Raw genomic sequence first — 56,077 nt, forward strand, 5'->3', positions numbered from 1 at the left:
CGACCCAGCGCAGCGCGATCGCGTAGGCGCTGGGTCCCTCCCCGGAGCCGAGCACCGAGAAGAAGACGGAGCCGAGCAGGGCCACTCCGGCCGCGCTGGCGAACTGCTGGGCCGTGGTGAGCACTCCGGCGGCGGAACCGGCCTGGCCGGGCCCGACTCCGGTGAGCACCGCGCCGGTCAGGGCGGGCACGGCGAGGCCGTTGCCGAGGCCGATGAGGACCATCGGCAGCAGCAGCCGCAGGGCGCTGATCCGGTCGGCGGCCCAGGTGAGTTCGCCCAGCAGCACGACCAGTCCGGCGGCGGCGACCAGCGTGCCGCCCAGGACCGTACGGGCGGCCCGCGCGGGCGGGATCCGGCGCGCGGCCATGGAGGCCCCGGCGAAGGCGAGGCCGAGCGGGGCGAAGGAGAAGCCGGCGGCCAGCGGGCTCAGCCCGAGGCCGGACTGGAGCACCAGCGTCAGCGCGAACATGAAGCTGAAGAACGCTCCGAAGACCGCCCCGCTGACCACCAGGCCGCGGTGGAAGGAGCGGATCCTGAAGAGCGAGAGGTCGAGCAGCGGCCGCCCGCCCCGGCGGGCCAGGGCCCGCTCCCACCCGAAGGTCCCCAGGAGCACGGGCACGGCGGCGGCCAGGCACAGCCAGGTCCACAGCGGCCAGCCCTCGGCCCCGCCGAGCATCATCGGTACGAGCGCCAGCGCGAGCCCGGCCGGGATCCCGATCGCCCCGACGGGGTCGAGCCCGCCGCGCGGACCGGCCCCGGCGGCCCGCTTCGGCACCAGCCGGCGGGCGAGCAGGAAGGTCAGCAGCCCGGCGGGCACGTTGACCAGGAAGATCGCGCGCCAGCCGAGCCCGTCGGAACCCGCCTGGAGCAGCATCCCGCCGAGCACCTGACCGGCGACCGCGCCGACGCCGACGGTGAAGCCGAACCAGGCCAGCGCGCGCGGTCGTTCGGCCGGGCTGAACACCCCGGTGATCAGCGCGAGCACCTGCGGCACCATGGCCGCACCGGTCACGCCCTGGAGCAGGCGGGCCGTGACGAGCTGGCCGGGGCTCTGGGCGATCCCGCAGAGCAGCGAGGCGAGGGTGAAGGCGAGGGCCCCGCCGAGGAACATCACGCGGGAGCCGAAGAGGTCGCCGAGCCGGCCGCCGGTGATCAGACCGCTGGCGTAGGTGAAGGCGTAGCCGGCGACGATGAGTTCGAGGGCGACCGGTCCGGCGCCCAGCTCCCGCTGGAGGGTGGGGGCGGCGACGTTGACGACGTAGAGGTCGAACTGGGCCATGAAGAGCGCGGCCAGCACGACGGGCAGCATCAGCCAGCGGCGCGCGTAGGGGACGGCCTCGGTGGGCGGGGCGGGCTGGGTGGGCCCGGTGGTCGAGGCGCTCACTTGGCACCTCCCGCGGCCGCGGCGACCAGGGAGGCGGCGCTCTGCGCGCGCTCGCCCTCCAGCCGCCAGTCGATGGCCTCGTAGGCGCGGGCCGCCAGCTCGATCGCCTCGTCGGCGGAGCGCACGACGGGCAGCCCGAACAGCTCGACGATCTTCTCCAGCCGCTCCGGGCGGGTGCCCTCGACCACGTGGTAGTCGACGTCGAGGTCCTCCAGCGCCCGCAGCAGCATGTCGTCGCAGAACGCGCGGAAGTCGGGGTGCATCCGGCGGTGCCCGCCGGGCTTGACCGCCGCGGCGGTGGCCCGCAGGTGCACGAAGCCGTCGTAGGTCTCCTTCACGTGCTGGCGCATCGCGTGGCCGAGCTGGTCGACGGCCTCGGCGAAGAAGCCCATGGCCGCGGTGGCCGGCGCGGTGGCGGCGGGGGCGGCGGGGTCCATCCCGAAGCGGACCCGGGCGGCCGCGTAGATCCATTCCTGGAGCGAGGAGCCGTCGGACACGAATCCGGCGCCCCGCGCCCCGAGCCGCGCCTCGTTCTGCACCCGGCCGACGTGCCGGCGCACGGCGAGCTGGATGTACTCGGCGGGCGTCACCTCGGCGAGCGCCTTGCCGGGCACGGCGTCGGGCAGTATCTCCCGGATGGGTCGGGCGGGGGCGAAGGCGAGACCGGTGTAGGAGGCGAGGGCGGTGGCCGTGGAGGTCTTCCCCGCGGAATAGGTACCGGACACGGACAGCCGCATCGGTGTCTCCTTTGGTGGTGTTCGGTTCGGTGGCCGGGGTGGGGCGCGGGGGTCCGGGTCGGCGGCGCCCCCGCGCCCGGGGGCCGGGGCGGCCGACCGGCCGAGGGGACCGGTCAGCCGCCCGCGGGGCCGCTCAGCTGGCCGAGGCGGCGGCCTCGGCCGGGAGTTCGTGCGCGAACGAGGCGCGCACGCCGACTCCGCCGAGACCCGCCTCGATGTCCACGCTGCGCCACACCCCGCCGCGCAGCGGCAGCAACCGCTTCGCCGTCAGCCGTGCCGAGGCGGTCTGCGCCTCGTCGCCGCGGGTCGGCAACGGCAGGGCCGTGTCCGCCGCGGTGAGCACGGTCTGCATCATCCACAGGGTGTTGCTCGCGGCCCGGTTCACCTGGTCCAGCTCGTACATGAGCACCTGGACCAGCTGGAGGTTGACCACGAAGGCGTCCACGAGCGAGACCGAGGGTTCGGTGGCCGCGTCGACGCCCAGCGCTCCGGGCCCGCCCGGGCCCTCGTTGGCACCGGGGACGAAGTGCACCCCGGCGGTGGCGCCCAGCTCCTCCATGTCGACCACCACGTCACGGATGACGTGGCGCCGGCGCTTGAAGCCGTCGCCGTAGAAGCGCCGCGCGCCCTCGCCGAGGCCCTCGTCCAGGCTGTGGAAGGCGGCCTCGGTCTCGGCCCGTACGCCCTCGTCGTGCTCGATCTCGCAGCGCACCCGCAGCTCGCCGACCGCGCCGTCGTGGACGGACAGCCGCCGCCCCGGGACCCCGGGGACGTCGTCGGTGCGCACCAGGCGCGAGGAGGCGGGGATCCGCAGCAGGTCCTCCTGCGGCGCTCCGCCGGCCCGCAGGACCACCTTGCGCAGCCGCATGGTGCCGCGGGCGTCGCCGGTCAGTCCGTAGGCGTGGACCAGGTGCAGCTCGGCGAGCTGCACGCCCAGGACCAGTGCGTCCACCGTGCTGAGGTGGGGGCGCAGGTCCGTGCCGTTCTTCTTGCGGGACCAGTCGGCCGGGTAACTGACGTCCACGGTGGCCCGGATGCCCGGCCGTTCGACGGTGACCGGGGTGGAGACGAGGTCGCGGACGAGGTACTCGGCCCGCTGGTAGCCGCGGGAGAAGAAGCGGCCCTCGGCAGGACCAAGGTAGTCGTCGACCGCTTTCAGGAACAGCTTCCGAGGGGTTTGTGTTTCGGTCACGGCGGACACGTCACGCACCCGCCGTCGCACCGGCCGAGGCCGCACGCTCGAGGGCCGCCTCGTACGCGCCGACCAGCTCGCGCAGCGTCCGTATCTCCGTGATGGACAGGTCCGCGGCGAACGGGTCGACGCCCAGCTCGGTCTCCAGCTGGATCAGCAGCTGGGCGAGCATCAGCGAGTTCACCCCGGACTTGAGCAGCTCGTCGTCCAGCGATACCTCTTCCTCCTCCGAGCTGAGGACCACGGACTGGATCTCGCGCTCGATGATCTGCTGGATGTTCTGCTCGTTCAGCATGTGATTCCTCCGTCGATGACCAATGACTGACCGGTGATGAAACGTGCTTGTGAAGAGGCGAGGTAGAGGACCGCGTCGGCGATCTCCTCCGCGCTGCCGAGCCGGCCCAGCGGAGTCCGGTGCTGGATCTTTTCCCGGTTCCGCTCGGTGACGTCCGAGGTCAGCTCGCTGTCGAAGAACCCGGGGGTCACGGTGTTGACCCTGATGCCCACGGGCCCGAGCTCCCGGGCGAGTGCCCGGCCGAACCCCTCCAGGCCCGCCTTGGCCGCCGCGTAGACGGCGACCCCGCGGTAGCCGCGGATGGCGTTGATGGACGAGATGTTCACGATGGATCCGCCGCCGCGCATCATCAGCCGGGCGCACGCCTGGGTGAGGTGCACGGGGGCGGTCAGGTTCGCCGCCAGCAGGTCGTCGACCCGCTGGGGGGCGAGGGTGAGGAAGAGCTCCTGGTGGAGCACTCCCGCGTTGTTCACGAGGAGGTCGACCCGGCCGAAGCGGCCCTGGACCGCCTTGGTGAACTGCCGGATCTGCGCGGTCTCGTGGAGGTCCACCGACTGCCACAGGAAGGTCTCGGGCAGGGCCGCGGCCTTCTCCTCGGTGAACTCGTTGGGCTTGCGGCTGAAGGTGGCGACCCGCCAGCCCGCGGCGAGCAGCCGCTCCGTCAGCGCCCGGCCCAGGCCCCGGCTGCCGCCGCTGACGACGGCGACCCGCCCGTCCCCGGGCTCGTCGGCGGGCGGTGTGGGCTGCGTGCTCACACGGCGCTCCGGATCTTCTTGAACCGGTCGGAGTGCGTGTCCGCCGTGGTCACCTCGACCACCACCGGGACCTTGAAGGCCTCCAGGCGCTGGGCGCAGTACTCGCGGATGCGCCGGGCGGTCGCCCGCTCGTCCTCGACCGGTGCGATGAGGCGGACGATGGCCTTGACGACCTGTCCGGTGACGTGGCTCGGGCGGCCCGAGACGACGGCGTCGGCGACGTAGTCCAGCTCCAGCAGGACGTTCTCGACCTCGCTGGGGTAGACCTTCTCCCCCGCGACGTTGATGAGCTCGGACTTGCGGCCCAGGATCCGGACGTAGTCCCCGTCCGTCTCCACGGCGTCCTGGGTGTTGAAGAACCCGTCGTCGTCGAAGGGCGCCGGCGCGTTGAGGTAGCCGAGCATCGCCATGTCGGAGCGGATCCACAGGATCCCGTCCTCGATGCGGTACGAGAACCCCTCGCCGCCCAGCTTGACCCACAGGCTGCCGTCGTCACGGGACTTGGTGGGCATGATGCCCAGCTCGGACAGGCCGTAGGTCTGCTTGAGCCGGATCTGCGGCAGGGCCTGGCCCAGTCGGGTCAGGGTGCCTTCCGGCATGGGCTCGGTGCCGTAGCTGACCAGTTGGAGCGAGGACAGGTCGTGCCGCTCGTAGGCCCGGGAGATCAGCAACATGTTGAGGAAGGTGGGGGTGGTGGGCAGGATCTGGATGGCATTGGCCTCGATGGCCGCGCAGACCTTGTCCGGGGTCCGCTCGTCGATCGTGACGAGGGCGCCGCCCTGGCTGAGGGTGTGCAGCAGGGTGTTGATGCCGCCGATGTGGTCCAGGTTGAGGAACCCGAGGGTGCGCCGGGGGCGGGTCGGGGGGCCGTACTTGGACAGGACCTTGGAGAAGTCGAGGACGCTGGCCTTGCTGCGGCCGGTGGTGCCGGAGCTGAAGAGGACCAGTCCGGGGACCCCGTCCGTGCGGAGCTGGTCGTACAGCTCGTGCTCGGAGGAGCGGCCGGTGATCTCGATGCTGCGGCGCCACTGCTGGGAGTCGATCGTGATGACCGTCTCCACCTCGGCGACCTCGTGGAACTCGGCCCGCTTGGCGGGCGGCAGCGGGGTCATCGGGACGATGATCGCGCCGCGCTCGATCAGGGCGAGCAGACCCGCACAGGCCTCGACGCTGCTGACGCCCTCCAGGGCCACGACCTGGCCGGCGTGGACGCCGCCCCGGTCGAGGAATCTCTCCCACTCGCCGGTCAGCCTGGCCAGCTGGGCGTAGCTGTAACTCACACCGTTGAAGACGATGGCATCGGCCTCACCGAAGCTCCGCATCCGGTCGAAGAACCATGACGTCATACGCTTTCCACCTCTTTCACCTCGTCGTGAGCGGCCGTGTGCCGGTCGCTGTGCCACTGCGGCAGGTCGAGCGCCGGGGGGACCGGCGCGGCGGGCAGCAGGGACCACCCGTGGATACGTGCGTGGGTGCGCAGCACCTTGTCGCCGCCGACGACCACCGCGGACCCGACGGCCCTGAGCATCGGCAGGTCGGACATGTGGTCCCCGTACGCGATGCACTCGGCCGGCGTGGTGCGGTGGCGGGCGGCGACGGCCCGGACCACCTCGGCCTTGGCCTCGGCGAGCATCGGGGGCCGGGTGAGCCGGCCCGTGTACCGGCCCCAGGCGATGTCGGGTTCGGTGCACCAGACCTCGTCGGCGCCGAGGTGCTCGGCGATCGGGTCGAGGACGGCGGGGAAGGAGCCGGAGACCAGGACGATCCGGGCGCCGTCGTCCTGGTGGCGCCGCAGGGCGGCGACGCCGTGTTCGTGGAAGAAGGTGCCGGAGCGCAGTTCGTCGCGGAACCAGTCCTCGGCGCGGAAGGAGACCTCGGCGGCGAAGGCGCCTTCGAGGTGGGCGAAGTAGGCGCGGTTGGTGACCGTACGGGGGCAGCCGACCTGGTTCATCGCCTTCAGTTCGCGGCGGCGGCTGGTGTACTCGTGCGGCGGGTTGCCCAGCGCGGCGAGGTAGTGGCGCAGGAAGCGGAACATGCTCGGGGCGGTCGTGAGAGTGCCGTCCACGTCGAAGAATGCGGTGCGGTAGCCGTTCACTGCGTCTCTCCACTTCCGGCCGGGATGGTGCGGTGCGTGGGTCTCGGTGAGCGATCTCTCCGTGCGGTGGTGCGGGTGCGGGTGCGGGTGCGGTGGTGCGGTGGTGCGGTGGTGCGGTCCGTGCGGGCGGCCCCCTCCCCCACGGGGGAAGTTGGGAGGAGGGAGCCGCGCGCGGGGCGTCGGACGCAGCGGGGGTGGATGCGTCAGACGCGCTCGGTGACGGGTGCCGTCACCGTGATCGGGTCGGCCGCGGCGGCCGGTTCGGCCGGTGCGGCGCTCGCCTCCACCACCTGGGTGGCGGAGGGCTTCTTAAGGGCGAGCGTGGCCAGGAAGGTCAGCGCGATGCCTGCGGCGGTGGCCCAGGTCGCGGCGAGGATCCCGTCGGTGAGCAGCGCCGGGTCGGTGGCCCCGTCGCCGCCCGCGGCGGAGGCCGCGATGGCGATGAGGACCGCGAGGCCGACGGCGCCGCCGATCTGCTGGCCGGTCTGGGCGACGCCCGAGCCGATGCCCTGGTCCTCGTCCGCGACGCCGGTGGTGGAGGCGGCGAACATGGCGGTGAAGATGACGCCCTGGCCGAGGGAGAGGACGACCAGCGGTGCGGCGATGACCGCGTACGAGCTGTCCTGGGTCAGCGTCAGGGCGAGGGCGACGGTACCCACCAGGCCGACCGTGAGGGCGATCAGCAGGGTCTTGCGGGCGCCGTAGGAGTTCATCAGCTTCCCGGCGGCCACGGTTCCGATCAGGACGCAGCCGGAGGGGAGCAGGAAGGCGAAGCCGGTGGCCCAGGCGCTGTAGCCCTGGACGACCTGCCAGTACTGGGTGAGGAAGTAGGCGTAGGCACCGAAGGTCGCCATGAAGAGGAAGGTGATCGTGGTGCCGACGGAGACGTTGCGGTTGGTGAAGAGCCGCAGCGGCATCATCGGGGCGCGGGTCTTCGACTCGATGGTGAGGAAGATGGCGAACATGACCACCGTGGCGATCAGGCTGCCGATGGTGGTGGCCGAACCCCAGCCCACCTCGGGGCCGTTGACCAGGGTGAAGACGAGCAGCGTGGAGGCCACGGTGCCGGTGACGGCGCCGGGGAGGTCGAAGCCGCTGGCGGTGGTCTTCGCCGTGGTGGGCAGGGCGCTGATGCCGTAGGCCATGGCCGCACCGGCGCACAGGACGTTGACCCACATGACGGCCTGCCAGCCGAAGGCGTCGGTCAGGATGCCGCCGAGGATGGCGCCGAGCACCATGCCGAAGCCGCCGGCGCCGCCCCAGACCGCGAGGGCCCGGTTGCGCTCGGTGCCCTCGGCGAAGAGCGTCGTGACCAGGGAGAGGGTGGCGGGTGCGAGGAACGCGCCGCCGAGGCCCTGGACCACGCGGGCCGCGACCAGCAGCCACGAGTCGGTGGCCAGGCCACCGGCGATCGAGGAGGCCGCGTAGAGGAAGAGGCCGAAGAGGAACATGTTCTTTCGACCGAAGAGGTCGGTGGCGCGTCCGCCGAGCAGCAGGAAGCCGCCGAAGGCGACCGAGTAGGCCGAGATCACCCACTGCAGGTTCTGGGCGGAGAATCCGAGGTCGCTGCCGATGTCGGGCAGGGCCACGAACATGATGTTGTAGTCGATCGCGATGATCATCTGGGCGAAGGCCAGCAGGCCGAGAATCGCTCCGAGACGACGCGGCTTGGCCTGCACGCTGGTGGGCACGCCATTTCCTTCCGGTCGGACGGTCAAGGACGGGTGGATCAGTAACGGAAGGCGTACGCGAGCCGCTTGCCGAAGGACTTCTTCCGCATGGCTTCCATGTACGCGAGGTTGCTCTGGAGGTCCGAGATGTCGGCGGCCACGCGGCGCTCCGCCTCCTCGATGGCCTCCTTGATCGGGACGACGATCGGCAGCTCGAAGATCTCGACGATCTTCTCGATGCGCTGCGGGATCGGGCCGCCCACGACGCGGTACGGGATCTTGATCTCGTCCAGCGCGCCGATGAGCAGGTCGTCGGAGAGCCGACGGAACTCCTCGGAGACCGGGCGGTGGCCGTCGCGGTCCATGTCGAACTCGACGGGCAGGTGGACGTAGGCGTCGTAGGACCGCTTGGCGCGGTCCTTCTGTATGTCGCCGAGGGTGTCCGTGTACTTCTGGTAGAAGCCCTTCGAGACCACGCCCAGGGACTTCTTGATCGTCTGGAACCACCACGGCATGCCGGGGTTGATGCCGACCCGCATGCGGGCCTCGAAGTACACCCACTCGTGGAAGACGCCACCGTCGGAGATGAACGCGCCGGTGCCGGCCTCGTTGACGAGGCGCTCCTCGTAGCGGCGCAGGCCCAGCTTGACCAGCTCCATGGCGTTGAGCTCCATCACCGTCTTGCCGGGGACGAGGTCGACCAGCAGCTCACGGGAGGTCTTGGCGTGCGTCCGGGGGATGCCGGTCGCGATGGAGAGGGCTTCCGTGGTGGTCGACTTGCCGGACGAGTAGGTGCCGGATATCGCCAGTTTGAGATCGGGCTTGTCGCCCCACTTGGGAACCTCGAGCTGCATTTTCGGTGACCTTTCTCTGGTGGCGCCTGGGGTGAGTGGAGCTGAGTGGAGCCGAGTGGAGCTACTTTCCGAGGGAGCGTGTCCGCTTTCGCGCGTGGGTGCGCATTTCGAGCGGTATTACTTCTGGACGGACGCGAGCGCCTTGTCGATGTCCACGACGGTCGGCAGGCCGCTGATCTCGATGATCTGCTGGAGCCGCTCGGCGGGAGTTCCGGTGATCGTGTGGATCGGAATTCCGGTGTCCGCGAGGGCGGGCAGCAGGACCTCGTCCGACAGCTTGCGGAAGATGTCGTTGATGGGACGGTTGTCCTCGTCCAGCGGGAATTCGATCGGCAGGTGGTAGAAAGCGTCGTACGCGGTCTTCGCGTGCCGCACCGCGAGCCTGCCGATGTGGTCCGCGACGTCCTCGTAGGCCGCGGTGACCTCGCCGCGGAAGCGGCTGTCGACCGACTGCTCGGTGCCCGGATTCGGGCCCAGGACCAGGCGGAGCTTGGCGAACACCCACTCGTGGATGATCGATCCGTCACTGATGAAGCCGGCCGGGTGGGCCGCTTCGTTGAGGGTGCGCTCGGCGTAGCGCTTCACGGTCAGCTGGAGCAGCTCACCCTCGGTCCAGTTCCAGATGTGCTTTCCCTCCCCACCGATGGGCTCCCGCATGGCGGTGCCCTGGGTGTAGGGAAGTCCGGTCACTTCGGAGAGGGCCTCGGAGAGGAGGGTCTTTCCAGATCCGTAGGCGCCGACAATGGCGATTCTCTGGCTCATGCAGAAATCATTTCAGCAGCCCGGGCTATTTCCCAGCCTCTCTTGCTGCTATGAGCACGACACCTGTTGCCAACACCAATAGGCGGGGCAGGGCGAAGAGCCGGCTGGCACACACAGAAAGCCCCGGCTCCATGAATTCTGAAGCCGGGACGGAAGATCTGCAAGTGCCACGCCGTTTTTCAGGAAAATTCTGCCAAAGGTTCCCAGCAAGGGGTACCGGAATTGTCGCCGAGTCGCCCGAAGACCACATCGGAGAAGTGGTTGGCGAAGGCGATGGTGCCGGGGCGGGCCAGCTCGGCGAGCAGCGCGCGCCGGGAGTCGACCCCGCGCTCGGGCAGCGAGTCCATCGCCACCCGCCAGTCGGGGCGGGGGAACTGGGCGGGGGTGTGGAAGACGTCGCCGAAGGCGATCAGTCGGCGCTCGCCGGAGGCGAGGACGTAGGAGGTGTGTCCGCCGGTGTGTCCGGGGGTCAGCCGGGCGGTGACCCCGGGGAAGATCTCCTCGCCGTCCTCGACGGTCCGCACCCGGGGCGAACCGGCGGTGGGCTGGGCCCAGTTGGCCCATTCGGCGGCCGAGGCCGCGAAGGACGCGTTCACGAAGGGGGAGGCGAGGCCCTGGCCGGGGCGGAAGGCCCAGCCGAAGTGGTCGTCGTGGAGGTGGCTGAAGGCGATCAGTTCGACGGCGGCGGGGTCCACGCCGACGGCTTCGAGGGCCGCGGGGAGTTGCCCGCCGACGAGGGCGCCGAGCGCGGGGTGGGTGTGCGCGGCGGGGATGTCGTGGGGGCCGAAGCCCGCGTCCACGAGCATCGCGCGGTCGCCGTGCTGGATCAGGAGGGCGCCGATGGAGGCCGCCAAGAAGCCTTCGGGGTCCAGGAGTTCGGCGTTCTCGCCGGCCCAGTCCGCGTCCGTGGTGTCGGGGAGCCAGCGGCGGGGGTCGAGCTGTACGTACCCGTCGGGCAGCCAGGTGACGGTGTGCTCACCGAAGCGCAGGGTGCGCGGCGCGGTGGCCGGGGTGTTCCACCGGGTGGCGGTCGTCATGGCGGATCGGTCCTCTTCTCAGACGGTGGCGCCGCGCCCGCCCAGGGGGCGGGTCAGCGCGTCGGACCGCCCGGAGGCGGCCCATTGCTCGGTTAACTCGGCGGTTCCGTACTGCGGGCTGAGCAGGACCAGTTGGAGTCCGGCCCGGCCGTTGACGCACAGCGAGACCTTGGTGAACTCCAGCTCGCCCAGGTCGGGGTGGCGCAGTCGCTGGGCCCCGTCGGCCCGGTCGGCGACCCGGTGGCGGGCCCAGAGGGCGGCGAACACCGGGCTGTGTTCGGTGAGTTCGCGCACCAGCGCGCCGAGTCGGGCATCGGCGAGCAGCTCGCCGCCCTGGGCGCGGAAGGCGGCGACGGCCGCGGCGGCCTCCTGGTCCCACTGGGGGAAGCGGTCGCGGGCGGCGGGGTCGAGGAAGAGCGTGCGCAGGTAGTTGGAGCGGTCGCCGCCGAGGCCGAGCAGTCGGGTCGCGGTGGCGTTGGCGGCGGTGACGTCCCAGCAGTGGTCCAGCACGTAGGCGGGGCTGGGGAGGAAACCGTCGACGACCTGGAGCAGCAGCGGCAGGTCGTCGTCGGCGCAGCGTCGGGGGCGACCGACGGCCGCGTAGCCGGCCAGCCGCATGGCGTAGAGGCGCTGGGCCTCATCGAGCCGGAGCACCCGGGCGATGGCGCCGAGGATCTCCGGGGAGACGTTCTTGGCGCGGCCCTGTTCGATCCAGGCGTACCAGGAGGCCCCGATGCCGGCGAGCATCGCGACCTCCTCGCGACGCAGTCCTGGCACCCGGCGGGCCGCTCCGCCGGGGAGTCCGACCTGCTGGGGGGTGACCTCGGCCCGGCGCTCGGCGAGGAAGTGTCCTAGTTCGGCGAGTTTCGGGTCCACGAGCCGCGGTGCGTTACGAGTCATCGTGCATCTCCTCCTCACTCCCCGGTAAGCGTAGAGAACGCTCGCTCTTTTTTCTACACCATAGAGAGTACTCGCTTTGTTTTTCTGGGATGCTACGTAGGCAGGGCACGGCCGGGGGGCCGGAACGACGCCGGACACCGTCCACCAAGGGACCAGCCATGACGACACACCACGTACGTGCGGGTACGAAGCAGGAGAGGGCGGGCCGGACCCGCAACCTCCTCATCGAGGCGGCGGGGGACGAGTTCGCCCGAAGGGGTTACTCGGGCACCTCGCTCACCCGGATCAGCAGGTCGGCGATGGCCACCATCGGCGCCCTGACCTTCCACTTCCCGGCGAAGAACGACCTGGCGGAGGCGGTGTGCGAGCGGGGTCACGACCTGACCGCCGACGCCGTCGAGGAGGCCGCCGGGTCCACCGGTCCGGGCGGTTCGGCGCTGGAGGCGCTCACCGAGGTGACACAGACGCTCGCGCGTCTGCTGGAAAAACAACCCGTCGTCCGGGCCGCCGCGCGGCTCTCGCGCGAGCTGCCGGTGACGGCCGACTGGTACGACTCCTGGACCCCGGCCGTGCGCTCACTGCTGGACCGGGCCCACCGCGGCGGCGAGTTGGAGCGCGGTCCGGGCACCGACCCCGAAATCGTCGGGGTGCTCGTCGCCTGCCTCGTCTCCAGCCTGGAGGTGTCCGCGCAGCGGCAGTACGAGTCGCCCGCGGGAAACGCGTGGAGCGTGCGGGGCCGGCTGGCCGAAGTGTGGGAGGTTCTGTGGTCCGGAATCTCCCGTACTTCCGTTTCCTCCGGGTCTGACAGCGGGGCCCCGGGGCCCTCGTCACCCGGCAAGGATCCCTCGGTGGCCTGAAAACACCCCTGGATGGACGGGTCCGGCACCGGCTCCGGCCGCTCGGGGCGGCCGGCTCCCGGGGATCGCGGGCCCGCTCAGACCTTGGCCGCGTCCTGCCCCTCGACGCGCGCGGCGCCCGTCAGGTCCAGACCGGAGATCACCGCGGGAGCCGCGATGGAGGGCAGCAGGTATCCCCACAGGGCGCTGATCCGCCCTATGAGGTTCTCCCGGCCGGTGGTGATGTTCGACATCAACTGGGTTCCCGTGTAGGCCCCGACGAGCACCTCGGCGAAGTCGTCGACGTCCACGCCGGGCAGCAACTCCCCCCGCTGCCGGGCCGCTTCGAGCTGCCCGCGGAAGAGGTCGATCCACAGCCGGTACGGGGCCGCGTCCCGCATGCCGAACTCGCCCTGCTCCACCGCGAGCCGCACACCGGCCCGGAACAGCACATTGGTGCGCATCTGGTGGGCCACTTCGAGGTTGATGTAGATCAGCCGCTGCAGGCCGTCCTCACCCTCGGTGAAGGACAGGTCGGTGGCCTGCTCGGCCATCACCGCCTTCGCGATCTCCTCCTTGGAGGCGAAGTGGAAGTACATCGCGCCCATGGTGGTGTCCGCCGTGCGCACGATCTTGTTCATGCTGGCGCCGGAGAAACCGTGTTCGTCGAACACTTCGGCGGCAGCCCGGAGGATCTTCTCTCGGGTCCGGATGGCTCGGGCTTGCCTGGCCTGCGACACGATCACTCCACTTGCGCCTGGGTCGGATGGTGCGAGCACCCCTCGCAAAAAAACGAACGCCCTCTATGTTATGCCAGCGGGCCGGAGGGCTGGGGTGGGACCTCCCTCCGATGAACGCATCCTCCGGCAGCCAGTTCAAGCCACTCTCGACTTTCCACCCGTTCCCGCTCGACAAACAAAACGAGCACTCTCTAGTTTAATTCGTGCCGGCCACCCCGGACCTCGTCCGAAGGGCTCTCGGCCGGCCTGCTCCGGTACAGCCACGCACCTGCCCCGCTTCCGCGACGCATCTGCACCACGTCTGCTCCACACCGGTTCGCGCACGGCCATCTCTGGGGGATTCACATGGAGTTCGAGTACGCCCGCTACCAGTCCGGCGCCATCACGCAGCTCCCCTTCGGCGGACCGGCCGAACCGCCGGCCACCGTCACCACCACGGTCCCCCGCGAGTACGTCCACAAGGCCGCCCTGGCGGAGGTCCTGCTGACCGGCTGGCACCGGGACGCCCAGGACTCCTTCACCATCACCGCCCAATGGCCGCGCGCCCACAGTTTCTACCGTTCCCAGAACGGCCTGCACGACCCGCTCCTCTTCGCCGAGACCGTGCGGCAGATCTTCCCGCTGCTCTCGCACGCCGCGTACACCGTCCCCTTCGGCCACCACCTGATCTGGGAGTACTTCCGCTACGCGATAGCCCCCGGCGCGGACGCCCTGCAGGCCCGGCTGCGGCCCGCCGAGGTCACCCTCTACGTCAACTGCCACGACGTGGTCCAGCGCCGCGGCAAGCTCGGCGCCCTCTCCCTGCACGTGGAGGCCCGGCGCGACGGCGTCTGGCTCGGCAGCGCCCAGACCCGCTTCAGCAGCCACGCGCCCGCCATCTACCGCCGGCTGCGGGCCGAGTACGCCGACGTGGACACCGCCCTCGCCGCCGCTGTGCCGGTGCCGCTGCCCGTCTCGCCGAAGCTGGTGGGCCACGAGCTGCGGGAGAACGTCGTCCTGGCCGCCACCACCTCCCCGCACCGCTGGCAGCTGCGCGTGGACACCGACCACCCCGTGCTCTTCGACCACCCCGTCGACCACGTCCCCGGCGCGCTCATGCTGGAGGCCGCCCGCCAGGCCGCCCACGTCGTCGCCGGGCCCGCGCGGGCCATGGCCGCGGCGATGGACACCAAGTTCACCCGCTTCGCCGAGCTCGACGCCCCGTGCTGGGTCGAAGCGGAACCGGAACAGGGCACCGGCCGGGTCCGGGTGGCCATCCACCAGGAGGGCCAGGAGCTGTTCACGGCTCGTGTCAGCACCACCCCGCTGCCCGCCCGGCGCCCCCTGCCGGGCCCCGCGGTGACCCACTCCCCGGTCCACCCCGGCCTCCAGCCGACCATCCAGCCGGCGGTCTCGGCGTAGACGCCGGGGAGCGCGCCGGGGCCTTGCGGTGCCGTTGTCGGACCCCTCGGGTAGCGTCCCAAGTATCGGGATCTACTTGGGGGTTCGACGATCATGAGTGACCTCGCCACGCGGTCGGAGCTGGACTCGGCGATGGACCGCCACCGGACCGAGCTGACCGGGTACTGCTACCGGATGCTCGGCTCGGCCTTCGACGCCGAGGACGCGGTGCAGGACACCTACATCCGTGCGTGGCGCAGCTACGAGAAGTTCGAGGGCCGCTCCTCGCTGCGGTCCTGGCTCTACCGCATCGCCACCAACGTCTGCCTGGACCTGTTGGCCGCGGGGAAGAAGCGGGCCCGCCCGATGGACCTCACGGCCCCGCAGCACCAGGCCTCCGCCGTCCTGAGCGAGCGCCCCGAGGTGACCTGGTTGGAGCCGGTGCCGGACGGGCGGGTGATCCCCCAGACCGCCGACCCGGCCGAGCTGGCCCTGGCCAAGGAGTCCGTCCGGCTCGCCTTCGTCGCGGCCCTGCAGCACCTGCCGGCCAAGCAGCGGGCGGTGCTGATCCTGCGCGAGGTGCTGGCCTGGAAGGCGGACGAGGTCGCCACCCTGCTGGAGACCAGCGTGGCCTCGGTCAACAGCGCCCTCCAGCGCGCGCGGGCCACCCTGGCCGCCGGTCGGATCCGCCCGAGCGAAGCGGCGGACCCGCTCGACGCCGACCAGGCGAAGCTGCTGGAGCAGTACCTCGCCGCCTTCGAGGCCTACGACATCTCGCGGCTGACCACCCTGCTGCACGAGGACGCCGTCCTGTCGATGCCGCCGTTCGACCTGTGGCTCCAGGGTCCCGAGGACATCGCCGCCTGGCACCTGAACCAGGGCATCGGCTGCCGCGGCTCGCGCCTGCTCCCCACCACGGCCAACGGCATGCCCGCCTTCGGCCAGTACCGGCCGGCGGCGGACGGCCGGGGACACGCTCCCTGGGCCCTACAGGTCCTGGAGGTCTCCGAGGGCCGGATCGTCGGCCTCAACGCCTTCTTGGACACCGCCCGCTGGTTCCCCCTCTTCGGGCTCCCCGAGCACCTCGACTGACCCCGCCAGCCCGGTCAGCCGGAGCAGGGCCAGGAGCCCCGCTCCGGCTCCCGTGACGGTCAGCGCGGCCCCGCCCCGGCGCGCGGCCAGCGCGAGCCGTGCGAGGGCCTCCACGGCCGCCAGGCCGGGCTCGGTGACGGCGCCGACGTCCCACACCACCCCCGCCCCGCCGGCGAGCCGCGCGAGGGCCTCCTCGGCCTCCGCCACCGTCATCCCGGGCCCGGGCACCACGAACCGTTTCGTCTCCACGCCTCAATGACCCCCGCCCCCGCCGGAACTCATCGGCGGGGGCGGGGATCGGGGTCGCTCAGGGGCGCGGGGGCGCCAGGTCGTCTCTTTCGGATCTTGTCGGTCGAGCCCGCGGCGTCCGGTGCCGTGCATGGCCGCGCTGCCGGGGCGTCCGTGTACTGGACGTACTCGGTTGCCCCGGCAGTGCGGCCAGGTGCGGTGCCGGACGCCGCGGGCCCGGCACGATCCGAAAGAGACGGCCTACGCGATGCGGTCCAGCACGATCGGGGTCGCCGTGAAGGAGGTGCCCGCCGGGGCGATGTCGAAGGAGCCGTCGAGGGCCGCCAGCGCGTACTCGAACTTCTCCGGGGTGTCCGTGTGCAGCGTCATCAGGGGCTGGCCCGCCACGACGGCGTCGCCCGGCTTCGCGTGCAGCTCGATGCCCGCGCCCGCCTGCACCGGGTCCTCCTTGCGGGCGCGGCCCGCGCCCAGGCGCCAGGCGCCCACGCCGACCGCGTACGCGTCCGTGCGGGTCAGCACGCCCGAGGCCGGGGCGGTGATGACGTGCTGCTCGCGGGCCACCGGCAGGGCCGCGTCCGGGTCGCCGCCCTGGGCCGCGATCATCCGGCGCCACACGTCCATGGCCGACCCGTCGGCCAGCGCCTTCGCCGGGTCCGCGTCGCGGATGCCGGCGGCCGCCAGCATCTCGCGGGCGAGCGCCAGGGTCAGCTCGACCACGTCGGAGGGGCCGCCGCCGGCGAGCACCTCCACCGACTCGCGGATCTCCAGCGCGTTGCCCGCGGTCAGGCCGAGCGGGGTGGACATGTCGGTCAGCAGCGCGACGGTCTTGACCCCGTGGTCGGTGCCGAGGCCGACCATCGTCGAGGCCAGCTCGCGCGCGTCCTCGATGTTCTTCATGAAGGCGCCGGAGCCGACCTTCACGTCGAGCACCAGCGAGCCCGTGCCCTCGGCGATCTTCTTGGACATGATCGAGGACGCGATCAGCGGGATCGCCTCGACGGTGCCGGTGACGTCGCGCAGCGCGTACAGCTTCTTGTCGGCCGGGGCCAGCCCGTCGCCCGCCGCGCAGATGACCGCGCCGGTGGTGTCCAGGACGTGCAGCATCTCCTCGTTGGAGAGCAGCGCGCGCCAGCCGGGGATGGACTCCAGCTTGTCCAGGGTGCCGCCGGTGTGGCCGAGGCCCCGCCCGGAGAGCTGCGGTACGGCCGCGCCGCAGGCGGCGACGAGCGGAGCCAGCGGCAGGGTGATCTTGTCACCGACGCCGCCGGTGGAGTGCTTGTCGGCGGTCGGGCGGGAGAGCGAGTCGAAGTTCATGCGCTCGCCGCTCGCGATCATCGCGGCGGTCCAGCGGGCGATCTCGGTCCGGTTCATGCCGTTGAGCAGGATGGCCATCGCCAGGGCCGACATCTGCTCGTCGGCGACGACACCGCGCGTGTACGCGTCGATGACCCAGTCGATCTGCTCGGGGCTCAGCTCGCCGCGGTCACGCTTGGTCCTGATGACGGAGATGACGTCCATGGGATGACTTCCTTCTACGCGCATAGAGAGATGAGGGGTGAGGGAGGTGCGGGGAAGCAGGACGGCCCTCCGCCCCGAAGGGCGAAGGGCCGTCCGCACGGCTATCTCAGGTGGTCGGGCCCGAAGGCCTGCGGCAGCATGGCCGCCAGCGGCAGGACGCCCTCGGGCGTCTCCACCTGGAGCTCGGGCCCGCCGAACTCGTACAGGAGCTGGCGACAGCGCCCGCAGGGCACCAGGACCTCGCCCTTGCCGTCGACGCAGGTGAAGTGCGTCAGGCGGCCGCCACCGGTGGCCTGCAGGGCGGAGACCAGCCCGCACTCGGCGCACAGGCCGAGGCCGTAGCTGGCGTTCTCGACGTTGCAGCCGGTGATGGTGCGGCCGTCGTCGACGAGGGCCGCGACGCCGACCGGGAAGCCCGAGTAGGGGGCGTACGCCCGGGACATGGCGTCCCGGGCGGCCTCCCGCAGGGCGTCCCAGTCGGGCTCGGTCGCGGTCGTCACTTGCCCTGGCCCTTGCGGTAGGGCATGCCGTCCGCCTTGGGCATCCGCAGGCGCTGCGCGGAGAGCGCGAGCACGAGCAGGGTGGTCAGGTACGGGGCCGCGTCCACGAACTGGCTCGGCACCGCGTCGGTGGTCGCGTACCAGAGGAAGAGGCCGGCGGAGATGACCGCGGAGACGATCGCCGAGACGTACTTCTTCTTGTACAGCTGCCAGGCGACGGCCAGGACGAGCAGGATCGCGATCAGCAGCAGCATCGCGTGCACGTTCTCGGCGCCGCCGCGCAGCTTGAGGCTGTCGGTGAAGCCGAAGAGGCCCGCACCGAGCGCCATGCCGCCGGGCATCCAGTTACCGAAGATCATCGCGGCGAGACCGATGTAACCGCGGCCGCCGGTCTGGCCCTCCTGGTAGATCGGGCTGGCGACCTCGGAGAGGAACACGCCGCCGAGGCCCGCGAGGGCGCCCGAGACGATCACGGCGATGTACTTGTACTTGTAGACGTTGACGCCGAGGGACTCGGCGGCGACGGGGTTCTCGCCGCAGGAGCGCAGCCGCAGGCCGAAGCTGGTGCGCCACAGCACCCACCAGGTGCCCGGGATCAGCAGCAGGGCCACGACGGTCAGCAGCGACAGGTTGGTGACCAGACCGCCCAGGACGCCGGCGAGGTCCGAGAGGAAGAACCAGTGCTTGCCCTGGAGGGTGGTCAGCCAGTCGGACAGCCCCGGCACGGTGATCTGGTAGATCTCCTCGACGCGCGGCGACTGCTTGGAGGAGCCGCCGGGCGCCTCGTTGAACGTGAAGTTCGACAGGTACTGGGTGAAGCCGAGGGCCAGGATGTTGATGGCCACACCGGAGACGATGTGGTTCACGTTGAAGGTGACCGTGATGATCGCGTGCAGCAGGCCGCCGACGGCGCCGCCCGCGATGCCGACGACCACGCCGGTCCACGGGCCCCACTGGTAGCCCGCCCAGGCGCCGAACCAGGTGCCGAGGATCATCATGCCTTCGAGGCCGATGTTGACGACGCCCGCGCGCTCGGCCCACAGGCCGCCGAGACCGGCGAGGCCGATGGGCACGGCGAGGGAGAGCGCGCCGGAGACCTGGCCGACGGAGGTCAGGTCCTGGGCCCCGCTGATCACGCGGACCAGCGAGATCAGCGCGAGGCCGCCCGCGATGATCAGCATGATCCAGGGCAGGGTGAGCTTCTTGCGGCCGGTCTGCTTCTTGGGGGCCGCTTTCGTCGCGGAAACGGTGCTGGCGCTCACGCCGCGACCTCCTTCTCGGTCTTGATGGCGTGGCCCGCGGCCAGCTCCTCGCCGACCTTCTGCTGCTGGCGGCGGATGCCCCAGCGGCGGACGAGCTCGTAGGAGACGACGACGGCGATCACGATCAGGCCCTTCATGATCGTGCCGATCTCCTTCGCGTACCCGGCCGTGTCGAGACCGGCCGAGGCCTTGTCGATGAAGGACATCAGGAAGGCGGCGAAGAGGATGCCGACCGGGCTGTTGCGGCCCAGCAGCGCGATGGTGATGCCGGTGAAGCCGACGCCCACGGGGAAGGACAGGTTGTACGTGTGGGTCTCGCCCAGCAGCTGCGGCATGCCGGACAGGCCCGCGACCGCGCCCGAGATCACCATCGAGGTGATGATCATCTTCTTGGCGTCCACGCCGGACGCCTGGGCGGCGGACTCGCTGGCGCCGGTGGCGCGCAGGTCGAAGCCGAAGCGGGTGCGGTTGAGCACGAACCAGTAGACGATGCCGAGGGCGAAGGCCACGAAGGTGAAGCCGTAGATCTCCAGGCCGTCGCCGACGGTCACCGCCGGGAACCAACCGGACTCGGCGATGTCACCGGTCGTCAGGTCGTTGGAGCCCGCGGGCTGGACGCCGAAGTTCTTCGGCAGGATCAGCCAGGCGATGAGGCTGGTCGCGATGGCGTTCAGCATGATCGTGGAGACGACCTCGCTGACCCCCCGCTTGGCCTTCAGCACGCCCGCGATGCCGGACCAGAAGGCACCGGTCAGCATGGCGACGACCACGATGAGCAGGATGTGCAGCGGCCCGGGCAGGCTCACCGCGGTGCCCACGACGGCGGAGACCATCGCGGCGAGGCGGTACTGGCCGTCGACGCCGATGTTGAAGAGGTTCATCCGGAAGCCGATGGCCACCGCCAGCGCCGCCAGGTAGTAGGTGCCGGCCTGGTTCAGGATGAGGATCTGGACGTCCTCGTAGCCGGCGTTCTCCACCATGATGCGCAGCGGGTCGATCGGGTCCACGCCCGTCGCCGCGAGCACGATCACGGTCAGCACGAAAGCGGCGACCAGTGCGAGCGCGGGCCCGGCGAAGGCGAGGAGCAGCCGGTCCTTGTCGAATTTCTTCATCGGGCCTCGTCCTCCGGGGAAGCGGTACCAGCGTCGGCACCGGCGTCGGAGTGGTTGTCGGGTGCTTCCAGGTGCCCGGTCGCGGCGCCCGTCATGGCGGTGCCGAGTTCTTCCGGGGTGACGGTCGCCGGGTCGGCGTCCGCGACCAGGCGGCCGCGGTAGATCACACGCAGGGTGTCGGACAGGCCGATCAGCTCGTCCAGGTCGGCCGAGATCAGCAGCACGGCCAGGCCCTCGCGGCGGGCCTCGCGGATCGCGTCCCAGATCTGGGCCTGCGCGCCGACGTCCACACCACGGGTGGGGTGGGCGGCGATCAGGAACTTGGGGTTGTGACTCATCTCGCGGCCGACGATCAGCTTCTGCTGGTTGCCGCCGGAGAGCGAGGCCGCCGTGACGTCGATGCCGGGCGTGCGGACGTCGTACTCGCGCACGATCCGCTCGGTGTCCTTGCGGACGGCCTTCGGGTCGAGGATGCCGCGCTTGGAGTTGGGCGCCTCGGTGACGTGGCCCAGGATGCGGTTCTCCCAGAGGGAGGACTCCAGCAGCAGGCCGTGCCGGTGGCGGTCCTCGGGGATGTAACCGATGCCGCCTTCGCGGCGCTTGCGGACCGAGGTCCTGGTGATGTCGACGCCGTCCAGGGTGACCACGCCCGCGTCGGGGACGGTCATGCCCATGAGGGCCTCGATCAGCTCGGTCTGGCCGTTGCCCTCGACGCCCGCGATCCCAAGGATCTCGCCCTTGTGGATCGTGAGGCTGACCCCGTCGAGCAACAGCCTGCCGACCTCGGCGCTCTCGTCCACGTAGTGGTCGAGCGGCGAGATCATGCGGGCCGAACTCGTGTGGGAGACGGCGACGATGCCGGTCTCGGCGACGGTCAGACCCTCGACCCGGAGCATCGGGGTCGTCGTCACCGTGGACTCGCGCGTCTCGGGCGAGGGGAGTTCGGAGCCGACCATCAGCTCGGCGAGCAGCTTGGTCGTGGTCTTGGGGTCGCGCGGGTCGGCGGTGCCGACCGTCGTGCCGCGCCGGATGACGGTGATGTCGTCGGCGACCTTCAGCACCTCGCCCAGCTTGTGCGAGATGAAGATGACGGTCAGGCCCTCGGCCTTGAGCTCGCGCAGGTTGTCGAAGAGCGCGTCCACTTCCTGCGGGACGAGCACCGCGGTCGGCTCGTCGAGGATGAGGATCTTCGCGCCGCGGTAGAGGACCTTGAGGATCTCCACGCGCTGCCGGTCGGCGACGCCGAGGTCCTCGACGAGGGCGTCCGGGCGCACGCCCAGGCCGTACGCGTCGGAGATCTCCATGATCTTCTTGCGCGCCTTCGCGCCGATGCCGTAGAGCTTCTCGCCGCCGAGGACGACGTTCTCCAGGACGGTGAGGTTGTCGGCGAGCATGAAGTGCTGGTGCACCATGCCGATGCCGCGGGCGATGGCGTCGCCGGGGCTGGAGAAGGTGACCTGCTCCCCGTCGATCGCGATGGTGCCCTCGTCCGGCTTCTGCATGCCGTAGAGGATCTTCATCAGGGTCGACTTGCCGGCGCCGTTCTCACCGATCAAGGCGTGGACCGTGCCCTTGCGGACGCTGATCGCGATGTCCTTGTTGGCGACGACGCCGGGGAAGCGCTTGGTAATGCCGTTCAGTTCTACGGCGAGAGGGGGGCTGGACGCGTTGATGACGCACTCTCCTTGGCGCGGAAGGAGCTGGAAATGCCGTGGCGGCAGGGGGGACAGAGCGGAGGAGAGAAGGTATCGCGTCCACGATGCCTCTACGCGCGTAGCACTGTCGGAAGTGAAAACTTGCGGCCAAGTGGCCAGAAAAAGCGATCAAGAACCGAGGAAGACGGCTCGGGGCCCGGGAGCGGTAGAGACCGCTGCCCGGACCCCGGAAACCATGTCGACCCGTCAGTCAAGACGTTACGGAGTGGTCTTGACCGTGATCTTCTTCGCGATGATGTCGGCCTTCGCCTGGTTCACCGCGGCGATGACGTCGGTCATCTTCTTGTACTCGGGGTTGGAGTCGGCCAGGCCGACGCCGTCCTTGTCCAGGCCGTAGCGGATCTCGCCCGTCTGCGGCTTGCCGTCCTCGACCGACTTGATGAGGTTGAAGACGGACTGCTGGACCTGCTTGGTGACCGAGGTCAGGATGCGGTCCTTGTACTTGACCAGACCCGCCTGGTTGTACTGGTCCGAGTCGACGCCGATGGCCCACTTGCCCTTGGCGGCGGTGGCCTCGATGGCACCCGAGCCGGCCAGACCGGCGGCGGCGTAGATCACGTCGGCGCCGGCGTCGAGCTGACCCTGCGCCGTGGCCTTGCCGAGGTCGGGCTTGGAGAAGCCGTCGAAGTTCGGCGGCTGGGTCAGGTAGTGCGAGAGCACCTTGGCGTTCGGGTTGGTGTCCTTGACGCCCTGCGTGAAGCCCGCCTCGAACTTCTTGATCAGCGGGACCTCGACACCACCGATGAAGCCGACCGTGCCGGTCTTGGAGACCTTGGCGGCGGCGACGCCGGCCAGGTAGGAGCCCTGCTCCTCGTTGAACACCAGGTTGGCGATGTTCGGGCCGGTCACCGAGGTGTCGTCGATGATGCCGAAGGTGGTCTTCGGGAACTTCGGCGCGACCTTCTTGATGGCCGGGGCGTAGGAGAAGCCGACGCCGATGACCGGGTTGTTGCCCTTGCGGGCCAGCTCGGTGAGGCGCTGGACCTTGTCCGCCTCGCCCTCGCCGTCGGTGGGCTCCGCCTCGGCGCCCTTGACCTTCAAGTCCTTCTCGGCCTGCTGGAGGCCCGCGTAGGCGGCGTCGTTGAACGACTGGTCGCCACGGCCACCGATGTCGTACGCGATGGCGACGGAAGCTTCCTTCTTGTCGGAGGAAGATCCGGTGTCCGAGGACTTCTTACCGCCACAGGCGGTGGCCGAGAGGGCGAGCGCCGCGGAGGCGATGCCCACGGTGGCGATCCTGGTGATCCGGCGCAAGGGGAGGCTCCTTCAAAACCTGACCGAAGCGCCGGGACCGGCGCTGGTTTCGCCGCGATCGTAACGCGCGTAGATGTCAGTTAAAGACCCGTACATGAGTCGTTATCGGATCGTCGCGAACCGGACAGTGACCGATTGGTAACCGGACAGGCGTCCAGCCCTTGTGTATCAAGGGCCGGACGCGGCCACCCCCCGCTTCTCGGTTGTTGTACGGAGCTTTACCTGATCGGCCTTGCGCGGCGCCCGTCGAGGAGCGCGGCGGCGGTGAAGAACTCCACCCCGACGGCGATCGCGGACTCGTCCACGTCGAAGTCGCCGCGGTGCAGGTCGCGCTTGGCGGTGTCCCCCGGCGCGCGCACCCCGAGCCGGGCCATCGCGCCCGGCACGTGCTCCAGGTACCAGGAGAAGTCCTCGCCGCCCAGGCTCTGCTCGGTGTCCTCGATCGAGTCCGCACCGCGCCGCGCCGCCATCGACTCGCGCAGCAGCTCGACGACGGCCGGATCGTTGACGACCGGCGGCACCCCGCGGACGTAGTTGATCGTCGACTTGGCCCGGTGCATCGTCGCGATCTCGTCGATCGCCGCGTGCACCTGCTCCGGCGCCTCGTGCCAGGCGGCCAGGTCCAGGCAGCGCACGGTCCCGGACAGCTCGGCGTGCATCGGGATGACGTTGCAGGCGTGCCCGGCCTCGATCCGGCCCCAGGTGACGGCCATGCCGCTACGGGCGTCCATCCGGCGGGACAGCAGCGCGGGCACGTCGAGCGCGATCCGGGCCGCCGCCGTCACCAGGTCGGTGGTCAGGTGCGGCCGGGCGGTGTGCCCGCCGGCCCCGTCAAGGGTGACCTCCAGCCGGTCGCAGGCCGAGGTGATCGGGCCGGCCCGCAGGCCGATCCGGCCGGCGTCCACGCGCGGGTCGCAGTGCACCGCGATCATCTTGCCCACGCCGTCCAGCGCGCCGGAGTCGATGGCCTCGGTGGCACCGCCCGGCAGCACCTCCTCGGCGGGCTGGAAGAGCAGCCGCACGGGCCGGGGCAGCAGCCCCTGGCGGTCCAGCTCGGCCAGGACCAGGCCGGTGCCGAGCACCACGGCGGTGTGCACGTCGTGACCGCAGGCGTGGGCGCGGTCCGGGACGGTGGAGCGGTAGGACACGTGGGTCTTGGCGTCCGGAATGGGCAGGGCGTCGATGTCCGCGCGGATGGCGAGCATCGGCACCACTCCGTCCCAGCTGCCGACGTCACAGATGAGCCCGGTACCGGAGTCCAGTACCCGTGGTCGCAGGCCCGCTTTCTCCAACCTCGCCTTGAGCGCGGCGGTGGTGCGGAACTCCTGGTGCCCGAGTTCGGGATGCATGTGCAAGTCCCGGCGGAACGCGATCAGTTCGGCACGCAGGTGGTCCGGCAGCGTACCGGGCAGCTCGGGCTGGGCGGGCTCGCCGGGCAGGGCGGTCAGTGACTCGCGGGACATCAACTGGTTCACCCGTTGAAGGGTAGGCGCACGGACGGGTCAACTGGCCGTAGATCAGGAAAAGTTCAACCCGTTAGGCGAAGAAAACCCGACCTCTGGGCGCATGAGCGCATACCCCCGGGGGTAAACTCCGCCGCTCATCGAGCCGTCTGGGCGGTGTGGGCGGGGAGTCTGCGCACATCACGGGCGGTCTCGGTGACCCCGGCGAGGAAGCCGCGGGCCCGCGGGGACGCGTTCCGGGTGAGCCAGGCCGGATCGATCTCCCGGACCGCGACGGTGACCCCGGTGCCCGCGAGCGCGTACGGCAGGGTGTGCACGACCGTCGAGGGGAAGCTGACGACGGTCCGGCCGACCGGCCCCCGGCGGGCGATCAGCTCCAGCGGCAGGTCCGGCCGGACGATCTCCAGTCCGGTCGCCTCGCTCAGCGCCCGCAGCTTGTCCGGGGACTCCCTGCGGTGCGCGAAGTAGCGGGTGGCGCCGTGCTCGCGGGCCAGCGCCCGTACGGCCGCCAGATAGCGGTCCGGGTCCACCACGCCCGTCTCGACCAGCGAGGTGCCCACCAGGTCGGTGCCCTTGGTCAGCCGCGGCGGGCCGAAGCGCGAGCGGGCCCAGCCGAAGTCGTTGAGCCGCAGCCCCATGCCCGGCGGCGCGGTGACGGGCATCGAGGTGAACACCTCGACCCGGCGCCCCTCGCGCACCGCGGTGAACCGGCGGCGCGCGGTCCCGGAGACCGGCGCGTACGCCAGCTCGCGGATCCGGCCCGGCAGGCCGCCGCCGCCCGCCCGGTGCCAGCGCACCAGCCGTTCGCCGCGCGCGGTCCGGTCGATGAACTCCATGGTGGCGGTGCCGTCGTCGACGACGACCAGCTCGTCGGCGCGGACCAGGGTGAGCAGCAGCTGGACGTAGCGGGAGAAGGGGTCGCCGATGACGACGCGGCGGGCGGCCCGCACCTCGCGCACCAGCGCGACGAGCGCCTTGAAGGGGGCCAGCTTGCCGCCCCGGGCCTCCTGCCAGCGCACCTCGTGGCCCTCGTCGCGGGCCAGCCCGGCCATCCGGCGCAGCTGCCCGCGGGACATGGGGTCGGTGGGCGGCAGCACGACGATCCGCAGCGGCGCCGCGCCGCCCGCGCCGCCGCCCGGCTCCCGGTGGGCCTCGCGGTAGGCCGGCTGGCGCGGGACGGAGCCGAGCAGCGGGCCGCGGGCCGCGTCGTCGGCGCCTCTCGCGTGGGCCCACTCCAGCGCGTTCAGGAGCTGGACCGGACTCTCGACGAGGGCGAGGGTGGCGGCGGTGGGGGTCATCGGGTGCTCCTTCGTCGGAGGCGCCGGGGAGGGGAGGGGGCGCCGGGGAGGCTGGGGGCGGGGGGTCAGACCCCGGCCAGGGCGCCCTGGACCCGGCGGAGCTTCTTCATCGGGGCGAGCTCGGAGGGGTAGACCCGCTTGATCCCGTCACCGAGCGCGGCCTCGATGGTGCGGATGTCGCGGACCAGCCGGTGCAGGCCGCCGGGCTCGACGGAGGCCGCCTGGTCCGAGCCCCACATCGCCCGGTCGAGGGTGATGTGCCGCTCGACGAAGGAGGCGCCCAGCGCGACGGCGGCCAGCGTGGTCTGGAGGCCCGTCTCGTGGCCGGAGTAGCCGATCGGGACGTTCGGGTACTCCTCCTGCAAGGTGTTGATCACCCGCAGGTTCAACTCCTCGGCCTTGGCCGGGTAGGTCGAAGTGGCGTGGCACAGAAGGATGTTGTCGCTGCCGAGCACCTCCACCGCGTGCCGTATCTGGCGCGGCGTGGACATGCCCGTGGAGAGCACGACCGTCTTGCCGGTGGCGCGTACGGCCCGCAGCAGCTCGTCGTCGGTGAGGGAGGCCGAGGCCACCTTGTGGGCGGGCACGCCGAACCCCTCCAGGAAGGCGACGGCCTCCGTGTCCCACGGGGAGGCGAACCAGTCGATGCCGCGCTCGGCGCAGTGGGCGTCGACGGCGCGGTACTCGGCCTCGCCGAACTCCACCCGGTGGCGGTAGTCGATGTACCTCATCCGACCCCAGGGGGTGTCGCGTTCGACGTCCCACTGCTCGCGCGGGGTGCAGATCTCGGGGGTCCGCTTCTGGAACTTGACGGCGTCGCACCCGGCGTCCGCGGCCGCGTCAACGAGCGCGAGGGCCGTGTCCAGGTCGCCGTTGTGGTTGATGCCGATCTCACCGACGACGTAGACGGGCCGACCGGGACCGGCGGTGCGCGATCCGATCCGGCGCAGGCGGGGGTTGGAGGTGACGCTCATGTCAGGTGACGCCCTTCGGTGCGGGTGCGCGTACGGGTGCGCTTGCGGGTGCGGGGTGGTGGCGGGTCGTCCAGCAGGGGGGCCAGGGCGCGGGCGCGGGCCAGGTCGTGGGGGTCGTCGACCTCCAGGACCCGGGACGGGTCGGTGGGCACCGGGAGGACCCGGCCGAAGAAGCGGTGCCGGGCGGCCCGGAAGCCGGCCGCGTCCATGGCGTACGCCGCGCCGGTCTCCAACAGGTCCCGGGGCCGGTCCTGGCGGCGCGGCCGGACGGCGGGATCGTGGTTGACGCCCGTGACCCCGCCCCCCGTGACGGCGCCCGCGGCGGCCTCTGCGGCGCCTTGGTCCGGGGCGCGCTGGTCCGGGGCGCGCCAGAGGAAGCCGTGGAAGGGCGCCACCGTCAGCGCCGAGTCCGCGGCCCCGCCCGCCACCGCCGCGGCGACGCCCTCCACGTCGGAGGCCGTGAGGAAGGGGCTCGTGCACTGGACCAGGAGGACCACGTCCACGGTGACCGAGTGCAGTTCTTCGAAGGACTCCAGGGCGTGCAGCACGGCGCTCTCGCTGCTCGCGGCGTCCCCGGCGAGCGCCGCCGGGCGGCGCAGGGCGTCGGCCCCCGCCGCCCGCGCCGCGTCGGCGACCGCGTCGGAGTCGGTGGAGACCACCACGTCGGTGACGGTGGGCGCGGCCAGCGCGGCGCGCACCGCCCGGCCGACCAGGGGCACGCCGGCCACCTCCGCGAGGTTCTTGCCGGGCACCCCCTTGGAGCCTCCCCGGGCCGGGATCACGGCCAGCACCCTCACAGCTCCCCCATCCTGCGGATCGTCGGGGCCACCCGCTGGACCCCGTGCCGGTACGCGCCCCGCGCCGCCTCCCGCAGCCGCCCGCGCAGCCAGCCGCGCAGCCGGGACTCCCCCGCGGCGGGCCGCGTCGAGCCGGGCAGCGGGGTGCCGTCGGGGGCCAGGTGGTGGCGGGCCAGCAGTCCGGGCAGGTACCCGGGCGCGGTGGTGAGCGTGTAGTACGGGTCCGGCGGCGCCAGCAGCGGCAGCGCGGCCAGCTCCGCGACCCGGGCGCGGGCCGCGTCGAAGGCCCCGGCGTCGGCCAGCACCCCCTGCGCGGCGAGCCAGCCGGGGTCCCCCGTCGGCAGCAGCCCGGCGTCGAGCCGGTCCCAGGAGGCGAGGCAGCCGGAGCCGGTGAAGTGGTGGTTGCCCAGGGCCTCGCGGACGCCGAGGTCGGTGAGGACGGCGGTGGGGATCCCCCGGTGCAGGGATTCCAGCGCGGCGGTCGAGGACACGGTCACCAGCAGGTCGGTGCGGTCCAGGACCTCCCCCATGTTCCCGTACACCAGGCGGCAGTTGGCGGGCAGCCCGCCGGGCAGCCGGTCCGCGAGCCGCTGGTAGGGGAGTTCCTCCAAGTGCGTGGTGTGCTCGCCGGGGCGGCTGCGCAGCTTGATCAGCACCTCGCGGTCGGGGTGGGCCCTGGCGTGCCCGGCGGCCCGGGCGAGCAGGTACGTGCGGTCGGCGCGGCTCTCGGGCACGGAGGGCTGGGCGGCGAAGACCACGGTGCGGGCCCGGCCGCCGCCCGCTCCCTCGTACGGCGCGCCGCCGAGGAAGGGCAGGGCGGTCTCGGTGACGGCTCCGGCGTCGGCGCCGACCCCCTCGTACACGGCGCGGAAGCGCTGCGCGTCGTGGCGGGAGTTGGCGAGGACCAGGTCGGCGCCGTGGCGCAGCAGCAGCCCGTCGGCGAGCTTCTCGTAGACGACGCCGACGTACCCGGTGACGAGCACGGGGCGCGCCGCCGGCTCGGGCCACAGGGCGCGCACGCCGTGCAGGACGGCCTGGACGGCGCCGCCGACGAGGGCGAGGACGACCACGTCGTAGCGTTCGCGGCGCAGCTCGTCGAGGAATCCGGCGCAGGTCACCTCGGTCAGTCGGTCGACCCGGGCGCCCACTTCGCCGAGCTGGCGGGCGGTGGGCGTGGCCCGGCCGCGCAGCAGGTATCCGGTGAGGTGGTGGCCGCCGGTCCCCGAGGGGTCCGGCGTGCCCGGCACGAGTTCGCGGGCGGTGAGCGCGCCCCATTTCCATCGCGTATCGGAATCGGCGAGAACGGCGACCCGCTGGCTTACTGGCACGACCGAGAAGCTATGCGGGAATTGGCTTGACCGGCCCAACGAGCATGCAACAGCGGGTTAACAAGCCGTCGGCGAAATGCGGAGGCGGGCGGGTTAACGCAGCCGCCGCGCGTCGTTCACACGAAGTCCTCGTCCGGTCCATGGCGAATGCCGGGACGCCCCCATAACGTCGCCCGGGTGCTGAAGCTCTCTGTCGTCGTGCCGTTCTACAACGTGCGCGCATACGCCCCGGACGCCCTGACGAGCCTCGGCCGCAACGCGAGGGACGACATCGAGTTCCTCCTCGTCGACGACTGTTCGACGGACGGGACGGGCGAGCTGCTGCGGCGGGCGGTCCGCGAGCTGCCCGGGGCCGTGCACCTGCGGTGCGACCGCAACGGCGGTCTGGCCACGGCCCGCAACACCGGCCTGGACGCGGCGCGCGGCGAGTACCTGGCCTTCCTGGACGGCGACGACTGGCTCGCCCCCGGCCACCTCACCCGCACCCTGGCCGCCATCCAGGGCCTGAACTGCGACTTCGTCCGTACGGACCACGTCCAGGTGACCGGCCGGGAGCGGGTCGTGCAGCGCGTCCCGCACGGCCCGTACGACGTGGTGGCCGACCCGCGCGGCGCCATCCTGCCCGCCGGGCGGTCCACCTCGGTGGACTACCCGTACGCCTGGGCCGGGATGTACCACCGGCGCCTCCTCGACCGGGGGCTGCTGCACTTCACGGACGGGCTGCGGACCGCGGAGGACCGGCCGTGGATCTGGCGGCTGCACCGCGGGGCGCGCTCGTTCGCGGCGGTCGGCCTGCCCGGGGTCTTCTACCGGCGCGGGGTCTCCACCTCCTTGACGCAGATCGGCGACGAGCGTCAGCTCGATTTCATCCGCGCATTCGATCAGGTCCTGTCGGAAACCGCCCAAGATCATGAATCCGCGGACCTCCTCCCGAAAGCCGTTCGCACGTATTGCGCAATTATCGCCCACCACATCGGATCCATGGAAAGGTTCGAACCGGCCGTGGCCCGAAAACTCCGCTCGATGAGTGCGGAAGCGCTCCGGCGAATGCCCCGGCCGCTGCTCGACGAGACGCTGAATTCGATGGACGCCGAACGGAGCGCCCTGCTGCGGCGACTGCTGCGCCGCACCCCTTCGACCCGGGGGGCGTCGGCGTGAACCGGCCCACCACCCAGATCTTCCTCGCGTCCACCCTGTACGGGACGGCCACCCTCGCCGCCGCCGTCGACGCGGGGGCCTGCGACCCCACCGACCCGGCGGATCCGCCGGTCCACCGCATCCTGTTGACCAGCAACAACGCCCCGGTGCCGGAGGTCTCTCCGGCCCTCGCCTCGATGCCGGGCTTCGACGCCCTGCGCACCCGCTTCGACGAGGTCCTCGACTGGAACGAGACGATCGCCCCCTTCCACCCCGGCGCCTGGACCCCGCGACCGCAGGACGCCCCCTTGTGGGAACGCCAGTTGCGCGCGCTCTGGGGCCTGGGCGACGACCGGATCGAGCTGTACGTGGAGTCCGTACAGGTCGCCCCGGCCCAGGCGCTGTGCCAACTCTTCCCCGGCGCGGCCGTCGAGGTCTACGCCGACGGGCTGATGAGCTACGGCCCGACCCGCTTCCGGCTCGATCCGCAGCTCGGCACCCGGGTGCGGCGCGTCCTGCACCTGGACCTGATGCCCGGGCTGGAACCGCTGCTGTTGACCGAGTTCGGCGTACCGGCCCGGACGGTCCCGACGGACGCCTTCCTGAAGGTCTTGGCGGAACTCCCGGCGCCGGAGGCCGGCCCGGCCGAGGACCCGGAGCCGCCGGCCCTGCTCCTCGGCCAGTACCTGTCCGCGCTCGACCTGCTCACGGCCGCGGAGGAGGAGGAACTGCACGCCGCGATGGTCCGGGGCGCCCACGCCCGGGGACACCGGCGGCTGCTGTTCAAACCGCACCCCGGCGCCCCGGCCGGGTACTCCCGGCGGGCCGAGGAGGAGGCGGCGCGCCTCGGCGTGCCCTTGCGGGTGCTGCCCGCGACGGTGCTCGCCGAGACCCTGTTCGCGAGCATCCGCCCCGCCCTGGTCGTGGGTTGCTTCTCCACCGCCCTGCTCACGGCCGCGACCCTGTACGGACTCCCGGTGGCCCGGATCGGCACGGAACAGGTGCTGGCCCGCCTCACCCCGTACCAGAACAGCAACCGCGTCCCCCTGGTCCTGGTGGACGCCCTGGTCCCGGACCTGGCGGAGCCCACGCCCCCGCTCCCCGACCTCACCGCCCTCCTGACGGCGGTCGGCTTCACGATGCAGCCGAAGGTCCTGGCGGCCCGCCGCCCCGAAGCCGAGGCGTACCTGGCGGCGCACCTGACCCCGCGCACCCGCCCCTACTTCACCCGCCGCCGCCTGACCTCCCTGGCCCTCCCGGGCGGCCGCGTCCCGACCCGCCTGACCCCCCTGGCCACCCACCGCACCCTGCGCCGCCTCCGCCGAGCGGTCCTACGCCGCCTGCGCTGAACCGACGTTCACGGCCCGCACCCCGCAGGGGTCAGCTCGTCGCCAGTTTCGCCGCGAAGCCGAGGAAGAGGACGCCCGCCATCGAGGTGGCTCCGGCCGAGAGGCGACGGCGGCGGGTGAAGGCCGCCGAGAGGCGGGTGCCGCCGAATATCAGGAGCGTGAGGTACAGGAAGCTGCCGACCTGCAGCAGTGATCCCAGCAGCAGGAACGACAGCCCCCGGTAGGGGTACGCGGGGTCCACGAACTGCACGAAGAAGGACATCAGGAACAGGATGGCCTTCGGGTTGAGCAGGCTGATCAACAGCGCCCGGCGGTACGGGCGCTCCGGACCGGACGGCGCGGCAGCCGCGGCGGCGACCGCCTCCGGCTCCGCCCCCCGCGCCCGCCACATCGCCCAGGCCCCCCGCAGCATCCCCACCGCCAGCCACGACAGGTAGCCGGCGCCCAGCACCTTCACCACCCCGAACACCACCGGGCTGGCCTGGAGCAGCGAGGCCGCCCCCACCGCCGCCAGCGTCATCAGCACGGCGTCCCCGGTCCACACCCCGGCGGCGGCCTTGTATCCGGTCCGTACGCCGCGTCGGGCGGCCACGGACAGCACGTACAACGAATTCGGGCCGGGCAGCAGGATGATCAGGACGAGGCCGGCGAGGTAGGTCGGAAGGTCTGTGACGCCATACATGTCCGGAGTGTCTCAGAACCAGGTGGCCGAAACATAGTGCCCGTACACGCCCCGTTGCCCGCCACGGAGAGGGGGCCCGGCCTGGTAGAACGGCTCCGCAGCGGCCTCCGGTCACAAAGGCGCAACATCCCGGGAGCGCCCGCAACTATCCGCGCCCGCGAGGCATCGTCTAGTTACACGTCATAGAAACCGGGGGACCTGCCATGCACCGCCTGAACCGCCAGAGAGTCGTCATCCGCACGCTCGGAGTGGCCACCGCGGTGGCTCTCGCCGCCACCGCCACCGCCTGCGGGCCGCAGAAGTCGGAGTCGAAGGGGCCGGCCGCCTCCAGCCCGGCCGCCTCGACCCCGGCCTCGCCGTCGGCCCAGGACAACAAGCCGGGCGACGCCTCGCCCTCGGCTTCCGCTTCGGCGTCCGGGTCCCCCTCGGCCTCCGCCTCCGCCTCCCAGGTCAAGTACCTGATGGCCGAGGGCACGGAGGACGACAACGTGCGCGAGCTCCAGGCGCGGCTCAAGCAGCTCGGCATGTTCGGCGCGACGCCCACGGGCTTCTACGGTTCCAAGACGATCGCGGCGGTCAAGGCCTTCCAGACGAAGCACCAGCTGACCGTGTCCGGCTCGGTGGACGACGCCACCTGGAAGAAGGTCCAGAGCGCCAGCAAGAAGCCCACCGCCGAGGAGATGTCGCCGACGACGAACCAGGTCGACGCGCCGGACGCGCGCTGTATGAAGGGCCGGGTGATGTGCATCAGCAAGGAGAGCCGCACCCTGGCCTGGATGATCGACGGCAAGGTCGTCTCCACGATGGACGTGCGCTTCGGCTCGGAGAACACCCCGACCCGCGAGGGCGAGTTCCAGGTGGGATGGAAGGCGAAGGACTGGGTCTCGACGATCTACCACACGCCGATGCCGTACTCGATGTTCTTCAGCGAGGGCCAGGCCGTGCACTACTCGTCGGACTTCGCGGCCCGGGGCTACGCGGGTGCCTCGCACGGCTGCGTGAACGTGCGCGACAAGGCGAAGCTGTCGGCGCTCTACGACCAGGTGAAGGTCGGCGACAAGGTCGTCGTCTACTGGTGACCGGGGCGGTCCGGTGACCGGGGAAGGTCACCGGGGCCGGTAGCCGGTGGCCGGGAGACGGAAGTAAGAGGCGCGGGCAGGGCCGGGGGAACGAACCCCGCCCGCGCCAGGTTGCGCAGAGCCCAGGGGTACGGGGGGAACCCCGGCTCATGCGCGGCCGATGACCAGTCGGCTCACTTGTTACTGCGCCGGTGGTTCGAAAAGTGTTACAGCCAGCTCAGAGCGGGTGCGCGGGGCGCCTTTCAGCGGCGCAGGCGCAGGCCCAGCGAGCCCGCCGCACCCGACGGGTCCCCGGTGCCCGGGCCCGGCCCGGGGCCCGGAACGGGCAGCGGGTCCGTCGGGCCGGTCCCCTTCGGCGGGGTGCCCGGGGTGCTCTTCAGCAGCTCGTCGCAGTAGCGCTGGACCTTCTGACGGCCCTTGGCCAGCAGGTTCAACCGGTTCTCGCGGTCGCCGCTGAGCCGCCCGGAGTTGAAGTCGCGGCACAGGTCGGCCGCCCCGCGCAGGGTGTCCTTGCCCTCCCCTGCGCCGCCGCCCTCGGTGATCCCGAAGTGCTCGCGGTTGTCCTTGCCCGCGCCGTTGCCCGTGGTGGCGCCCGTGCCGTCCGTACCGCCCGCTCCGCCGTTGTTCCCGCCGCTCGCGGCGGCGCCGGTGGCGCCCGGGGTGGCGCGGCCCTCCGGGCCCGGGGTGTGCGGGCCGCCCGGGGTGCTGCCGGCGTCCGACGGCCGCGACCACCGGGGCGCCGGGGCGCTCGGTGCGGCGGTGCCGCCGACCGGCTCCGGGGTGTCCTCGGCGCTGACTTCGGCCGTGGGCAGGGGGCCCGCGTTCAGGTGCAGGGCGCGGTCGAAGAGGCCGGCGCCCGCGCTGGCCGCGACGCCGCCGATGGCCACGCTGGCGACGGCGGCCGCGAGGCCGAGGCGCCACGCGCCGACCCGGCGCGGGGCACGGGCCGTCCCGCCCGCGACGCCGACCGCGGTCGGCGTCGGTACGGGAACGATGGCGACCAGCGGTTCCGCACCGACAGCACCGGCGGCGGCAGCACCGGCGGCGACGCCGACCGATCGGCCGGCCGCACGGTCCGGGTGCGCCGCGCGGAAGGCGGCCAGCGCGGCGGCCTCTCCGGGCAGTTCGGTCGTGGCGGCCGCGCGGGGAGCGAGGGAGTCCAGGGCGTCGCGCAGCCGGGCGGCGTCCGCGCGGATGCGGAAGTCACCGCTCGGGTCCACCGGTTCACCGCGCAGCAGTCTGTCCGCCGCGGCTTTGTCCAGCCACCTGGTGCGATCGTCGGCCATCACATGTCCTTCTGCGTCCGCCAACGTGAATGCGTCACACCGGTTCGCTCCGCGAGCCCCCCGAACCGGCCCCGCTGGGCGGGTACGGCGTCCAGATCCCGGCCGCCACCGGTGTCCCCGGCGGCTCCCGTTGCTCCACTGCCGCCTCCGTCACCGGTGCGGCCGGGCCGATTATCCCCGAGGCCCGCGGCGCGCCCGCCGCCCGCCCCGCCACCCGCTCCGTCGCCCGACCCGCCACCCGCCACGAGGTCGTTCTCGCTCACGATCAGCTCGGCGAGCCGCTTGAGCCCGCGGTGCGCCGCGGTCCGTACGGCGCCGGGTCGCTTGCCCAGGGTCTCGGCCGCGCTCTTGGCGTCGAGGCCGACGACCACGCGCAGCACGACGGCCTCCGCCTGGTCCTGCGGGAGCTGGGCGATCAGGGCCATGGTGCGGCCGGTGGAGAGGGCCTCCATGGCCTCGCCCGCGGTGTCGCAGTCGGCGGCGCGGCCGGTGAGTTCGCTCTCGTCGCCGCCGATGGCGGGGCGTCGGCCGCGCATCCGCATGTGGTCGAGGGCGCGGTTGCGCGCGATGCGCGCGGCCCAGCCGCGGAAGCGGTCGGCGTCGCCGGTGAAGGAGTCGAGGTCGCGGGAGATCTGCAGCCAGGCCTCGGAGGTCACGTCCTCGGCGTCGCCGTCCCCGACGAGCGTGCGGACATAGCCCAGCAGGCGCGGGTGCACCGCGCGGTACACAGTACGGAACGCGCTCTCGTCGCCGTCCTGTGCCGCGAGCACCGCGGCGGTCAGCTCCGCGTCGTCCCCCAGCAAAGTCCCCAACCCGTTCACTGTCCTGTACGTCTGGCGCAAATCAGCACGTTACGGCGTGTCGCGGCTCCCGTCCACGCGTTGTACAACCTGCAACCAACCGTGCGCGAAGCGAGGTGTGACACAAAACGCACTCGCGGCGCTGACAGGGGTACGGGCTTGTCGCACGAGCCCGTAACGGATGGCGGCCGGGGCCTCTCCTGTGGGGGGTGGCGGTCTCGGTCGCCTTCCCCTCCACAACCTCCGCAACCCACCCCATCTCCTCCTTTCGGCTCTCTTCCGGGTGAAATCCGCGGTTGGGTACGTCGCCCGGGCCTCCGCGTCGATAGCGTGGCGTGACACCCCACCAGCATCCCGAGGAGCCCCACGCTGTCCAGCCACCTTCCGGCGCAGGTCCGCGGCAGCGCGCTGGCTCGGTTCAACGCGGCGTCGGCCGAGTCCGCCCGGGAGGCCCTGCTGCGCTGCTGCGGCAGCGACCGCTGGGCGCACCGCGTGGCCGAGCACCGGCCGTACCCGGACCTGGACGCGCTGCTGGCCGCCGCGGACGAGGCGGCGTACGACCTGCGCCAGGCGGACCTGGCCCAGGCGCTCGCCCAGGAGTCCTCGGCGGAGCTGGCCCCCGACGCCCCGTACGCCGCGCACCTCGCGCTGGGCGCGGCGCACGCGGAGTACGAGCGGAAGTTCGGGCACGCCTTCGTGATCTGCCTCGACGGGCACCCGGCCGAGGAGCACGCGCACCAGGTGCTGGCCGCGATCCGGCGGCGGATGGCGCACGAGCTCGACGAGGAGCGGGCCACCTCGGCCGACGAGCTGCGCCGGGTCGCGTGTTCACGACTCGCCCACCTCGTGGGTTTTCTCCACATGTCGGGCGGGGCCGGTGCCGGAACCACCGACGACGCGTCTGAATTGGGGCGTTTCGCTCCTGTGGGATAGTCCGTCCGTGCCTGTTTGATCACACCGATGGCCCCCGCGCAAGGGAACCGACAAAGCGTCGCTACGATGTCCGGGGCCGGAGGACCGTACCCGGCCGGGCCCGACCGACAATGAAGCCGGCTGGCCCCCGCCCCGCTTCCGGAGGGTTTTCCGTGCCGGCTGGAACGTTGTACCGCGGCCGGGAAGGAATGTGGTCCTGGGTGGCTCATCGAGTCACCGGCGTCCTCATCTTCTTCTTCCTGTTCGTACACGTCCTCGACACCGCTCTCGTCCGCGTCTCCCCCGAGGCGTACGACGATGTCGTGGCTACCTACAAGACGCCGATCGTCGCGCTGATGGAGTACGGCCTCGTCGCCGCAATCCTCTTCCACGCGCTCAACGGTCTCCGTGTCATCGCCGTGGACTTCTGGTCCAAGGGCCCCCGCTACCAGAAGCAGATGCTCTGGTCCGTGGTGGGCGTTTGGGTCGTGCTGATGGCCGGGGCCGTGTACCCCGTCCTGCACCACGCCTACCTCGAACTGTTCGGGAAGTGACACGCATGTCTTCTGACACTTCTTCCGCCCAGGGCATCAGCGACGTGGAGGGCGTGAGCCTCTACGACGTCGACAACCCGGCGCCGTACATCGAGGCCCCGCGCAAGCGCACCAGCAAGACGCCCCGCGCGACCCGCGGCAACTTCGAGATGGTCGCGTGGCTCTTCATGCGCCTCTCGGGCATCGTCCTGGTCGTCCTGGTCATCGGCCACCTGCTCATCCAGCTCGTGCTGGACGGCGGCGTGTCCAAGATCGGCTTCGCCTTCGTGGCGGGCCGCTGGGCCTCGCCGTTCTGGCAGGGCTGGGACCTGTTGATGCTGTGGCTGGCGATGCTGCACGGCGCCAACGGTCTGCGTACCGTCATCAACGACTACGCGGAGCGCGCCAACACGCGGCTGTGGCTGAAGGGCCTGCTCTACACCGCCACGGTGTTCACCATCCTTCTGGGCACGCTGGTGATCTTCACCTTCGACCCGAACATCCGCGGCACGGGCTGAGGCGATTCCTGATGAAGATCCACAAGTACGACACCGTCATCGTCGGCGCCGGTGGCGCGGGCATGCGCGCGGCCATCGAGTCGACGAAGCGCAGCCGCACCGCCGTGCTCACGAAGCTGTACCCGACCCGCTCCCACACGGGCGCGGCGCAGGGCGGCATGGCCGCCGCGCTCGCCAACGTGGAGGACGACAACTGGGAGTGGCACACCTTCGACACGGTCAAGGGCGGTGACTACCTGGTCGACCAGGACGCCGCCGAGATCCTGGCGAAGGAGGCCATCGACGCCGTCCTCGACCTGGAGAAGATGGGCCTGCCGTTCAACCGCACCCCGGACGGCACCATCGACCAGCGCCGCTTCGGCGGCCACTCGCGCAACCACGGCGAGGCCCCGGTCCGCCGGTCCTGCTACGCCGCGGACCGCACCGGCCACATGATCCTCCAGACGCTGTACCAGAACTGCGTCAAGGAGGGCGTGGAGTTCTTCAACGAGTTCTACGTCCTGGACCAGCTCCTCGTGGAGGAGGACGGGGTCCAGAAGTCGGCCGGCGTCGTCGCGTACGAGCTGGCGACCGGCGAGATCCACGTCTTCCAGGCGAAGTCCGTCATCTACGCCTCCGGCGGCACGGGCAAGTTCTTCAAGGTGACCTCCAACGCGCACACCCTCACCGGTGACGGCCAGGCGGCCTGCTTCCGGCGCGGTCTGCCGCTGGAGGACATGGAGTTCTTCCAGTTCCACCCGACGGGCATCTGGCGCATGGGCATCCTGCTGACGGAGGGCGCCCGCGGTGAGGGCGGCATCCTCCGCAACAAGGACGGCGAGCGCTTCATGGAGAAGTACGCGCCGGTCATGAAGGACCTCGCGTCCCGTGACGTCGTCTCGCGCTCCATCTACACCGAGATCCGCGAGGGCCGCGGCTGCGGTCCGGCCGGCGACCACGTGTACCTGGACCTGACGCACCTCCCGCCGGAGCAGCTGGACGCCAAGCTGCCCGACATCACGGAGTTCGCGCGCACCTACCTCGGCATCGAGCCCTACACGGACCCGATCCCGATCCAGCCCACCGCGCACTACGCCATGGGCGGCATCCCGACCAACGTCGAGGGTGAGGTCCTGTCGGACAACACCACCGTCGTCCCGGGCCTGTACGCGGCCGGCGAGGTCGCCTGCGTCTCCGTGCACGGCGCCAACCGCCTGGGCACCAACTCGCTGCTGGACATCAACGTCTTCGGCAAGCGCTCCGGCATCGCGGCGGCCAAGTACTCGGCGGAGAACGACTACGTCGACCTGCCGGAGAACCCGGCGCAGCAGGTCATCGACCAGGTCGAGCGGCTGCGCAACTCCACGGGCAAGGAGCGGGTCGCCGACCTGCGCCTGGAGCTCCAGGAGACGATGGACGCCTGCGTGATGGTGTTCCGCACCGAGCAGACGATCAAGACCGCGGTCGAGAAGATCGCGGAGCTGCGCGAGCGGTACCTGCACGTGTCCGTCCAGGACAAGGGCAAGCGGTTCAACACGGACCTGCTGGAGGCCATCGAGCTGGGCAACCTGCTCGACCTGGCCGAGGTCATGGCCGTCTCGGCCCTGGCGCGCAAGGAATCCCGCGGCGGCCACTACCGCGAGGACTACCCGAACCGCGACGACGTCAACTTCATGCGCCACACCATGGCGTACCGCGAGGTCGTCGGTGACGGGGCGGACGCCAAGGACACGATCCGGCTGGACTACAAGCCCGTCGTCGTCACCCGCTACCAGCCGATGGAGCGTAAGTACTGATGGCCACCCCGACCATGTCCAAGACGGACGAGATGGAAGCGGCGGCCGCGGCCTCCCCGTTCATCACGGTCACCTTCCGGATCCGCCGGTTCAACCCGGAGATCTCGGAAGAGTCGACCTGGCAGGACTTCCAGGTCGAGATCGACCCGAAGGAGCGCGTGCTCGACGGTCTCCACAAGATCAAGTGGGACCTCGACGGCACGCTGACCTTCCGCCGGTCCTGCGCGCACGGCATCTGCGGCTCCGACGCGATGCGGATCAACGGCAAGAACAGGCTCGCCTGCAAGACGCTGATCAAGGACCTCAACCCGGAGAAGCCCATCACGGTCGAGGCCATCAAGGGCCTCACGGTGATGAAGGACCTCATCGTCGACATGGAGCCCTTCTTCCAGGCGTACCGGGACGTCATGCCGTTCCTGGTCACCAAGGGCAACGAGCCGACGCGCGAGCGCCTGCAGTCCGCCGAGGACCGCGAGCGCTTCGACGACACCACCAAGTGCATCCTGTGCGCCGCGTGCACGTCCTCGTGCCCGGTGTTCTGGAACGACGGCCAGTACTTCGGCCCGGCGGCGATCGTCAACGCGCACCGCTTCATCTTCGACTCGCGCGACGAGGCCGGAGAGCAGCGCCTGGAGATCCTGAACGACAAGGACGGCGTGTGGCGTTGCCGCACGACCTTCAACTGCACCGACGCGTGCCCCCGCGGCATCGAGGTCACGAAGGCCATCCAGGAAGTCAAGCGCGCCCTGATCACGCGCCGCTTCTGACCCCCGGGTCCGTCGTCACACGAAGGCCCCGCCCCCGGTGTCCGCACCGGGGGCGGGGCCTTCGGCGTACCGGTCACCGGTCGCCCGTAGAGGTGGAGATCCCCCGGATGAACCTTTCATCGCACCGGGGCGACGGGCGAACGGCGGTACGGTGCCTCCCATGCCGACCCCATCCCATGAGGCACCGTGCGACCCGGGTCTCGACGAGGTGATCTGGCAAGCCTGGAAGGCGATGGCCCTTCCGGAGGGCTACCGGGCCGAGATCCCCGATGAGGAAGGGCTGGGCGTGGACGCCACCAGGGTCCCGCTCGTCGCGGAGATCGTCTCCCCCGGCAAGGAGGCCCACCGCCGGGATCACATCCGCAAGCAGCGCTGGTACGCCCAGGCGGGCATCGAGGTGTACCTCGTCATCGACGACTTCGAGGACGGGGGCACGGTGACCGTCTTCAGTTCCCCCGACCCGGCCAAGGGCACGTACGGGTCGAAGACCCGGGTCGGCTACGGCACCCCCGTCACCGTCCCCGACGGGCCGGCCAAAGGTCTGACGATCACCGGGGAGCTCACCGCCCCGTAGGGCGGTGGTCGTGCAAGGCCGTGGGAGCCGTGCGGGGACTGTGGAAAGATCGGCCGTATGAGTGAGCAGCAGCCGAACCCGTACGCAGGCGATCCCGGGCAGGGCGGATCCGGCGAGCCCAAGTGGGAGCCCGGCAACCCGGGCTACGGATACCCCCAGCCCTATCCCGACGCCCCGCCCTACCAGCAGCCCACGCTCGGCGGTCAGGGCGTCCCGTACGCGGCCCCCGGCATGGCGTCCTTCGCCCTCGGGGACATCACCGTCGCCGGGGACCAGATCATCACCCCGAGCGGGACCATGCCGCTCAGGGGCGCGATGTGGAACGCCACGGACTTCTCGCGCACCGAGGAGAAGATCCCCACCTCGTCCATCGTGCTCGCGGTCGTCTTCGCCGTCTTCTGCCTGCTCGGCCTGCTCTTCCTCCTGATGAAGGAGAAGGTCACCAGCGGCTACATCCAGGTGACGGTGACCAGCGGCGGTCGCCACCACGCCACGATGATCCCGGCCGTCGACATGAACACCTTCCCCTGGGTGATGAACCAGCTCAACTACGCCCGCTCGCTCAGCATCTGAGGGCTCGCTACTTCCTGATCAGCAGCGTCGCCGCGAGGACCAGCGCGCTGCCGCCGTAGAAGACCCAGCCCACCACCGTGAGCAGTCTGTGGAAGAAGGAGACCGGGCCCCGGATGCGGGCGCCCCGTTCCGCGCCGCCGTACCAGAGGCAGCCGATCCCCACCGCCGCCGTCACCAGCGGCGGCCATTCGCCTCCCTGCACGATCGTCACGCACCGCCAGCCGATCAGGTAAGAGGCCGCGAAGCAGAGGAACTTGACCGCACCGCGCGACGGCTTCGGCATGCCGCGCAGGAAGCGCAGGGCGCCCCGTAGGCGGCCTTCCGGGGTCGGGGGCAGGTGCGGGACCGGCCGGTCCGCGAACAGGGCCGTGGCGGGCAGCGCGGGCAGCGCGCGGGGCGCAGTCGGCCGCGTGGGCGCCGGGGCCGGCGCCCCGGGAGCGGAGGTCCGTACGACCTCCGTCGGCGGGTCGGCGCGGGCCGCCGCCAGCACCGCGGCCCGCATGGTGGTCGCGTCCGGGAAGCGGCCCTGCGGCTGCTTCGCCAGCGCCGCGTCCAAGAGCCCTTGGACGGGCGCCGGTACCTCGATGCCGACCTCGGACAGCGTCGGCGGCGCGGTGTGGAGGTGCATGTAGCCGACGGCGTATCCCGACGCGGCCTCGAACGGGAGCCGGCCGGACAGCATCTGGAAGAGGACGACGCCCAGCGAGTAGAGGTCGGATCGGCCGTCCACGCCTCGCCTGCCCTCCACCTGCTCCGGGGACATGTAGGGCGGGGTGCCGATCGCCGTGCCGGTCCGGGTCAGGGCCGCGTCCGCGCTCTCCGCGGTCGCGGCGATGCCGAAGTCGGTGACCTTGGCCGTGCCGTCGCCGGTCAGCAGGACGTTGGCCGGCTTGATGTCCCGGTGCACCAGCGCCTGCGCGTGGGCCGCGGCCAAGGCCGCGAGCATCTGCGCGGCGAGGTCCAGGGCCTCGGCCACCGGGAGCGGGCCGCGCTCGCGCAGGTGGTCGCCGAGGCTGCGGCCGGGGACCAGCTCCATGACGATGAAGGGGACGGGCTCGCCCCCGCCGGGCCCGGGTTCCTCCCCGGTGTCGTGGACGGCCACGACGTTGGGGTGGTTGAGCGCGGCCATCGCCTGCGCCTCGCGCCGGAACCGGGCCGCCCAGCCGGGGTCGTGCGGCAGGTCCCCGCGCATCGCCTTGAGGGCCACGGTGCGCGCGAGCCGCTCGTCGCGGGCCCGATACACCTGGGCCATCCCGCCGCCGCCGATCAACCCCTCTATGCGGTAACGGCCCTGGGCCAAAGTCGTGCCCGTCGCCAACAGCTCCCCCATGGGCGGATCGTACGTCAGGCGCCCCGCACCCCGAAGCGCTTCCGTCGGCCCGCGGCCGGTCGAGGATTGCTCGCGCCATTCGCTTGAACGTGTTCAAAAACAGGTCTACAGTCAGACACATCAAGCAGTTGAACACGTTCAAGGAGCCGGGGCAATGGATCTCACCGTCCTCACCTATGTCATCTACCTGCTGGTCAGCGTCGGCCTCACCGTCTGGGTGGCCCGCACCCTCACCCGCAACGGCCGCATCTTCATCGCCGATGTCCTCCAGGGCAACGAAAAGCTCGCCGACGCGGTCAACCACCTACTGGTCGTCGGGTTCTACCTCGTGAACCTCGGCTTCGTGGCCCTCTACCTCCAGGCCGACGACGCCATCCTCGAAGCCCGCGGGATCTTCGAAGCCCTCTCGGTCAAGCTCGGCGTCGTCCTGCTCGTCCTCGGCGTCATGCACCTCGGCAACGTGTGGGTACTGAACAAGATCCGCCGCCGGGGCATCATGGAGCGCCAGCAGACCCCGCCGGTCGCGCCGCAGGGCTGGACCGCCCCGGCCGGAGCCTGACCGATGCTCACCGCCGGGGTGGCGAGTGCGCCCGTACAGAAGCTCGTCGTCCTCTACGACGCCCAGTGCCCGCTCTGCGTGCACATCAGGAACTGGCTGCTGAGCCAGCGTTGCCTGGTCCCCCTGGCACTGATCCCCGCCGGGTCGCAGTGGGCCCGGAACCGCTTCCCCCGACTCGACCACGCGGCGACGCGGCGCGAGATCACGGTGATCGGGGACCGCGGCCAGGTGTGGACCGGCACGGATGCCTTCATCGTGACGCTGTGGGCCCTCCTCGAACACCGGCCCAAGGCCAACTGGTTGGCCACGGCCACCGGACGGCCCTTCGCCCGGGCCACGATGCTCGCGGCGGCCGCCTGGCGCGGAGCCGTCCGTTCCTCGCAGGATCCTGCCGCCGAGGTGGTCTGTGACGACCAATGCGCCGTACCCCGATAAGGTCGGACACCGTGACTGATCAGAAGGCTCCCAAGAGCGAACACACCCGCACGCTGATCCTCGAAACCGCCCTGAAGCTGTTCCAGGAACGCGGTTACGACAAGACGACCATGCGGGGCATCGCCAAGGAGGCCGGAGTCTCGGTGGGCAACGCCTACTACTACTTCGAGTCCAAGGAACACCTGGTCCAGGGGTTCTACGACCGGATCGGCAGCTCCCACCAGGCTGCCGTCCGGCCGATCCTGGAGAACGAGAGCGACCTGCAGAAGCGGCTCGCCGGAGTCTTCCTGAGCTGGCTGGACATCGCGGAGCCCTTCCACGAGTTCGCCGCGCAGTTCTTCAAGAACGCGGCGGACCCCGAGAGCCCGCTCAGCCCGTTCTCGGCCGAGTCCGAGCCCGCGCGGCGCCAGGCGATCGAGATGCACAAGGAAGTCCTGGCCGGGGCGAAGACCAAGGTGCCCGAGGAACTGGCCGACGTACTGCCGGAGCTGATGTGGCTCTCGCAGATGGGGCTGGTCCTCTACTGGGTCTTCGACCGGTCGGAGAACAGCGAGAAGACCCGTCGGCTGGCGGAGCGCGGCGCGCAGCTGACCACGCGCGGGATCATCCTGGCCCGCTTCCGGGTGCTGCGGCCGCTGGTGCGCGAACTGCACGAGCTCTTCGCGGACTTCCTGCCCGGCATGGCCCAGGCCGCCGCCTCCACGAAGAAGGCGTCCCGCTTCACCAAGCCGGGCAAGGCCGACAAGGCGGATAAGGCAGAGAAGGCCGAGAAAGCGGAGAAGGCCGACAGGGCGGGAACGCGGGAGGCGTCGGACGACTGAGTCGTCCGACGCCTCCCGCCGCGATCCGTTCCGTTCCGTTCCTACCGACGGGGCCCTGCGGCCCGGCGGCCGCCCGGCCTCACAGCCAGTTCAGCTCCCACAGGCGCCACACGCCCGTGCCGTCGGAGAGGTACTGCGCCCCGGTGACGGCCTCGCGGGAGAGGACGTAGTCCTTCTTCTGCCAGATCGGCAGCATCGGGATCTGCTGGGAGACGACCCGCTGGAGCTCGCGGAAGTCGTTCGCCGCCTCGCTGCGGTTCGAGAAGGACTGGGTACGGGTGATCAGGTCGCCCACCGTCTTGTCGGCGAAGCCGTTGTTCATGCTGGAGTCGGCGCCGACGAGCGGGGCGGTGAAGTTGTCCGCGTCCGGGAAGTCGGGGATCCAACCGATCGTGTAGGCGTCGAACTTGCCCGCCGCGTAGTCCCGCTGGAAGTCCTCCCACACCGGCACGGCCTCGGTCTGCACCTGGAAGAGGCCCGAGGACTCCAACTGCTTCTTGATCTCGGCCGCCTCGGCGACGTTCACGCCGCGCACGTTGAAGCCGAGCTTGAAGCTGACGGGGGTCGGGATGTCGGCGTCCTTGAGGATCTTCTTCGCGGTCGCGGCGTTCGGCGACGGGTAGGTGTCGAAGAAGGGCGTGCTGTGTCCCGCGATGCCGGCCGGGACGGTGGAGTAGAGCGGGGTGACCGTCCCCTTGTACGTGTCACCCGCGATCTTCGACCGGTCGAGCAGGGCGGCGATCGCCTGGCGGACCGGCTGCTTCGCCGTCGCCGCGCCCGGGCGGACGTTGAAGACCATGCTGCGGGTCTCGGTGCCGCCGGACTCCTGGTAGCGGGTGTCCTTCAGGCTCGGGTTCAGAGCCGCCAGGACCTCCGGGGGCATGTCGCGGTGGGCGACCTGGATCCCCTTGTCCTTCCAGGCCGCGTTCAGCGAGTCGGAGTCCTTGAAGTACTTGACCGTGACCGGCGCCTTGGCCGGCTTGACCGCGCCCTTGTAGGCCGGGTTCGGCTTCAGCTCGGCGCTCGCGCCGTCCTTGTAGGCGCCCAGGACGTACGGCCCGGAGCCGTCCACCTTGTCGTCCTCGCGCAGCCCCTTCGCCGGGTACTTGTCCTTGTCGACGATCGCGGCGGCGCCCGTCGCGATCTTGAAGGGGAAGGTGGCGTCGCGGGCGGAGAGGTTGAAGGTGACCGTCCGCCCCTCGGCCTTGACCGACTCCAGCGTGTTGAACAGCGGCGCCGGGCCCTGCTTGGAGTTGATCGCCTTGATCCGGTCGATGGAGAACTTGACGTCCTCGGCCGTGATCGTGCGCCCGTTGGCGAACTTCACGTCGGTGCGCAGCTCGCACTGGTACGTGGTGAGCTTCGCCCCGATGAACTTGCACGACGTGGCCGCGTCCGGGACCGGTACGTCCGATCCGGGCTTGATGGTCAGCAGCGACTGGTAGACGTTGCTGTACAGGGCCCAGGAACCGGCGTCGTACGCCCCCGCCGGGTCCAGTGAGGAGACCGAGTCGGTCGTACCCACCGTGATCGCGCCATGCCCGGCGGCGTCGTCGGGCAGCAGCACCCAGGCCCCGGCCCCCACTGTGCCCAGGACCAGCCCGGCCGCGATGATCTTAGAGCGGACAGACCGCAGCATCCCAGAACTCCTCATAGCCCACCCCGCGCCGAGCCGCTCGTCCGCTGCTGGCGCATATTTATCCGATTACCGGTCACCCAATCACGGAAAATTCGGAGGTGGAAGGGCGTTTCGGTGCCGGGTCCGAGGAATTATGTCTGGTATGAGGCGAGTTGCACGACGGTGATGTCAGAGGGTGCCCCCACCCTTACGGGGGGTCCCCACGCACCGGCTCCCCGGGACACGTAAAGCTGCGTGTCCCCGTATCGTTCCAGACCCGCGACGGTCGGGTTGGCGAGTTCCGCAAGGTAGTTTCCCGGCCACAGCTGACCGCCGTGGGTGTGCCCCGAAAGTTGCAGGTCCACCCCGTGGCGGACCGCGTCGTGGATCACGATCGGCTGGTGGGCGAGGAGCACGGCCGTGCGGTGGTCACGGTCGCGGCCGCCCAGGGCGCGGTCGAAGTCCGGGCCGTGCCCCTCGCTCTCGCCGGCGACGTCGTTGACGCCCGCGAGGTCGAAGTACGGCAACTCCTGGCGGGCGTTCTCCAGCGGGTGCAGCCCCAGCTCGCGGACGTGGTCCACCCACTGCTGGGCCCCGGAGAAGTACTCGTGGTTGCCGGTCACGAAGAAGCTGCCGTGCCGGGAGCGCAGCCGGGCCAGCGGCTCGGCGGCCGACCCGAGGTCGTGGACCGAGCCGTCCACGAGGTCGCCGACGATCGCGATCAGGTCGGGCTGGGTGGCGTTGACGGCATCGACGATGCGGGTGGTGTGGGCGCGGCCGAGGATCGGGCCGAGGTGTACGTCGCTCACCACGGCGATGCGGAAGCCGTGGGCGGCGCGGGGGAGTTTGGCGAGGGGGACGGTGACGCGCTTGACCTTGGGGCCGCGCAGGACGCCGTACGTGCCGTAGCCGACGGTGGTCGTCGCGGCGGCCGCCGCCGCGCCGGCCAGCACCCGCGCCACGAACACCCGGCGGGTGCTCCCGGGCCGCGCCCCGACCCCGCCGGGCCCGACCCCGCCGGAGGCCGCCTCGCCGGAGCCGGAGCCGGGATCGGCGGGGCCGGCCTGTGGGGAGCCCTGCGGCGCCGGGTGGGCCGACGCAGCCTCCGGCGGCGCCTCAAACGCCGGCGAGGCTGAACGTGCCCGCCCGGAGCCACCATCGCCAACAGCGCCGCCACCCATAGCCGCGCCACCCTCAGCGCCACCGCTCCCAGCCCCGCCGGCGTTTGAGGCGCCGCCGGAGGCACAGCGGACCCCAGCGTCCGCACCCCCCTCAGCCCCGCCCCCCTCAGCCCCGCCGGCGTTTGAGGCGCGGAGGGACCCGGCGGGCGCGCCACTTCTAGCCCCGCCGGCGTTTGAGGCGCCGCCGGAGGCAGGGAGGGGCCCGCCAGGGGCGTCGGTCACGGCCCCGGCGGGGGCGCCGCCCTCGACCCCGGCGACCTCGCCGGAGGCGGCCCGGCGCAGGAGGAGCAGCCGCAGCGGCTCCGCCACCAGCAGGGCCAGCACCAGGTACAGCAGCAGCGCCAGCCACATGAACCCCGGCCACGCCACCCCCCGCTGGACCCAGAACGGCGCCCCCGCCCGCCCCGCGACCAGCGCCGCCACCGACAGCAGCGGCAGCCCGACCACACACCCCGTCAGCACCCGGCGCGCCCACCCGCCCGGCGCGGTCGTGTCACGCACCAGCCGGACCCACACCCACCGGTGCACCAGCACCAACAGGGCCAGCACCGCCAGCGCCACCAGCGCGAAGACCAGGACGGTCACTGCGCATCACGTGATCCACGCCGCAGCGCCCGCACCCCACGCAACCCGATGATCCCCACGCCCGTCCCCAGGAGAAAGGACGCGATGGCGAGCGTCAGGTGCACCCAGAAGTACGCGGTCGGCTCACCGGCGTCGTCGAAGGCCAGCCCACTGCCGTCCTTCCACAGGTTCGAAACGAAGGTCGTCCAGATGAACCAGGACCACGCCCCGAAGGCGAGCAGGAACCAGGATGCGGCGCGGCTGAGTCTCATGGGCCCAGTATCGGTTCCGTCCCCAGGACGGACGCGTCGGGGTGGGCTGTCCCGGCGGTGGTTGCGGCGGGTTGGCCGGACCGGACCGGCTGACGCGGCGAGGGGATGTACGTTCTCGTGCGTGTCTGCCAAAAAGACCGCGCTGACGGTCCTCTCCACCGCGCTGCTGCTGCCCGCCCTGGTCGCGGCCCCCGCGTACGCCGTCACTCCCCCGCCCACGCCCACCCCCGTGCCGTCCTCGGACGACAAGGGCGGCAAGCCCCCCGTGAAGGCGCCCGCGCCGCCCCCCAAGATGTCCGGGATCGGCGGCAGCCTGCTGGGTCAGCCGGGACCGCAGGTCAACCTGATGCCGGGCGCCCCCGCGCTGCCGACGAACCTGACGGGGCGTTCCTGGATCGTGGCGGACGCGGAGACCGGCGAGGTGCTGGCGGCGCAGAACGCGCACTGGCGGCTGCCCCCGGCCTCCACGCTGAAGATGCTCTTCGCGGACACCGTGCTGCCCACGCTCCCCAAGGACCAGGTGCACAAGGTCAGTCAGCAGGAGCTGTCCGGGATGGGCGCGGGCAGCAGTCTGGTCGGGGTCAAGGAGGACCAGGAATACACCGTGCACGACCTGTGGCTCGGGGTGTTCCTGCGCTCCGGCAACGACGCCGTGCACGTGCTGTCGGCCATGAACGGCGGCGTGGAGAAGACCGTCAAGGACATGCAGGCGCACGCCGAGGAGCTGCAGGCGCTCGACACGCACGTCATCTCGCCCGACGGCTACGACGCCCCGGACCAGGTGTCCAGCGCGTACGACCTGACCCTCATCGCCCGCTCCGGGCTGCAGAAGAAGGACTTCCGGGAGTACGCGGCCACGGCCAGCGCGAAGTTCCCGGGCGAGGCGCGGCCCGGCCAGCCGCGCGACTCCTTCGAGATCCAGAACACCAACCGGCTGATGACGGGCGCGGGGGGCATCAGCCCGTACAAGGGCATCGCGGGGGTGAAGAACGGCAACACCACCATGGCCGGGTCCACCTTCACCGGGGTCGCGCAGCGCGGTGACAAGAAGCTCGTGGTGACCGTGATGAATCCGAGCGCGGGCGGCGTCAACTCGGTCTACGAGGAGACCGCGACGCTCTTCGACTGGGGTTTCGCGGCGGTCGGGAAGGTGAAGCCGGTCGGCGAGCTGGTGCCGCCGAAGAGCGCCGACACCTCCTCGCACGGCTCCCCCGCCCAGTCGCACGAGAACAACACCTCGGCCGCGGCGGGCGAGGAGGGCGGCGGCGGGCTCGGCACGGCGCTCGGCATCGCGGGCGCCGTGGTGGCGGTGCTGGCCGGCGGGGCGTTCGTGGTCAACCGGCGGTGGCCGCGGGGCCGCCAGGCGCGCGGCGGGGACCCGAGCTGACGTCCTCCGCGCCGTCGCTCTCGGCGTCGGCGTGCTGCGCGCCGTCGGCGTCGGCGTCACCATCGGCGTCGTCGCGGGTCGCCGTCCAGGCGGCGCAGAAGAGCAGCAGCTTCGCGGTGAAGTTGATCCAGAGCAGCAGGGCGATGGGGACGCCGAAGGCCCCGTACATGCTCTTGGCCGCGACCTCCCGCATGTAGCCGCTGAGCAGCAGCTTCAGCAGTTCGAAGCCCGCCGCGCCGATCAGGGCCGCCTCGATCAGGCGCCGGCGCGGCGGCTGGACCCCCGGCAGCAGGGTCAGGACGTACAGCAGGAGCAGGAAGGCGGCCAGCACCCCCACGGCGAAGGCCGCGGTGCGCAGGACCGCGCCGCCGCCGCCGTGGTCGGGGATGCCCAGCCACTTCCCGAAGCGGCCGACCGCGCTGGAGCCGACGATCGAGGCAGCGGCCGAGCCGAGGGCCGCACCGCCGAGGCCGATCAGGACGAGGGCGTCCTTGCCCTTGCGGACGAAGGGGTTCCCGTCGTCCTCGTCGTCCTTGTCCCAGACCGCGCGCAGGCAGCCGCGCATGGAGCCCACCCACCCGATGCCGGTGAAGAGCAGGATCCCCGCGGCGACGAGGCCGACCGTACCGGCGTTGTCGACCAGGCCCTCGATGTTGAGCTGGTCGGAGATCCCGGGGACCTGCTTGCTCAGGTTGGCCTCCAGCCGGTCGAGCTGGTCGGCGGTGAGCAGCGTCGCTCCGACGGCGGCGGCCACCGTGATCAGCGGGAAGAGCGCGAGGAAGCTGATGAAGGTGATGGCGGCGGCGAGCCGACTCCAGCGCACCCGGTCCAGGCGCTCGTACGAACGCCACGCGTGGGTCCGCATGAGGCGACTCACCAGGGGCCCGATCAAAGGGAGTTTCGTCAGCCAGTCCATGGGGTCACCGTAATTCAGCCTCCCGAAATAGCCGGGATTGTGGCTTTTGGGCGCTACGGTCGTCGATTGTGACTTTCCGCCTGACGGCTCGCCCGTTCCACGACCTGCTCCTGCGCAAGCTCCGCTTCCACACGATGGTGGGCCTGCGGCCGCTGCGTCCGGTCGGCCGGCCCCAGGGGCAGGAGCAGGGCCGGGAGCAGGGCCTGGAGCGGGGTCAGGCGCGGTGCGCGGTCGGCTCGTCGACCGGTGACCCGGCCTGCGCCGGAACGCCCGTCGGACCGGTCCCGAACGGGTACTCGCGCAGCTTGCGCCAGACCCCGTCGGAGCCCTGCTCGTAGAGCGCGAAGCCCGTGCAGGTCCAGTCCGCGTCGTAGTCGGCGAGGGACTCGAAGGCCAGGTCCATCGCCTCCTCGGAGATCCCGTGGGCGACCGTGACGTGCGGGTGGTACGGGAAGGCCAGCTCCCGGCTGACCGGACCCCCGGGGTCGCGGACCTGGCCCTGGAGCCGGGTGCAGCCCGTGGCGCCCTCGACGACCTTGACGAAGACCACGGGCGAGAGCGGCCGGAAGGTACCGGTGCCCGAGAGCCGCATCACGAAGGGACGGAAGGCCGCCGCGACCTCGGCCAGGTGGGCCCGGATCGCGGGCAGCCGGTCGGCGTCCACCTCGGTCGGCGGCACGAGGGTGACGTGCGTGGGGATGCCGTGCGCGGCGGCGTCCCCGAAGCCGGCGCGCCGCTGCTGGAGCTGGCTGCCGTACGGCTCCGGGACCGCGATCGAAACGCCGAGCGTTACGGTCCCCACGTATGTCTCCTCGGTGATCTGATCCGTGATCCGCATGCGGTCGTCGTCATGCGTCTGTGCGTCGCCTGTGCGGGACGTTCCGACCCCAGTGTGGGGGCAGCTCTTCCAAACGGCCAGAGTCGCAGGTCCCAGCGGTTCGCGACCGGCGCCGTCAGTGCTTCGCGGGCAGGAGACCGAGCCGGTCGTACGCGTTCGCCAGGGTCTCGGAGGCGACCGCGCGGGCCTTCTCCGCGCCCTTGGCGAGGACGTCGTCCAGGGTCGCCGGGTCGTCCAGGTACTCCTGCGTGCGCTGCTTGAACGGAGTGACGAAGTCCACCATGACCTCGGCCAGGTCGGTCTTCAGCGCGCCGTAGCCCTTGCCCTCGTACTTCTCCTCCAGGACGGGGATCGCCGTACCCGTGAGGGTGGAGTAGATCGTGAGCAGGTTGCTGACGCCGGGCTTCTTCTCGGCGTCGAAGCGGATCTCGGCCTCGGTGTCGGTGACCGCGCTCTTGATCTTCTTCTCGGTGGCCTTGGGCTCGTCGAGGAGGTTGATCAGGCCCTTGGGGGTGGACGCGGACTTCGACATCTTGATCGCCGGGTCCTGGAGGTCGTAGATCTTCGCGACCTCCTTGACGATGTGGGCGGCCGGGACGGTGAAGGTCCGGCCGAAGCGCTGGTTGAAGCGCTCGGCCAGGTCGCGGGTCAGCTCGATGTGCTGGCGCTGGTCCTCGCCGACCGGGACCGAGTTCGCCTGGTACAGCAGGATGTCGGCGACCTGCAGGATCGGGTACGTGAACAGGCCGACGGTGGCGTTGTTCGCACCCGACTTGGCGGACTTGTCCTTGAACTGGGTCATCCGGCTGGCCTCGCCGAAGCCGGTGATGCAGTTCATGACCCAGCCGAGCTGCGCGTGCTCGGGCACGTGGCTCTGGACGAAGAGGGTGCAGCGCTCGGGGTCGAGACCGGCGGCGAGCAGCTGGGCGGCGGAGAGCCGCGTATTGGCGCGGAGTTCCTTCGGATCCTGCGGCATGGTGATCGCGTGCAGGTCGACGACCATGTAGAAGGCGTCGTGGGATTCCTGCAGGGCGACGTACTGCCGAATCGCTCCGAGGTAGTTCCCGAGGTGGAACGAACCGGAGGTGGGCTGGATACCGGAGAGCGCGCGGGGACGATCAGAGGCCATGGGCCCATTCTCTCAGGTGCGGGGGCGGTCTTCGGCCCGCGCTGGCCGGAATCCGTCGGCCGGGGCGCGTCCGCGGGGTGCGGGACGGGGCGGGGGCGGGCGTGACCCCGCGTACTCGCGCGTACCCGGTCGGCTTGATCTTGCGCGAATCAAGCGACCGCTTTCCGCCGCCGGTCACCGGGCCCGCCCCACCCCTCCGGGGGCGCCTCAATCCCCCCAGCTACCGCTGGGAGGTACCCGACGATCCAGCCTCGCCGGCGTTTGAGGCGCCCCCGGAGGGCACGACGGCCGCGGACTCCGGACCGGAGCGCCGTAGCCGTCCGTCCCTCCGGGGGCGCCTCAAACGCCGGCGAGGCTGAGGTGGGCCGGCCTCGCCGGCAGGACGCAAGGCACCCACACCCGCCACATCCAGCCCCGCCCGCGATTGAGGCGCCCCCGGAGGACACGACGGGCCGCGGACGGCGCGGACGGACGGACCGGGCCCGGTCAGGACACCGGGAGGCCCGGGGCCGGGAAGTCGGTCATGAGGGAGGTCACCTCGGCGCGGAGGGTGGCCAGGGCCGGCTCGTCACCGGCGGCACCGGCCGCGACCCCCCGCGCGATCCAGTCGGCGACGACCGGCATGTGCTCCGGCCGCAGCCCCCGCGAGGTCAGCGACGGCGTCCCGATCCGCACCCCCGAGGGATCGAAGGGCTTGCGCGGGTCGAACGGCACCGTGTTGTAGTTCACGACGATCCCCGCCCGGTCCAGGGCCTTCGCCGCCACCTTCCCCGGCACCCCCCGCGAGGTCAGGTCCATCAGGATCAGGTGGTTGTCGGTGCCGCCCGACACCAGGTCGAAGCCCCGCTCCAGCAGCGCCGCCGCCAGCGCCTTCGCGTTGGCGACCACCCCGTGCGCGTACGACACGAAGGCCGGCTGCGCCGCCTCGTGCAGGGCCACCGCGATGCCCGCGGTCGTCTGGTTGTGCGGCCCGCCCTGGAGCCCGGGGAAGACCGCCTTGTCGATGGCCTTCGCGTGCTCCTCGCGGCACATCAGCATCGCCCCGCGCGGCCCCCGCAGCGTCTTGTGCGTGGTGGTGGAGACGACGTCGACGTGGGCGACGGGGCTGGGGTGCGCGCCGCCCGCGATCAGGCCCGCGATGTGCGCGACGTCGGCCACCAGCACCGACCCGGCCTCCTTCGCGATCTCGGCGAAGGCCGCGAAGTCGATCGTCCGCGGCAGCGCGGTGCCACCGCAGAAGATGACCTTCGGCCGCTCCTTGAGGGCCAGGTCGCGAACCTCGTCGAAGTCGATCAGGCCGGTGTCCGCGCGGACGCCGTAGCGCACGCCCCGGAACCACGACCCGGTCGCGGAGACGCCCCACCCGTGCGTCAGGTGCCCGCCCATCGGCAGGGCCATGCCCATCACGGTGTCGCCGGGCCGCGCGAAGGCCAGGTAGACGGCCAGGTTGGCCGGGGAGCCGGAGTAGGGCTGGACGTTGGCGTGGTCCACGCCGAAGAGCCCCTTGGCCCGCTCTATGGCGAGGGCCTCGACGCGGTCGATGTTCTGCTGGCCCTCGTAGTACCGGCGGCCCGGGTAGCCCTCGCTGTACTTGTTCTGCAGCACGGTGCCGGACGCTTCGAGGACGGCGGCGGACACGTAGTTCTCACTGGGGATCAGGCGCAGGGTGTCGGCCTGCAACTGCTCTTCCGCCGCGACGAACGACGCGAGTTCGGGGTCGGTCGCGAAAAGGGCGGGGTGGCGGCTCGCGGACATGGCGGCTCCTCCGGGGTCGATGTCAGATCTCGTCCCCGCGAGGCCCAGGCGAGCGGCCCTTGATGCGGTCGTGCGCGCACGACTCCCCCGGAGTTGGTTCTCCGTACGCCAGTCGCCGTGCGTGCCGCTCAGCTTAGCGGCCGCGCCACGTTCGATGTTTCCCCGTCCGCATCGCGAGCGAGATAGACAATGACGCCACCCTCGTCACTGCCCGCACGGACGAAACGGAGACCCCGTGTCGACTCAAGCCCACGCCCAGAGCAATGCCGCCACTGCCGCCGCGATCAGCGCCGCCGACGCGCACAGCGCGCACAACTACCATCCGCTCCCCGTCGTCGTCGCCTCGGCGGAGGGCGCGTGGATGACCGACGTGGAGGGCAAGCGCTACCTCGACATGCTCGCGGGCTACTCGGCCCTCAACTTCGGCCACGGCAACCGGAGGCTGATCGACGCGGCGAAGGCGCAGCTGGAGCGGGTCACGCTCACCTCGCGCGCCTTCTTCCACGACCGCTTCGCCGACTTCTGCGGCGAACTGGCCGCGCTGTGCGGCAAGGAGCTGGTGCTGCCGATGAACACGGGCGCGGAGGCGGTGGAGACCGCCGTGAAGACCGCCCGCAAGTGGGGCTACGAGGTCAAGGGCGTCCCCGACGGCCAGGCCAGGATCGTCGTCGCGTCGAACAACTTCCACGGCCGTACGACGACCATCGTGTCCTTCTCCACCGATCCCGAGGCCCGCGACCACTACGGGCCCTACACGCCCGGTTTCGACATCGTCCCCTACGGCGACCTCGACGCACTCGCCGCGGCCCTCACCGACACCACCGTCGCGGTGCTGCTGGAGCCGATCCAGGGCGAGGCGGGGGTGCTGGTGCCGCCGGCGGGCTACCTGGCGGCCGTACGGGAGCTGACGCGCGAGCGGAACGTGCTGTTCATGGCCGACGAGATCCAGTCGGGGCTCGGGCGGACCGGGAAGACCTTCGCCCTGGAGCACGAGGGGGTCGTGCCGGACCTCTACATCCTGGGCAAGGCGCTCGGCGGCGGGGTGGTGCCGGTGTCGGCGGTGGTCGGCGACCGGGACGTGCTCGGGGTCTTCCGCCCCGGCGAGCACGGCTCCACCTTCGGCGGGAACCCGCTGGCCTGCGCGGTCGCCCTGGAGGTGATCGCGATGCTGCGCACCGGCGAGTACCAGCAGCGCGCCACCGAGCTGGGCGACCACCTGCACCGGGAGCTGGGGCTGCTGGTGGGCGGCGGCGCGGTGACCGCCGTGCGCGGGCGCGGGCTGTGGGCCGGGGTGGACATCGACCCGGCGCTCGGCACGGGCCGGGAGATCTCCGAGAGGCTGATGGAGCGCGGGGTCCTGGTCAAGGACACCCACGGCTCCACCATCCGCATCGCACCGCCGCTGGTCATCAGCAAGGAGGACCTGGACTGGGGCCTCGACCAGCTGCGCGCCGTGCTCGGCGCCTGACCGGTCGGGCTAGAGGATCACGTGGGGCAGGAAGCGGGCGTACTCGTCCGTGACCGGCCCCGCGGATTCGCGGATGCCGAGCCCCGCGGCCTCGTCCTCGACGACCCACGCGCCGAGCACCACCCGGTTGCCGTCGAAGTCGGGCAGCGGGGCGAGGCCCTGGAAGCACACCCGCCCGTCATCCGCGTCGTCCCCGCCCGGCTCGGCGGGGGGCTCGTACGGGGGCGCGCCGGCGGGGTGCAGGGTGACCCCGGCGCCCTCGCGGCCCAGCAGCGGCTTCACGGCGTACCCCGTGGTGTGCGCGAGCTCGCGCGGGCCGTCGAGGTAGGCGGGGAGCAGGTTCGGGTGGTCCGGGTACAGCTCCCACAGGACCGCCAGCAGGGCCTTGTTGGACAGCAGCATCTTCCAGAGCGGTTCGATCCACAGGGTGGAGCCGCTGGCTCCGCCGAGGTCGATGGTGTCCAGCACCTGCGGGCCGAAGTCGTCCTCGGCCAGCCACTCCCACGGGTAGAGCTTGAAGCAGCTGCGGATGAAGCGGAGCTTCTCGTCGACGAACCGGCCCGAGAGCCGGTCCCAGCCGATCTGCTCGACCGGCAGCGCCTCGGTCGCCAGCCCGGCCT

54 protein-coding genes, 1 pseudogene and 1 riboswitch (2 of these 56 running past the window's edge) are annotated in these 56,077 nt (G+C 71.4%); of the genes and pseudogenes, 18 read left to right on the forward strand and 37 right to left on the reverse strand.

Features of this window, described 5'->3' with window-relative positions:
- From ACIQWR_RS22220 to ACIQWR_RS22275, 12 genes are all read right to left on the reverse strand, one after another.
- Nucleotides 1-1,384, reverse strand: partial view of an MFS transporter gene (locus tag ACIQWR_RS22220; protein ID WP_404012168.1) — the 5' portion only. 158 nt of this gene lie to the left of the window's left edge; 1,384 of the gene's 1,542 nt are visible here — the first part of the coding sequence; its start codon is at nt 1,382-1,384; its stop codon lies beyond the left edge, outside the window.
- Nucleotides 1,381-2,121, reverse strand: coding sequence for an AAA family ATPase (locus tag ACIQWR_RS22225; protein ID WP_404012171.1), 741 nt, complete (start codon nt 2,119-2,121; stop codon nt 1,381-1,383). Before ACIQWR_RS22225 ends, ACIQWR_RS22220 begins: the two co-directional genes overlap by 4 nt.
- 133 nt (nt 2,122-2,254) lie before the next feature.
- Nucleotides 2,255-3,313, reverse strand: a complete 1,059-nt coding sequence (locus tag ACIQWR_RS22230; protein WP_404012173.1) for an AvrD family protein — start codon at nt 3,311-3,313, stop codon at nt 2,255-2,257.
- A 10-nt stretch (nt 3,314-3,323) separates the two neighbouring features.
- Nucleotides 3,324-3,608: an acyl carrier protein gene (locus tag ACIQWR_RS22235; RefSeq protein ID WP_330332185.1), complete on the reverse strand. Its 285-nt coding sequence runs from the start codon at nt 3,606-3,608 to the stop codon at nt 3,324-3,326.
- Nucleotides 3,602-4,363 carry an SDR family NAD(P)-dependent oxidoreductase gene (locus ACIQWR_RS22240; RefSeq protein WP_404012176.1) on the reverse strand — a complete coding sequence of 254 codons (762 nt, stop codon included), beginning with the start codon at nt 4,361-4,363 and terminating at the stop codon, nt 3,602-3,604. The genes ACIQWR_RS22235 and ACIQWR_RS22240 overlap by 7 nt, the downstream gene beginning before the upstream one ends.
- Nucleotides 4,360-5,709: a class I adenylate-forming enzyme family protein gene (locus ACIQWR_RS22245; RefSeq protein WP_404012179.1), complete on the reverse strand. Its 1,350-nt coding sequence runs from the start codon at nt 5,707-5,709 to the stop codon at nt 4,360-4,362. The genes ACIQWR_RS22240 and ACIQWR_RS22245 overlap by 4 nt, the downstream gene beginning before the upstream one ends.
- Complete coding sequence (locus tag ACIQWR_RS22250) at nt 5,706-6,458, reverse strand: HAD family hydrolase (RefSeq protein WP_404012182.1); 753 nt, start codon at nt 6,456-6,458, stop codon at nt 5,706-5,708. Before ACIQWR_RS22250 ends, ACIQWR_RS22245 begins: the two co-directional genes overlap by 4 nt.
- Nucleotides 6,459-6,661: 203 nt before the next feature.
- Complete coding sequence (locus ACIQWR_RS22255; protein WP_404012185.1) at nt 6,662-8,149, reverse strand: MFS transporter; 1,488 nt, start codon at nt 8,147-8,149, stop codon at nt 6,662-6,664.
- Between the two features lie 38 nt (nt 8,150-8,187).
- Nucleotides 8,188-8,982 (reverse strand): AAA family ATPase, encoded by a 795-nt coding sequence (locus tag ACIQWR_RS22260; protein ID WP_385775246.1) that lies wholly within the window; start codon nt 8,980-8,982, stop codon nt 8,188-8,190.
- Between the two features lie 117 nt (nt 8,983-9,099).
- On the reverse strand, nt 9,100-9,744 hold the full coding sequence (locus tag ACIQWR_RS22265) for an AAA family ATPase (RefSeq protein ID WP_399259586.1): 645 nt from the start codon (nt 9,742-9,744) through the stop codon (nt 9,100-9,102).
- 179 nt (nt 9,745-9,923) lie between these two features.
- On the reverse strand, nt 9,924-10,781 hold the full coding sequence (locus ACIQWR_RS22270; protein WP_404012189.1) for an MBL fold metallo-hydrolase: 858 nt from the start codon (nt 10,779-10,781) through the stop codon (nt 9,924-9,926).
- A gap of 18 nt (nt 10,782-10,799) precedes the next feature.
- Nucleotides 10,800-11,681, reverse strand: a complete 882-nt coding sequence (locus ACIQWR_RS22275; protein ID WP_399259584.1) for a helix-turn-helix domain-containing protein — start codon at nt 11,679-11,681, stop codon at nt 10,800-10,802.
- Nucleotides 11,682-11,839: 158 nt separating this feature from the next.
- On the opposite strand from ACIQWR_RS22275, the gene ACIQWR_RS22280 reads away from it, so the two are divergent.
- On the forward strand, nt 11,840-12,538 hold the full coding sequence (locus tag ACIQWR_RS22280) for a TetR family transcriptional regulator (RefSeq protein ID WP_404012192.1): 699 nt from the start codon (nt 11,840-11,842) through the stop codon (nt 12,536-12,538).
- 77 nt (nt 12,539-12,615) lie between these two features.
- On the opposite strand, the gene ACIQWR_RS22285 is transcribed toward ACIQWR_RS22280, so the two are convergent.
- Entirely contained in the window at nt 12,616-13,257 is a 642-nt protein-coding gene (locus ACIQWR_RS22285; RefSeq protein WP_399259582.1) for a ScbR family autoregulator-binding transcription factor, read from the reverse strand.
- A 345-nt stretch (nt 13,258-13,602) separates the two neighbouring features.
- Between ACIQWR_RS22285 and ACIQWR_RS22290 the strand changes: the two genes are divergently transcribed.
- Together ACIQWR_RS22290 and ACIQWR_RS22295 are read left to right on the forward strand one after the other, a co-directional pair.
- Nucleotides 13,603-14,658 carry a ScbA/BarX family gamma-butyrolactone biosynthesis protein gene (locus ACIQWR_RS22290; protein ID WP_404012195.1) on the forward strand — a complete coding sequence of 352 codons (1,056 nt, stop codon included), beginning with the start codon at nt 13,603-13,605 and terminating at the stop codon, nt 14,656-14,658.
- A 93-nt stretch (nt 14,659-14,751) separates the two neighbouring features.
- Nucleotides 14,752-15,729, forward strand: a complete 978-nt coding sequence (locus ACIQWR_RS22295) for a sigma-70 family RNA polymerase sigma factor (protein ID WP_404012198.1) — start codon at nt 14,752-14,754, stop codon at nt 15,727-15,729.
- Here the strand turns inward: ACIQWR_RS22295 and ACIQWR_RS22300 are convergent.
- The 12 genes and pseudogenes from ACIQWR_RS22300 to ACIQWR_RS22355 form a co-directional block, all read right to left on the reverse strand.
- Complete coding sequence (locus ACIQWR_RS22300) at nt 15,625-15,978, reverse strand: hypothetical protein (protein WP_404012201.1); 354 nt, start codon at nt 15,976-15,978, stop codon at nt 15,625-15,627. The two genes, ACIQWR_RS22295 and ACIQWR_RS22300, sit on opposite strands and share 105 nt — an antisense overlap.
- 240 nt (nt 15,979-16,218) lie before the next feature.
- The gene (locus tag ACIQWR_RS22305) at nt 16,219-17,496 is read right to left on the reverse strand and encodes a thymidine phosphorylase (RefSeq protein ID WP_404012204.1); all 1,278 of its coding nucleotides are present in this window, start codon (nt 17,494-17,496) and stop codon (nt 16,219-16,221) included.
- Nucleotides 17,497-17,597: 101 nt separating this feature from the next.
- A complete protein-coding gene (locus tag ACIQWR_RS22310; RefSeq protein ID WP_404012207.1) occupies nt 17,598-17,996 on the reverse strand; it encodes a cytidine deaminase in 399 nt (132 codons plus the stop codon).
- Entirely contained in the window at nt 17,993-19,258 is a 1,266-nt protein-coding gene (locus ACIQWR_RS22315; RefSeq protein WP_404012209.1) for an ABC transporter permease, read from the reverse strand. Before ACIQWR_RS22315 ends, ACIQWR_RS22310 begins: the two co-directional genes overlap by 4 nt.
- Nucleotides 19,255-20,370, reverse strand: a complete 1,116-nt coding sequence (locus tag ACIQWR_RS22320) for an ABC transporter permease (protein WP_404012212.1) — start codon at nt 20,368-20,370, stop codon at nt 19,255-19,257. Before ACIQWR_RS22320 ends, ACIQWR_RS22315 begins: the two co-directional genes overlap by 4 nt.
- A complete protein-coding gene (locus ACIQWR_RS22325; protein ID WP_404012612.1) occupies nt 20,367-22,010 on the reverse strand; it encodes an ABC transporter ATP-binding protein in 1,644 nt (547 codons plus the stop codon). The genes ACIQWR_RS22320 and ACIQWR_RS22325 overlap by 4 nt, the downstream gene beginning before the upstream one ends.
- A gap of 273 nt (nt 22,011-22,283) precedes the next feature.
- Entirely contained in the window at nt 22,284-23,339 is a 1,056-nt protein-coding gene (locus tag ACIQWR_RS22330; RefSeq protein WP_404012214.1) for a BMP family protein, read from the reverse strand.
- Nucleotides 23,340-23,557: 218 nt separating this feature from the next.
- Complete coding sequence (locus tag ACIQWR_RS22335; RefSeq protein WP_399260119.1) at nt 23,558-24,802, reverse strand: amidohydrolase; 1,245 nt, start codon at nt 24,800-24,802, stop codon at nt 23,558-23,560.
- Between the two features lie 137 nt (nt 24,803-24,939).
- On the reverse strand, nt 24,940-26,100 hold the full coding sequence (locus ACIQWR_RS22340) for a hypothetical protein (RefSeq protein ID WP_404012217.1): 1,161 nt from the start codon (nt 26,098-26,100) through the stop codon (nt 24,940-24,942).
- A 65-nt stretch (nt 26,101-26,165) separates the two neighbouring features.
- Nucleotides 26,166-27,074, reverse strand: a complete 909-nt coding sequence (locus ACIQWR_RS22345; RefSeq protein WP_404012220.1) for an N-acetylneuraminate synthase family protein — start codon at nt 27,072-27,074, stop codon at nt 26,166-26,168.
- A 56-nt stretch (nt 27,075-27,130) separates the two neighbouring features.
- A pseudogene (locus ACIQWR_RS22350) lies at nt 27,131-27,871 on the reverse strand (cytidylyltransferase domain-containing protein); the annotation flags it as partial.
- The gene (locus tag ACIQWR_RS22355; RefSeq protein WP_404012223.1) at nt 27,868-29,199 is read right to left on the reverse strand and encodes a DUF6716 putative glycosyltransferase; all 1,332 of its coding nucleotides are present in this window, start codon (nt 29,197-29,199) and stop codon (nt 27,868-27,870) included. The gene ACIQWR_RS22355 and the pseudogene ACIQWR_RS22350, both read right to left, overlap by 4 nt.
- Before the next feature lie 177 nt (nt 29,200-29,376).
- Here ACIQWR_RS22355 and ACIQWR_RS22360 point away from each other — a divergent pair, with 177 nt between their 5' ends.
- Nucleotides 29,377-30,357 (forward strand): glycosyltransferase family 2 protein, encoded by a 981-nt coding sequence (locus ACIQWR_RS22360; RefSeq protein WP_404012226.1) that lies wholly within the window; start codon nt 29,377-29,379, stop codon nt 30,355-30,357.
- Complete coding sequence (locus ACIQWR_RS22365) at nt 30,354-31,685, forward strand: polysialyltransferase family glycosyltransferase (RefSeq protein WP_404012228.1); 1,332 nt, start codon at nt 30,354-30,356, stop codon at nt 31,683-31,685. Before ACIQWR_RS22360 ends, ACIQWR_RS22365 begins: the two co-directional genes overlap by 4 nt.
- A 31-nt stretch (nt 31,686-31,716) precedes the next feature.
- Here ACIQWR_RS22365 and leuE read toward each other — a convergent pair whose 3' ends face one another.
- Complete coding sequence (gene leuE, locus ACIQWR_RS22370; protein ID WP_404012231.1) at nt 31,717-32,367, reverse strand: leucine efflux protein LeuE; 651 nt, start codon at nt 32,365-32,367, stop codon at nt 31,717-31,719.
- Nucleotides 32,368-32,570: 203 nt separating this feature from the next.
- On the opposite strand from leuE, the gene ACIQWR_RS22375 reads away from it, so the two are divergent.
- Entirely contained in the window at nt 32,571-33,446 is an 876-nt protein-coding gene (locus ACIQWR_RS22375; RefSeq protein ID WP_404012233.1) for a peptidoglycan-binding protein, read from the forward strand.
- 242 nt (nt 33,447-33,688) lie between these two features.
- Here the strand turns inward: ACIQWR_RS22375 and ACIQWR_RS22380 are convergent, their stop codons facing one another.
- Nucleotides 33,689-34,732: a hypothetical protein gene (locus ACIQWR_RS22380; RefSeq protein WP_404012235.1), complete on the reverse strand. Its 1,044-nt coding sequence runs from the start codon at nt 34,730-34,732 to the stop codon at nt 33,689-33,691.
- Entirely contained in the window at nt 34,732-35,535 is an 804-nt protein-coding gene (locus tag ACIQWR_RS22385; protein WP_404012615.1) for an RNA polymerase sigma factor, read from the reverse strand. The genes ACIQWR_RS22380 and ACIQWR_RS22385 overlap by 1 nt, the downstream gene beginning before the upstream one ends.
- Nucleotides 35,536-35,901: 366 nt before the next feature.
- Between ACIQWR_RS22385 and ACIQWR_RS22390 the strand changes: the two genes are divergently transcribed.
- From ACIQWR_RS22390 to ACIQWR_RS22420, 7 genes are all read left to right on the forward strand, one after another.
- Nucleotides 35,902-36,465 (forward strand): 2-oxo-4-hydroxy-4-carboxy-5-ureidoimidazoline decarboxylase, encoded by a 564-nt coding sequence (locus tag ACIQWR_RS22390; protein WP_404012618.1) that lies wholly within the window; start codon nt 35,902-35,904, stop codon nt 36,463-36,465.
- Between the two features lie 152 nt (nt 36,466-36,617).
- On the forward strand, nt 36,618-36,998 hold the full coding sequence (gene sdhC, locus ACIQWR_RS22395; protein ID WP_330332151.1) for a succinate dehydrogenase, cytochrome b556 subunit: 381 nt from the start codon (nt 36,618-36,620) through the stop codon (nt 36,996-36,998).
- A 5-nt stretch (nt 36,999-37,003) separates the two neighbouring features.
- Nucleotides 37,004-37,495, forward strand: coding sequence for a succinate dehydrogenase hydrophobic membrane anchor subunit (locus ACIQWR_RS22400; RefSeq protein ID WP_399259559.1), 492 nt, complete (start codon nt 37,004-37,006; stop codon nt 37,493-37,495).
- An 11-nt stretch (nt 37,496-37,506) separates the two neighbouring features.
- On the forward strand, nt 37,507-39,270 hold the full coding sequence (sdhA, locus tag ACIQWR_RS22405) for a succinate dehydrogenase flavoprotein subunit (protein ID WP_404012238.1): 1,764 nt from the start codon (nt 37,507-37,509) through the stop codon (nt 39,268-39,270).
- A complete protein-coding gene (locus ACIQWR_RS22410) occupies nt 39,270-40,037 on the forward strand; it encodes a succinate dehydrogenase iron-sulfur subunit (RefSeq protein ID WP_404012241.1) in 768 nt (255 codons plus the stop codon). The genes sdhA and ACIQWR_RS22410 overlap by 1 nt, the downstream gene beginning before the upstream one ends.
- Nucleotides 40,038-40,197: 160 nt before the next feature.
- Nucleotides 40,198-40,611 carry a Uma2 family endonuclease gene (locus tag ACIQWR_RS22415; RefSeq protein ID WP_404012243.1) on the forward strand — a complete coding sequence of 138 codons (414 nt, stop codon included), beginning with the start codon at nt 40,198-40,200 and terminating at the stop codon, nt 40,609-40,611.
- 57 nt (nt 40,612-40,668) lie between these two features.
- Nucleotides 40,669-41,184 (forward strand): hypothetical protein, encoded by a 516-nt coding sequence (locus ACIQWR_RS22420; RefSeq protein ID WP_404012246.1) that lies wholly within the window; start codon nt 40,669-40,671, stop codon nt 41,182-41,184.
- A 7-nt stretch (nt 41,185-41,191) separates the two neighbouring features.
- Here the strand turns inward: ACIQWR_RS22420 and ACIQWR_RS22425 are convergent, their stop codons facing one another.
- A complete protein-coding gene (locus ACIQWR_RS22425; RefSeq protein ID WP_404012249.1) occupies nt 41,192-42,514 on the reverse strand; it encodes a serine/threonine-protein kinase in 1,323 nt (440 codons plus the stop codon).
- Nucleotides 42,515-42,668: 154 nt separating this feature from the next.
- On the opposite strand from ACIQWR_RS22425, the gene ACIQWR_RS22430 reads away from it, so the two are divergent.
- From ACIQWR_RS22430 to ACIQWR_RS22440, 3 genes are read left to right on the forward strand one after another with little or no spacing between them, the layout of a single operon-like run.
- Nucleotides 42,669-43,073, forward strand: a complete 405-nt coding sequence (locus tag ACIQWR_RS22430; RefSeq protein ID WP_404012251.1) for a hypothetical protein — start codon at nt 42,669-42,671, stop codon at nt 43,071-43,073.
- A gap of 3 nt (nt 43,074-43,076) precedes the next feature.
- On the forward strand, nt 43,077-43,508 hold the full coding sequence (locus ACIQWR_RS22435; protein ID WP_404012254.1) for a thiol-disulfide oxidoreductase DCC family protein: 432 nt from the start codon (nt 43,077-43,079) through the stop codon (nt 43,506-43,508).
- Nucleotides 43,490-44,329: a TetR family transcriptional regulator gene (locus ACIQWR_RS22440; protein ID WP_404012256.1), complete on the forward strand. Its 840-nt coding sequence runs from the start codon at nt 43,490-43,492 to the stop codon at nt 44,327-44,329. Before ACIQWR_RS22435 ends, ACIQWR_RS22440 begins: the two co-directional genes overlap by 19 nt.
- Nucleotides 44,330-44,408: 79 nt before the next feature.
- On the opposite strand, the gene ACIQWR_RS22445 is transcribed toward ACIQWR_RS22440, so the two are convergent.
- The 3 genes from ACIQWR_RS22445 to ACIQWR_RS22455 form a co-directional block, all read right to left on the reverse strand.
- Complete coding sequence (locus ACIQWR_RS22445; protein ID WP_404012621.1) at nt 44,409-45,965, reverse strand: ABC transporter substrate-binding protein; 1,557 nt, start codon at nt 45,963-45,965, stop codon at nt 44,409-44,411.
- A gap of 134 nt (nt 45,966-46,099) precedes the next feature.
- Nucleotides 46,100-47,713, reverse strand: coding sequence for a metallophosphoesterase (locus ACIQWR_RS22450; protein WP_404012259.1), 1,614 nt, complete (start codon nt 47,711-47,713; stop codon nt 46,100-46,102).
- Entirely contained in the window at nt 47,710-47,964 is a 255-nt protein-coding gene (locus ACIQWR_RS22455; protein ID WP_404012262.1) for an SCO4848 family membrane protein, read from the reverse strand. Before ACIQWR_RS22455 ends, ACIQWR_RS22450 begins: the two co-directional genes overlap by 4 nt.
- 121 nt (nt 47,965-48,085) lie before the next feature.
- On the opposite strand from ACIQWR_RS22455, the gene ACIQWR_RS22460 reads away from it, so the two are divergent.
- Nucleotides 48,086-49,351 (forward strand): D-alanyl-D-alanine carboxypeptidase family protein, encoded by a 1,266-nt coding sequence (locus ACIQWR_RS22460; protein ID WP_404012264.1) that lies wholly within the window; start codon nt 48,086-48,088, stop codon nt 49,349-49,351.
- Here the strand turns inward: ACIQWR_RS22460 and ACIQWR_RS22465 are convergent.
- From ACIQWR_RS22465 to glyA, 4 genes are all read right to left on the reverse strand, one after another.
- Nucleotides 49,299-50,267, reverse strand: a complete 969-nt coding sequence (locus ACIQWR_RS22465) for a YihY/virulence factor BrkB family protein (RefSeq protein WP_404012267.1) — start codon at nt 50,265-50,267, stop codon at nt 49,299-49,301. The two genes, ACIQWR_RS22460 and ACIQWR_RS22465, sit on opposite strands and share 53 nt — an antisense overlap.
- A gap of 214 nt (nt 50,268-50,481) precedes the next feature.
- Nucleotides 50,482-51,069, reverse strand: a complete 588-nt coding sequence (locus tag ACIQWR_RS22470) for a 2'-5' RNA ligase family protein (RefSeq protein ID WP_404012268.1) — start codon at nt 51,067-51,069, stop codon at nt 50,482-50,484.
- A gap of 151 nt (nt 51,070-51,220) precedes the next feature.
- On the reverse strand, nt 51,221-52,234 hold the full coding sequence (trpS, locus tag ACIQWR_RS22475) for a tryptophan--tRNA ligase (RefSeq protein ID WP_404012270.1): 1,014 nt from the start codon (nt 52,232-52,234) through the stop codon (nt 51,221-51,223).
- 486 nt (nt 52,235-52,720) lie between these two features.
- Nucleotides 52,721-53,989 carry a serine hydroxymethyltransferase gene (glyA, locus tag ACIQWR_RS22480; RefSeq protein ID WP_404012273.1) on the reverse strand — a complete coding sequence of 423 codons (1,269 nt, stop codon included), beginning with the start codon at nt 53,987-53,989 and terminating at the stop codon, nt 52,721-52,723.
- Nucleotides 53,990-54,024: 35 nt separating this feature from the next.
- Nucleotides 54,025-54,115: riboswitch (ZMP/ZTP riboswitch) on the reverse strand.
- 109 nt (nt 54,116-54,224) lie between these two features.
- On the opposite strand from glyA, the gene rocD reads away from it, so the two are divergent.
- Nucleotides 54,225-55,457 carry an ornithine--oxo-acid transaminase gene (rocD, locus tag ACIQWR_RS22485; RefSeq protein WP_404012275.1) on the forward strand — a complete coding sequence of 411 codons (1,233 nt, stop codon included), beginning with the start codon at nt 54,225-54,227 and terminating at the stop codon, nt 55,455-55,457.
- 9 nt (nt 55,458-55,466) lie between these two features.
- Here the strand turns inward: rocD and ACIQWR_RS22490 are convergent, their stop codons facing one another.
- Nucleotides 55,467-56,077: the 3' portion of a glutathionylspermidine synthase family protein gene (locus ACIQWR_RS22490; RefSeq protein ID WP_404012278.1), read on the reverse strand. Its footprint extends 604 nt past the window's final position; the window shows 611 of its 1,215 coding nt (coding positions 605-1,215); its start codon lies beyond the right edge, outside the window; its stop codon occupies nt 55,467-55,469.

The sequence above is a fragment of the Streptomyces sp. NPDC098789 genome (assembly GCF_044759975.1).
Taxonomy (GTDB): Bacteria; Actinomycetota; Actinomycetes; order Streptomycetales; family Streptomycetaceae; genus Streptomyces.

Coding starts and splice junctions, on each gene's coding strand:
- ACIQWR_RS22225 (WP_404012171.1), bottom strand. CDS start 2,121: ATGCGGCTGTCCGTGTCCGGTACCTATTCCGCGGGGAAGACCTCCACG.
- ACIQWR_RS22235 (WP_330332185.1), bottom strand. CDS start 3,608: ATGCTGAACGAGCAGAACATCCAGCAGATCATCGAGCGCGAGATCCAG.
- ACIQWR_RS22245 (WP_404012179.1), bottom strand. CDS start 5,709: ATGACGTCATGGTTCTTCGACCGGATGCGGAGCTTCGGTGAGGCCGAT.
- ACIQWR_RS22260 (WP_385775246.1), bottom strand. CDS start 8,982: ATGCAGCTCGAGGTTCCCAAGTGGGGCGACAAGCCCGATCTCAAACTG.
- ACIQWR_RS22265 (WP_399259586.1), bottom strand. CDS start 9,744: ATGAGCCAGAGAATCGCCATTGTCGGCGCCTACGGATCTGGAAAGACC.
- ACIQWR_RS22270 (WP_404012189.1), bottom strand. CDS start 10,781: ATGACGACCGCCACCCGGTGGAACACCCCGGCCACCGCGCCGCGCACC.
- ACIQWR_RS22275 (WP_399259584.1), bottom strand. CDS start 11,681: ATGACTCGTAACGCACCGCGGCTCGTGGACCCGAAACTCGCCGAACTA.
- ACIQWR_RS22280 (WP_404012192.1), top strand. CDS start 11,840: ATGACGACACACCACGTACGTGCGGGTACGAAGCAGGAGAGGGCGGGC.
- ACIQWR_RS22290 (WP_404012195.1), top strand. CDS start 13,603: ATGGAGTTCGAGTACGCCCGCTACCAGTCCGGCGCCATCACGCAGCTC.
- ACIQWR_RS22295 (WP_404012198.1), top strand. CDS start 14,752: ATGAGTGACCTCGCCACGCGGTCGGAGCTGGACTCGGCGATGGACCGC.
- ACIQWR_RS22305 (WP_404012204.1), bottom strand. CDS start 17,496: ATGGACGTCATCTCCGTCATCAGGACCAAGCGTGACCGCGGCGAGCTG.
- ACIQWR_RS22320 (WP_404012212.1), bottom strand. CDS start 20,370: ATGAAGAAATTCGACAAGGACCGGCTGCTCCTCGCCTTCGCCGGGCCC.
- ACIQWR_RS22335 (WP_399260119.1), bottom strand. CDS start 24,802: ATGTCCCGCGAGTCACTGACCGCCCTGCCCGGCGAGCCCGCCCAGCCC.
- ACIQWR_RS22340 (WP_404012217.1), bottom strand. CDS start 26,100: ATGACCCCCACCGCCGCCACCCTCGCCCTCGTCGAGAGTCCGGTCCAG.
- ACIQWR_RS22345 (WP_404012220.1), bottom strand. CDS start 27,074: ATGAGCGTCACCTCCAACCCCCGCCTGCGCCGGATCGGATCGCGCACC.
- leuE (WP_404012231.1), bottom strand. CDS start 32,367: ATGTATGGCGTCACAGACCTTCCGACCTACCTCGCCGGCCTCGTCCTG.
- ACIQWR_RS22375 (WP_404012233.1), top strand. CDS start 32,571: ATGCACCGCCTGAACCGCCAGAGAGTCGTCATCCGCACGCTCGGAGTG.
- ACIQWR_RS22380 (WP_404012235.1), bottom strand. CDS start 34,732: ATGGCCGACGATCGCACCAGGTGGCTGGACAAAGCCGCGGCGGACAGA.
- ACIQWR_RS22400 (WP_399259559.1), top strand. CDS start 37,004: ATGTCTTCTGACACTTCTTCCGCCCAGGGCATCAGCGACGTGGAGGGC.
- sdhA (WP_404012238.1), top strand. CDS start 37,507: ATGAAGATCCACAAGTACGACACCGTCATCGTCGGCGCCGGTGGCGCG.
- ACIQWR_RS22410 (WP_404012241.1), top strand. CDS start 39,270: ATGGCCACCCCGACCATGTCCAAGACGGACGAGATGGAAGCGGCGGCC.
- ACIQWR_RS22415 (WP_404012243.1), top strand. CDS start 40,198: ATGCCGACCCCATCCCATGAGGCACCGTGCGACCCGGGTCTCGACGAG.
- ACIQWR_RS22420 (WP_404012246.1), top strand. CDS start 40,669: ATGAGTGAGCAGCAGCCGAACCCGTACGCAGGCGATCCCGGGCAGGGC.
- ACIQWR_RS22425 (WP_404012249.1), bottom strand. CDS start 42,514: ATGGGGGAGCTGTTGGCGACGGGCACGACTTTGGCCCAGGGCCGTTAC.
- ACIQWR_RS22430 (WP_404012251.1), top strand. CDS start 42,669: ATGGATCTCACCGTCCTCACCTATGTCATCTACCTGCTGGTCAGCGTC.
- ACIQWR_RS22435 (WP_404012254.1), top strand. CDS start 43,077: ATGCTCACCGCCGGGGTGGCGAGTGCGCCCGTACAGAAGCTCGTCGTC.
- ACIQWR_RS22440 (WP_404012256.1), top strand. CDS start 43,490: ATGCGCCGTACCCCGATAAGGTCGGACACCGTGACTGATCAGAAGGCT.
- ACIQWR_RS22455 (WP_404012262.1), bottom strand. CDS start 47,964: ATGAGACTCAGCCGCGCCGCATCCTGGTTCCTGCTCGCCTTCGGGGCG.
- ACIQWR_RS22465 (WP_404012267.1), bottom strand. CDS start 50,267: ATGGACTGGCTGACGAAACTCCCTTTGATCGGGCCCCTGGTGAGTCGC.
- trpS (WP_404012270.1), bottom strand. CDS start 52,234: ATGGCCTCTGATCGTCCCCGCGCGCTCTCCGGTATCCAGCCCACCTCC.
- glyA (WP_404012273.1), bottom strand. CDS start 53,989: ATGTCCGCGAGCCGCCACCCCGCCCTTTTCGCGACCGACCCCGAACTC.